Origin of the sequence: Oribacterium sp. oral taxon 078 str. F0262 (genome assembly GCF_000160135.1) — a bacterium.
GTDB lineage: Bacteria > Bacillota > Clostridia > Lachnospirales > Lachnospiraceae > Oribacterium.
In genome coordinates this window covers 82,152-139,822 of record NZ_GG729933.1, presented here as the reverse complement: position 1 = coordinate 139,822, position 57,671 = coordinate 82,152, and the positions used below count along the sequence as shown (strand labels likewise).

The window sequence follows — 57,671 nt, the reverse complement described above, 5'->3', positions numbered from 1 at the left end:
CGGTATTCCCGCCTCTTGTGTAGGAAGAGACCTTTCCGGGATCCTCGACATAAAGATCATAGAGGGTGCCCGTGGTCGTGCCGCTCGAGAGATTTCCGGTGTTCACATTGGTTCCGTAGGGAACACGGTTTGTCGCCGGGTCACTGGAGCCGACCGGGCGTGCCACAACGGTGTAGTTCGTGTTGGGGTCCAGATTCCGGAAGGTCGCGGGACCGCCGTTCGGATTGACGAAGCCGTCCGAGGAGCCGTCCACCGGGACCACGCGGCCGTTCTCATCGACCAGCGCATACTCGGTATTCGGAGCTGTCGGGTTCACGACCAGGGTTCTCGTATTGTCCGCCCCGTCGCTGGTGTTGAAGTTCGTGCCGATCGCGGGGATCGTGACGTCGCAGGGCGGCGCCGGATGTACCAGCGTGTCGACATAGGGGACTCCATGGGTGTCATAGTTATGGAGCTCCGAGCTCGGAACCTCGTAGATCTTGTAGGGAGAGCCCGGGGTAAGGCCGGTGAAATCTCCGCTGGCAAGCGCGGTTCCGCTCTTGTTGTCCACGACGTTTCCGTTCTCATCCACAACGACATAGGCGCGCTTCGCATTCGGAGCCTGCACCGTGATCGTACCGGTTCCCGTGGAGGAATCCAGCTTTCCAACCGCGGACGGCGTATGATTGTAGCCGTCGTCGACAATGTCCGGAGCAAAGTTAAAGGTAAAGGTATCGGAAGCGGTGATCGCATCCGTAGCATCAATATGCAGCACACCACTGTCGTCATAGTGCGCGACCTGAGTTCCAGCGCTGTTGAACCAGCCTGCGCCCCTGCTCTCCGCCATGCTGTAGCCACCGTTCGCGTGCACTGTGATCATGCCAAGGAGATTCGAGAGCGTCGTCGTGGTAACGCCTGACGCGTCATAGGCCGGGAGCTGGTTGTTCCCCTTATAGGAGAGCCTGCCGGGTGCGCTGGCAGATACGCTTCCGTCTCCGCTTCCCTTCTTGAACTCGATATCGAGCCATGCGCTCTGCTTCTTTACAACCTCTGCGACGTAGTCTCTCTCTGTATCAGAGGAGTTAAAGCTGATGAGATCGTCCATCGCGACCTGAGCAGCGCTCGGTGCCAGTGCGCCGGAGCTTGTGGCCGGGAACCAGCCCTTCAGCTCATAGTAGGGAGCATCCGTGGAGGACATCGTGATCAGTCCGCTCTCCACCGCGCCCTCCGCGACGCCGCTCACCTCAGAGAGGAGCTTCCGCATCGTCATGGAGCTGCTTTTCGGGAAATTCTTCTCCTGGTTTCCGGAGATGCTCGCACTGCTTCCGCCCGGATGCACAAAGAGCTTTACCTTCACAAAGGAAGCGGAAGAAGTATCCGGCGTGTAGTAGACCGTGAGTATTCCGCCGTGCACCGTCGGATTGATCTTCAGCTTAGCAGGAGCAAGCGGGGGGACAGAGCTTCCGGCATCACTAAAGTAAGCTGAGTTGAAGTGGTAGGACGCCGGGTTCGAGCTGGTGTCGACCGCGACATCCGAGATCGTTCCAGTCTTATATCCCTCAGGGACATTGGGAAGCGTCACCTCTGTCTCCACGCCCGGCGTGAGATCCTTCAGATCGTCCGCAAGCGTCCCGCTTCCCGCCGCATTCGGAACCGGCTCCGTCGTTCCATCCGCATTCTTCACAAGGTATTTGATCCTGACATTCGCCTTGAACGCGGGATTCACCTTGTAAACGCAGTTGATGATGACATTCTGGTTTCCCATCTTCCACTTATTGGCGTTAGAGGAGCCGGGGAAGACGAGTCCGCTGTCATTCTGTGCCGGTGCGGTATCGATATGATCAAAGAGATACTGCTTATTCCCGGAGCCGTCTACCAGGAAATGGCTCTCATCGGCCAGCGGGATATCCACCTCTTCATCCGGAGCCTTTCCGGTGACTTGGCTGTCTCCGATCGGAGTCGCGACATTTCCCCCGTCTGCGAGAGTGGAGCCGTCATCCAAGCGGTAGCGCGCCGTCAGGGTAAAGGTCTGCGAGTTTCTCTTGTACTTAAAGCCGATCGCCGCATCCCGGTTCGGCATCGGTCCATCGACCGACTTCGGATCGGTCTGGGGACTTGGCTCAACGATACCTTCGTCGATCTCCGTCGCACCGTCCGGCCTCACAAATTTGTTGTTCTTAAGGATAATGGAATCCAGCTCATAGCCCGGAGGAGTGAGCGCCTCCTTCGAGATGTGATCCTGCTTGGGAATCTGCTCTGTATCCGAGAAGGCAAAGCGATGCATATTCGCAGGCTCCGCTCCGCTCGCAGCATTCTCAAAGCTTCCCGAGGCAGTGCCATCCTTGTCAAAGAAGTGCACTACCTTCAGATGCTTCTTATGAGCACTGTCTCCCATCCAGACCGCCCGGTAAACCTCCAGGGGCTGATAGGGGAAGACCGGAACCTCATAACTCTTCACCGTCGACAGGGTATTCTTCGAGATCGAGAGCTTCTGCCAGGCCTGGAACTTCATGCCATCCCAGGCAGGAGCAGTGGTAGTGTCCCAGGGAAGCTTCGGGAGTGAAATCCCCGGAGGATTCATCGTCTCTGTTCCGGCGGTTCCTCCATTGATCGTGTTGGGATCACTCAGCCGATCTCCTGCCTTGCCCTTGATCAGAGTTCCGATCGCCCTATAGCCGGTCGGCAGGGTGGTATCAACCTCCGATGCAGTGACATGACTTCCATATGTATAGCTGCCTCCCACGGCCGGCCCGTAGCCCGTATCCAAAAAGATCGCGGAGTCCTGACCCAGGTTGAGCGGATGGTTCAGATCATAGCTGCCGGATATTCCCAGAGGACTGAGATAATCCGCCACCTTGTCCGGTGCCTCCACGCTGGCTGCAAGAGCCGTTCCCAAGGAGAGCTGGGAGAGCAGCATCGCCCCCGTCAGCACCCCCGAGAGAGCTCTCTTGAGCCTTCTTCGATTTGTTTTCTGTTTCATCTTCTTCTCCTTATACCGGGCGGGCTTCCCCGCCCGGTATCAAGATCATGTCGGTGCTTACTGTACGTATGCCCCGTTTGCATCTACATGGTAGCCGTCCGGAGTCTGCTCAGAGACATACATCGAGCCGAGCGGCTTCGTCGACACCTCCATGAAGACCCACTGGTCAATCCCCTCATCGAAGCGGTAGGTGATCGCCGGCGTCGCCTTCTTCTCGTTGAAGTAGTACCACTTCCCATCGATCAGATGCCAGCCAACGAACATCATGCCTGTCTCCGTATCCAGATAGTACCAGTGCTTGTCGACCGTATCATAGTGCCAGCCGGTCTTCATCTTTCCGAACCAGCCGTCGTGGATCGTGTTGCAGTAGTACCAGTTGAGCTTCTCGTCCCGGAACCAGCCGTAGTCCATCAGTCCCTTCGAGTTGAAGTGGTACCAGCCGTTCTTCGAACGCTGATCGTAGGTGTACTCCAGCTTGGCCCAGGTGCTCTGCAGACGGATGCCGCCGTTTAAGACGAAGGCCCACTTGTGGCCGGCCTCATCCACGAGCTCCCAGACTCCGTTCGTTCCGACGATGTAGTTCTTCTCCGCCGGCTGCCGGAAGCTGTTGCCGGTCACTCCGGCTCCTCTTCCGCCGCCGCCCGCAGACGAGCCGCCATGCTGGCCGCCGTCTCTCGTGCGGGAACCGTAGTCCTCATAGCGCGGAACCAGAACGTCATCCTGATAGTGATCATACACCTTCTTCAGCTTTCCAAAGGCCTCGATCAGCTCTCCGATCGTGGGACCCGGACGGCGATAGAGAAGCGCCTGTGCCTCTGCGATCGCATCCTTGATGACTCCCGCTTCCTTCCTCTTCAGGAAGTAGTCGTCCGCCAGACGAAGTGCCTCGTCCAGAAGCTCCTTAAATCGGTTGTACTCTCTGTCTCTCTCCTCCTTGTTGCTCTTATAGAAGGCGTAGGCAAAGGTCCTCTTCCGGATTTCGTCCTTCGCAGGATCGAACTTCTTCAGGCTGTCACGGCTCTTGCTCCAGCCCTTATAGGTCCACTCATAGCCGTCGTCATCGGTGTAATGCTCTGTCGGCACATTGACTGTAGCCCACTCCGGGTAATCCGCGGCGAGCTCGCCTCTTCTCACCTTGTAGTCCACAACCTGCTTGTCGTGGTCGTTTGTGAAGGTCACATGATAAGCCCTGCTGTAGGCCATCACATAGCGCTTCCCGACATGAGCGTCGAAGCTGAAGAGCCCCGCCGTCTGCTCCGGATCGTCAGACATCGCAATCGGCGTCGCAACGACGGTTCCGCTGCTGTCGTCCACCTCGTAGAGCTGATAATCCATCTGGTCGACGTCGTCCTTATCGAGCTGGATGATCGTCTTGAAGCTCTGAGAGGTATAGCGGCTGTCATAGGTGTGGCTTCCCGCCGGATTGTAAAGCGGATAGTTCACCTTTCTGCCGTTGACATAGCGGTCGAGGTCGATATTCAGAGACCAGGCTCCCGTATATGCCTTTTCATGCATATTGTAGGGATTGTCGTTCTTGATGATCTCATTCTCTTCCCGCTTCGGATGTCCCTTCTTATAGACGATGCGGTACTCGACGTCCGCGCCGTTTATATTCATGAGAACCTCGTCCGCGTTCGTCCGGAACTGATTCTGCAAAGCGGCATCCTCGTCCGGATCGTGGGCGAACTCACCGACCGCGCCGCCCTTGACTTCATCCGTCACCTCGACATTACTCGGGGACGCGACAGAAGGCGTGTAGTAGGCCGCCAGCACGACATTCGACTTCGGCATGGTAAAGCTGTAATTCTGGTCTGTGATGTGTCCGGATACGCCCGGAATCGTTCCCGCGATTACCTTCCAGTAAAGGAAGCCGGTCGTGCTCTGCGGGCTGAGCACCACGGTCTCGCCCTCATGCGCCTCGGTGAAGCGGTTCGTTCCAACCGCGTTTCCATTGACGCTCTCCACAGTTCCTCTCTTCGTCTCGACGATGAACTTCGGAACCTGCAGGTCTCCGGCCGGATCCGTAATGATCTCCGAGCCGTCGGGCATCTGCTGCTGCGGTGTCAAGCTGCTGCCCTTCGGGCGCGCAACCACGATGTACTTCTTGTTGATCTCCAGTCCGGAGAAGGTCGCCTTCGACGGATTCGAGCCGGACGGCGTCTGCCAGCCGTCTGATCCGCACTCAGGAGTAACCACGGCGTTTCCGGTATCCGGGTCGATAACCGCATAGTCGGAATCCGGGTCCGCCGGATTGATGACGAGGACGGTCTTTCCATCGTTGTCCTCATCGTAGTTTACGACGTAGTTTGTCTCTATCGCGGGGATGAGCACATCTGTCGGGCCGCCTCTCGGCGTCACGGTGGAGATGTTGTCTCCCGGCTTCGGGGTCGGCTGAGAACGGTCGACCTCATAGACATCGTAGTGATGCTCCGGGTAGAGGTTCTCGAAGTAGTTTTCCCTCGTGGGACTACCCGGCTGTACCGCGATGATCTCTCCCGTAGAGGGATCGGTGATCACGTAGTTATAGTTCTGATCCGTATCGTGGACGCGGATCTGTCCCTTTCCGTTGTTGCTGTTGTTGATGTGGCCGCTTGCATTCGGTGCCTGAGACGGGATGCCCCAGGGGATCGGATCCTTTCCGAACTGCGCATGGTAGGTCTCGCCCGGCTTTACGGTATCGGTCGCCTCCATCTTGTGTCCGTTCAGGAACCAGCCGTGGTGCAGGTAGTTCGGCTCCGGCGTAACGCCCGGCACGGAAACGGTCGACCACTGCTGCTCGTCATTGACATGCGCGCTTGTGGGATCGCCCGCGTTCAGGCTTCCGTGAGCATCCGCGACGAACTGGATATCGCCCCAGTGCGCCGGATCCTCGATGAAGGAAGCGGTGAGCGTCTCTGTCGCGCCGCTCGCGAAGACCTCGCTGTCCGGAAGCAGGGCTTCGCCCGCCTGACGGATGCCGTCTCCGTTTGTATCCCGGAACCATCCCTCAAAGAGATAGAGGTGGTCCGCCACCGTGTTCGGGACGAGGTGCTTGTCCTTCATGACCTGAATGCTGTAGGCCTCTGCCTGGTGGCTGCCGTCATTTCCGAGGACGTCGACCTTGAAGTCATTTCCGCCCGCGGAGGTCACATCCGGGGATACATAGCCCGGTGCCGTAGGATTGCTGTCATCGTTCGGCTGATTGTTCAGGCTTCCGTGCGCTCCCGGCTTAAAGATAATATGTGCCCATTTCGAGAGATCCCGATCGAAGCGATAGTTCAGATCCAGCTCTCCCTGCGGCATCATACCGGTGAAGTCACCGTTCGCCGCAATCGTATTCGGAACCGGCGTGGTACCGTTCTGTGTCGTCGCCGGATCCACATTGGAAGCTGCGACATCCAGATTATAGCCGTAGTACGGCATATGGTAGTCGCCCGCCGCGGACTTATTGAGCGCGGTGAGAGCTGCCGGCGTCTCATTGATCGGATCCCTGAAGTTTCTCAGGTTCCGGTCCACGGTTCCCTTATCCAGGAAGCTCGTGATAAACGGAGCCGCCATGCCATTTGACTTATAGATAAAGACAATGTGCGTATCCCGGTTTCCTATCGTTCCGGTAAAGCTGTTCCCGGTAAAGCTTCCCTGGCTGTCCGAATAGAGATCCGTCGCCGGAGTGATAGGTGATCCATCATAGTCGTCCACGACAGAGTTCGGAACTCCGGTCGGCGGCGTCTGCGTGTGGCCAAAGCCCCACTGCGTCTCCCCGTTCTGGAAGTCATAGCCGAAGATCGCGGGCGCCGTCACATTCAGAGACTCCTCCGGGAAATGATCCGTCACGGTATCCGCCTTGATCGTCACACCGGTATCGCTCTTGTAATGGACATAGAACTTCGATTTCTGGCTGGGGTCCGTGCTCACATTATAGATGAAGTGCATCGAACCGTCCGTCCCCTCCAGCGTGGAGTGGAAGTTGTTTGAGCCGTCGAAGCCGTCTCCGCCATTCGCTATGGCGGTCGCCGTCTGCTTCAATGTGCTCGGAAGGACACTCGCCTTCGTCGAGGCCAGGTTCAGCTCATATCCCCTCGCGTGGTAGGGTCCGACCAGAATCGGAGTGCCGTAGGGGCCGTTCGCCGCCGGAGCCAGCGTCCGGAAGATGATCGAGCCGTTTGCATTCTGATAATCGACGTTGAACTGCCTCTGGGTCGTAGTATCCAGCGTAAAGACCGCATAGTAGGTTGCATCGGCATTCGGGAAATTCTGAATGCCAGGGGTCGTAAATACATCAGGAGCTGTCGCCGAAGCGGTCGTCGCCCAGCCGCGGAAGATCTTTCCATCCGATCTGCTGGGGAGAGGCACACCGACGATCGCGCTTCCCGCCTTTCCGGTCAGAGCGACCGGCGCGGTATTGCCGTTCACGTTTCCGCCGTTTAAGTCGAAGTTCACTGTGACATCCTTCACCTTATAGGTGTAGGTGATGATCACATCGGCATTCGGCATATCGACAGGCGTCGCTCCGATCTCACCATTCGCCGCGGGAGCCCAGGTGGCGCCGTCCACCGTCGCGCTGCTGAAGACATAGGGAAGCTGTGTCCCCACCGTCCAAGTGGCCGCCTTTACTGAGGCTCCGGCTGTAATGTTTGCGGGAGGAGCGGCGATCTTAACCTTCGCCGACTTCGTCGCCTGTGTAGAGAAGCTCGCGCTGTCTCCGTCCCAGACACCCGCAATCCCATTTCCATCCAGAGTCGTCGTCGGGATCGCGCTGACAGGCTGTCCTCCGCCAGTGGTGAGGAGCTTCTTCCCGCTCTCATCCACGAAGTTATAGGTGATCTTATTTCCCTCTCTGCGGAAGACTACGTGCTCCGCAGAAACCGGGCCTTCCCCATGCGCAACATCCAGGAGGGAAAGATCCGACTTGAACGGGGTGGTAGGAACCGTATTCCCGCTGTTTGTCGGCACTGCCACAACCAGCTGCTGCGGCGCCGTATAAGCTCCGCTGACATGGGCAGCCGGAAGCTTCTCCGTCGTGACGCCGATCTTCCCGGTGAGCTGTCCGTTTACCTTGATCTGCTTTCCGTCATGGAGATAGATATTCCTGTCATTATTTCCGGCATCCTTTGCCCCGGTGATGTTGATATCCTTCTCGCCGCCGATCGTAAGGTCCGCTTCCACATTCACGAGTCCGCTCTTCTTCACGGCTCCGCCGGCCTGAATCGTAACTTCTTTTCCGGCGGTGAGGATCTCTGTGTTGCCTCCGGTAAGATTGAGTGCACTTCCCTTACCATCCACAGAACTGGAGGAGCCAGTAAGAGTGACACCGGACGTGACGGCCAGCGTTCCGCCAGTCACTTCAATCGCGGTATCCTTCGCATTGGTCCCGTTCACCTTAAGATCAGAGAGGTTCAGAGATCCGCTGCCACTCACATCCATAAGATGCCCGGCAGTTCCCGTGAACTTCAGCTCATGCGTATCACCATACGGTTGGACATAAGTCCCATCCTGCTTATAATCCGTAGACTGGAGCGAAACCACCCGATCTGAGATCGAGATCGTCGAGGGCTGCGGGATATCCGTCTGCAAATAGATATAGCCGATATTTCCCGCCCCGATCTTATCGATCGCGTGCTGGATCGTCTTAAAGGGATGATCAAAGGTTCCGGCATTGCTGTCGCTTCCGACGCTGTCATTGACATAATAGGAAGCCGCCTGCGCGGAAAACGCAACCCTCTTTGTGATCTGCTGGTAGGGCTGCAGATAGATATTCCAGGAATAGGCAAATACGGAGTCGGTAACTCCGCTCTCGCTATGCCCCTTTCCACCGTAACGACGATTATTCTGCTTCCTGTAGCTGGAGGTGTGGAATTCTCCTGACCAGAAATTATCCACCCCTGTGATTCCCAGGCCGTAGCCCTCATCCGTCGTGATAATATCAAAAACCTGATAGGTCGGCGCCTGTGTGCCGGTCTTAGCGCCGGTTCCCACATTCACCATGTGGATGATTTTATCATGTACGTTTGTGACATTCGCGGTATCCGCGGCACTGGCTCCGGCCACCGCGCCGTCCTGCCCTACATAGGTATCGCCGTCCGTTCCGATCTGGATCGTATGGTAGTCTCCGTTGATCTCCTGCAGAGTGTAATCTGCAAGGATCATATTTCCATCCGCGCTGGGATGGAGAGTGAAACGAGCCCGTACGCCCAGGTTTCCAAGATTCTGTGCGACCCCGTTGCCCGGCAGAGGCATCTGCGCGGAGCCCGCGCTGGATCCTTGCCAGTACGCGTCATTCTTCGCGGCATTTTTTGCGGCATTCCCCGAGTCGAGCTGGCGGTAGAAGACGCAGAAACGTCCATCATTCGGCGTATGGCCGTAGCCATAGGCTGTCGTGACCTGTACCGTCTCTCCGTTCTTAAAGGAATTATCGTTGTTGGTGATGCTGCTGGCGTCCCAGTTCTTCCCGTTTCCGTACTGCCCCGGCTTTACGATACCGTGCAGGTCGAATTCGTCCCCGACGCTGCCGCCGCCGGAAACCGCCGCCGGAAACTGCCAGGCGGTTCTCTTTCCGCCGTTATTGTTTACATTGTAGTATTCCGGGTGGTTATCCAGTCCTGCGGCCTGAGCGGTGATTGTCGGCATCGCCACCTGCAGTCCTCCGGCGATCATAGAAGCGGAAAGCACGATCGAGAGAGCCCGCTTCGGTTTCCAAAGGAGCTCCCGGATTGCCTCCCATCTCTTTTTTCCTTTCGTTTTCATCATTTTCCCCTTTTACTTAGAGTCGGAAGCCTCCCTACTCATTCTTAAAGTTCAGCTTCATCTCCTCCGGCAGATAGGAAAGATCCGTCGTGCTTCCCGCTCCCGCGAGATATCCTCCGGCGTAATGATCCGTCTGATTCTCGTTGTAGCCGTAGAAGCCCTCTCCGCGATCGCCCTTCATCCACTTCGGAGCTCTCGACTGATCCGTCGCATATCCGACCAGCTTGTCGTCTACGATGAGGAGATATTCTCCCTCTCCCAGGCTGAGCGCTTTCCGGGTCCCCTTCATGAGATTTCCCGCGCTGTTGATTACCCGGTACTCTGAATTTGAGACCTTGACCACACCGTAGCGGTACTCCGGATTTGCCTGGAACAGAAGTCCGTTGATATAGTAGCGGTTTCCGACCTTCTCGAGGATGTTGCGGTTTCCATAGGCCTTTCCGTTCGCGGCGAAGCCGAAGGTATGCTCGCCGTCATCCAGCTTGATCTTGATATTCTTCCCGGTCTGCATGGAACCGTCGTTCCACTCGTCGACATTGAAGAAGTAGAGATCCGCTCTCTCGATACCGTAGAGGTCGCCGTTGATGAAGTTCTCCGATTCCCAGCTGTCCACGTCGTACTGCGCCACGAACTCTCTCCTCTTGTCGAAGAGGACGAAGCCCGTCTTCATCCGGCCGATGCCGTCGAAGGCGTAGCGCTTTCCGTTGATGTTGAAAATCTTGTTCCGGAGAACCTTTCCGTTGCTTCCGGCTCTCCACCAGCTGCTCTCCTGATCCTGATAGTCCTGCTCATCGAGCTGCTCGGAGGGGTACATCCAGAACCAGCGGTCCTTGAAGAGCTCCCCGCCGTTGTAGCCGGAGTAGAACTTCACCGGCACATCACTCGTCGGATTGGAGCGGCGGAGTGTGCTGACCGATGCGACAGAGCCCCACCACGGATCCATGACACCGTTCTCATCGAAGCCGTAGGTGATGCCCTTGACCGTCTTCTCCTTGATCTTTCCGTCTGTGCTCGCGACCTTCTTGCCCTTCTCGTCGAAGTAGAACCACATATCCTTATACTGATAGTAGTCTCTGTCTACGAGCTGGCTCTTCGTATCGGAGCCCGTGAAGGGGACCAGCTTGTCCGCGTAATGGTACCAGCCGTCCGTGACCAGAGCCCCGTCGTCTCCCCCATAGTAGACTCCCTGGACGAAGGGGTCGTCATCGTCCACGATTCCGCCGTTCTCGTCCAGCCAGCCGGTGAGCATGACGCCGTCCTCATTGAAGACATAGCTCTTGCCGTCGATGATCTTCTTGAACTTGTCCCCCGTCTTCCGGTAGGACTTTCCGGTGGGCCCGAAATAGTACCAGCCCTCCGCGAAGCTTCCCTGGTCCGAACTCTGCTCGCCGCTGATATGAACCCACTGGTTCACAGCCATGACGCCGTCCTTATCCAGGTAATAGGTATCATTCTGCCAGCTGAGAAGCGAGTCTTTCAGCAGCTTCCCATCTGACCCCAGGTAGTACCAGCGCGGTCCGGACTGACGCCAGACATTTGTCATGCTCTCTTCCCGGGCGTTGTTGTACTTCCACTCCCCGCTGGAATTGTCCCAGCCGGGCAAGGCATAGCTCATTATGCCTGAAGCGGAGAAGTACAGCGCCCCGGCGGCAAGACCCGCCAGCACTCCCAGTGCTTTTCTCCTTTTCATCGCTCTTTACCTCTCTTCTCCCTCGCGGGAATACTTATTTGGAAAGATCTGGCAGGACTTCAACCCCGTTTCGAAAGGAAACGGGCGATGGACGCGCGTCATAAACGGGGAAAGCCCCGATCTTCGCCTCGATTTTACCATATTTTAAGAATATTACAAGAATTATTTTCCCTCCGTCTCCTTTTCCTTTCCGCAAACGGAAGATTTCCGAAAAATCCGGCTCAATTTATGCCTCTCCGGGGGTGATTGCGAGTATTTATAAACTCAATTCGCCGTGAGTGTCGACTTATTGTTTAATATTTGTTAGGAATTTTTAAAGAAAAGAGAAAGGGCAGTGCTTTCGCATTTTACATCTGTGGGAATCCATGTATAATAAATAATGAAAAGAAAGGGAGCCTGAGCCCGCGGGGAGGAAAGAATGGATGTACAGCAAACGGGTCGCTTTATACAAGCAATTAGAGGAACAGTTTAACAGTAAGATCCTGGCCTACATAACCAGTGATCGTCCCTATATGAGTGCCCAAATCTCTCCGGACGTCATCGATTACTTCATCGATCACCTCGATAAAATCGGTCCCTGCAAAAAGATTTCCCTGTATCTCTATACTCGGGGCGGAGATACCTCTGCGGCAAGAAATATAGTAAATCTTCTGCGCATATATTGCGACAGTTTACAGGTCATTGTTCCTCATAAAGCACATAGCTCCGGTACTATCATAAGCCTTGGCGCCAATGAAATCGTCATGACCAAGCAGGCCACCCTCGGCCCGATTGATCCGAGTCTCCATACCCCTTTAAATCCAAGACTAGCGGATGACCGTATCTACCCGGTAAGCGTTGAAGCAGTAAAAGGCTACCTGGAATTCGCGAAGAATGAGCTATCCATTACCGACAGCGGATCTTTGGCAAGTATCTTCGAAAAGCTTACGGATTTTGTCCACCCTTTGGTTTTAGGAGAGGTCTATCGTTCAAAAGCCCAAATACAGATGATGGCAAAACAGCTGCTTCAAAATCAAGTCACGGATCCGGAAAAAATCAAAAAAATAATCGCCTTCCTTTGCAGCGAATCCGGCAGTCATGATTATACCATCAACCGAAGAGAGGCCCAAAATGAATTAGGCCTCCGGATAAAAAAACCTACGCAGGAACAGTATAAGATCATAAAGCAGCTTTATGACGATATCAACGATGAACTGCTCTTCAGCAAACCTTTTTTATTAAATGAGATCAACGGTGCTTATGCCGTCAGGAGATGTCTGCTGGAAAGTGTAATCGGCGGATCCGATTATTTTTCAACGGAAGGGCTTGTCATAAGAGCAGCTCTGCCGGATGGGCAGACTGCTCTCCAAAACCGCATTCGTTTTGAAGGATGGCGTCACGATCGTTCTTTCGATAATGAAGAAATCACAATCCACAGCGGAGAAGAGGAAGTCGTTTATGAACGAGGTACAAAATATCAGACCTAATACCACAGCAGGTACTTGCAATAACGCATACTATCCTTATGTCACTTCGGCGGTTTCCACCGATACGCCGAATTATGTCCTGCTGTCGACCAAGGAAATGCCTGATGTCAGTCCGGAAAACACCGGCAAATATTCCGTCTTTGATATTGCCAACTGGTTCCTTTCAAAAGGAGAAATGACCCATAAAAAGCTTCAGAAGTTATGCTATTATGCTCAGGCTTGGTGTTATGCCCTTAAGGGATATCGTTTAGAAGATACTGATTATCAGGCCTGGATTCATGGTCCAGTTTCACCGGCACTTTGGGAACGATTCAAGTCCTTTGCTTATGATCCCATTAAAATTAAAGGGACGGTGAGATTAAGAATAGACCCGGAAGATGAAGCACTTTTGAATGATGTGTGGGATACGTACGGAGAGAATACGGGAAATGCGCTTGAGACACTGACTCACAGAGAGTTACCGTGGATAGAGGCAAGACGAGGTTATGAACCGGACGAAAGATGTACCGTCGTTATCTCTCCGGATACCATGGCGTCTTACTATAAATCCATCTACAGCGGCGATTAGCGATGGCAAAATTAACGCAAAAACAAAATAGAGAGGTGCCCTTCGAGTTGTGCTTTAAGTACCCCTTGGAGAATGGTTACTCCTTTAAAAATCTGAAGCCTGAAAACATAAAACAGTTTCAGGCCTTTTTAGATAAAGTATCACATATGACCGTTACTCAAGTGGATAAGGCCTTTTCCAGAAAACCAGACAGCAACGATACCTACAGGGGCATGCAAATCTACCATTATGGAGTAACGGATACTTTCCGGATCCATGTCGTAATCGAAGCCGGCTATTATAAGATCATCCGATTAGATCCCAGACATCAGGTTCACCGTGGTTGATGTTGATGAGTCTGCAAAGGGCGAAAGTCTTCCGCTGCCCTTTTCCCGACCGCGATGCCGCTCCACTCGCCCTGATGGGTGATCGAAAGGATTTCCCAGAGCGCTTCCCTCTCCCGGAAGGCGGAGAGAACCTCTTCTTCCCGCTCCCTCAGGATGCCGGAGCAGAGAAAGACGCCGCCCGGCTTCAGGAAATCTCCGGCGACCCCGCTGAGGAGGATAATGACCGGCGCCAGGATATTGGCAAGGACGATGTCAAAGCGGGAAAATCCGAGCTCCTTCCGAAGCTCCTGCCCCTCCGGGCCGATGACATTTCCGATGCGAAGGCGGAAGCGGTCCCGGGGGAGACGGTTTGCGAGGAGGTTTTCTCTCACGGCCTCTGCCGCCGCCTCATCCAGGTCCGTGGCGTCGACCGTTGCCGCGCCGAGCTTCAGCGCGGCGATCCCGAGGATGCCGGAGCCGGTCCCGATATCCAGAACCCGCATGCCGGGCCTTACATATTTCTTCAGACCGCGGAGACAAAGCTGCGTGCTCTCATGTTTTCCGGTCCCAAAGGCGGTCCCCGGGTCGATCTCGATCACAGTTTTCCCTTCCGCTTCCGGCGGAAGCTCCTCCCAGCTTGGCTTAATGAGGATGTCCTCCACGCTGAAGGGATGAAAGAAGCTCTTCCAGCTGTCGATCCAGTCCCTGTCCTCGGTCTCGGAGCTTTCGATTCTGCCCTCTCCTATATCGCAGCAGGCCCTCATTCTCTCGATCCGATCGCGAAGCTCCCGGAGTAAGGAAGAAATCTCCTCCTCCGTATAGAGATTGTCCGAGTTTGGGAGGTAGCTTGCGTCCACGCCGGGATCCTCCCGCCTCTTTTTCAGCTCTGAAAGACGTCTTTCCTTCTCATCATGCGGCAGAATCTCCACATAAAAGCAAAGCTCCGCCCTCCCATCGTCCGGCCCGAGCTCCGGGAGGATGTCGATGAACATCTCCTTTTTCTCGGACTCGGAGAGCGGCACGCGGTCTCTGATCTCCGCCCCCAGGATGCCAAGCTCCGCGAGCTCCGAAAGCAGAATTTCCTCCGCCGATACCGTCGTATGGATCGTATACTTCCTCCAGACCATCTCTTCTCCGCCCCTTCCCGCGTATCCGCCTTTCACAGCGCTTATGCTTCACTCCCTGCATTCTCCCACAGGGCGTTCCCCCCTGTCAAGGCTGCCGGAGGGCATGCCCCCCCTTTCCATACTCTTCCCTCCTTTGGCGGCCGGGTCCAAGCTCCGACCTCGTCAAAGGAGGGAAAAAAGATAGAAAGGCGAATACGCTCTCATACCCGGAGAGGGATGGGGCGTAGTGCAGATTCGAAGCGCCAGATCCGGAGAGTCGGGGAAATAGAGAGTTTTCTTCCGGCAATGGATTTTTCCCGGGGGATGCTCTATCATAGGCAATGTGGCTGCCGCCTTTTTCGCCTGGCACAAAATTTATTTTTGCGTTACATTGGCGCCTTTTCTGCCAACCGGTCGCTCCAACGCAGGACGCTCTCGCTCCGACTGCCGCGGCCAGCGGCGTGAGCGTAGAAGTCTGCCATCAGGCAGACTCGGAGCGTTCTTGACCACTTCTCGGAGAGAAGTGTCTCCCGCAAGGGAGATCGGCTGATGCCTCCCGGGCGAAGCCGAGTCACCGGGGCGACAGACGGCCTGCTTATAAATTGACCGGCAGGCGGGGCAGCAGGCAGCTTATGCATAGAAAAAAAGGTTAGGGAGACAGGCGACCTGTATAAGGTCAAACAGGGCTGCGGGCGAGCTGTGTGATAGGACGGCGGGGAGGGAATTTTGCATCATTTTTTTGCGGAAGCAGCGGATATTTCGGAGAGGGAGGTGCGGCTCCGGGGAGAGAATCTAAGGCATCTGAAGAATGTGCTGAGGGCGCGTCCCGGAGAGCGGGTTCTCATCTCCGACGGGGAGGGGACGGATTACGAGTGCGAAGTGGCGGAGCTCGGGGAGGAGGAAATCCTTCTCAGGATCTGCTTTCGGGAGGAGATCCATGAGCTCCCGGCGGACATCTGGCTCTTTCAGGGGCTCCCAAAATCCGACAAGATGGAGTTCATCCTCCAAAAGGCGGTGGAGCTCGGCGTGCGGGGGATCGTCCCTCTTGAAAGCCGGAACACGGTCGTCCGGCTGAACCCGGGGAAGGCCGCCGCAAAGAGGCAGCGCTGGCAGGCGATCGCAGAGGCCGCCGCGAAGCAGTCCAAGCGCTCGATCATTCCGGAGGTCATGCTCCCGATGCGCTGGAAGGACGCGCTCTCGCTGCTTCCGGACTTCTCCCTCCGCCTGATCCCCTACGAAAATGCGAGGGGGGCGGAGCGGACGAGAGAGCTCCTCCTGGGTCTCCGAAAGCCATGGAAAGAGGCCGCCCGTCCAGCAGAAGCAGGAGCGGGGGCAGAGAACGAAAAAAAGACGCCGGATAGGCGTCGGAAAATCGCGGTTTTCATCGGGCCGGAGGGCGGCTTCTCCGAGGAGGAGATCGCAGAGGCGAGGGCGGCCGGGATGGAATGCCTGAGCCTCGGAAAGCGCATCCTCCGAACGGAGACCGCGGCGCTGTGCGCGCTGAGCCTCCTCATGCTCTTCCTCGAGGACTGAAGGCAAACGGGCGATTGGCTTTCCCGGAAGCCGCCGATCCAAGGATCGGACGGCGTGCATACTGAAAAACGAGAGCCCCTGCGGAAAGCAAGCGCGAAGCCATATGCACGGCCGCGAAGGCTCACAGAGCGATCGCAGCGCGGCAGCCTTCTGTATGCCGGAAGCGGTCGGATCAGCGCCTTGAGAAGCGGCGGAGGATCGGAAGAAGCTCCGAGAGGGCCGCGAGCGCCGCGTCGACATCCTCCGGCTCATTGTAGAAGCCAAAGGAGAAGCGGAGCGTCGAATCGAGAAGCTTCTCCGGGACGGAAATCGCGCGGAGCGTGCCGGAGATCCCGGGGTGATTCGAGGAGCAGGCGGAGCCGGAGCTCACAGAGATCCCTCTCTCCTCCAGAGCATGGAGGAGCACCTCCGCCCTCACCCCCTCAAAGGAGGCAGAGACGATCTGCGGCGCGGAGCCCTCCCCCTTCTCCGAGTACACTCTGACTCCGGGGAGCGCGAGGAGACCGTCAATCAGCCGGTCCTTCATCTCCCGGAGACGCTGCACCCGGGCAGGAAGGTCCCGGCAGCAAAGCTCCGAGGCGAGGCCGAGGCCCGCGATGCCGGGGACATTGTGCGTGCCGGAGCGCATCCCCTCCTGCTGTCCTCCTCCGAGGATCAGAGGGTGGATGCGGACATGCTCGTCGATATAGAGAAATCCCGTCCCCTTCGGCCCGTGAAGCTTATGCCCGCTCGCGGAGAGGAGGTCGATCCTCTCTTTTTTCGGGCGAATCTCATACTTTCCGTAGGCCTGAATCGCATCCGTGTGAAAAAGCGTCTCCGGATTTTCTTCTTTTATAATGCGCCCGATCTCTCCGATCGGCTCCAGAGCGCCGATCTCGTTGTTCACATACATGATGCTCACGAGGACAGTATCTCGGCGGAGCGCATTTCGAAGCTCCTCCAGGGAGATATGCCCCTTTTTGTCCACGGGAAGCAGGCTGATCTCAAAGCCCTCTTCCTCGAGGAAAGAAAGCGTCTGATAGACCGCCGCATGCTCCACATTGGAGCTGATGATATGCTTTCCCTGTCTCCTCTTTGCGAGCGCCGCGCCGATCAGCGCCGCATTATCCGATTCCGTCCCTCCGGAAGTAAAGATGATCTCCCGCGGCTTCACTCTGAGGGTATGCGCGACCTGCTCTCTTGCCCTTCGAAAAAGACGCTCCGCCTCCAGGCCCTTCCTGTGCTTCGAGGACGGATTGCCGTAGTCGGAGAGCATCGCCTGCTCCACGAGCTTCGCCGCCTCGGGGAAGACTCTGGTCGTCGCCGAATTGTCCAGATAAATCTCTCTCATCCCTTCCGTCTGCTCCACTCCCCTTTCTTCATAACGGATATTCGCATCCCCGGCCCGGACGCTGCCCGCTCGGCGGAGTCTGTGCCCGGAAATAAGGAACTTATATCGCTGGTGCTATGCCGTCTCCCCGACCGCCTCCGCATAAGCCTTCAGCGCCTCCTGCTGCTTTTTATTCAGCTTCGTCGGGACCGATACCACCAGTGTGACATACTGATCCCCCCGGACTCCGGGGCTCTGAAGATGCGGGACGCCCTTTCCGCGCAGACGGACTCTGGTATCGGTCTGCGTCCCCGCCTTTATGGAGAGCTCCACCGGGCCGTCCACGGTCTTTACGATGGTCTTCCCGCCGAGCGCCGCCTTCGCGAAGCTGATGGCCTCCGTGGAGTAGATATTGGTGCCCTGCCGCTTGAAGAAGGGATGCTGCCCCACCGCGATGTTCACAAGGAGATCCCCTCTCGGTCCGCCATTTAACCCGGGGTCGCCGCTTCCGCTGAGCCGGAGGGTCTGTCCGTCGTCGATCCCCGCCGGGATCTTGACGGAGAGCTCCTTCTCCTTCGTAATATAGCCCTCGCCGCGGCAGTCCGGACACTTTTCTTTAATGATTTTCCCGCTTCCATGGCACTCCGGGCAGGTGACAACCTGCTGCACAGAGCCGAAAAAGCTCTGCTGCGTCATCACAAGCTGGCCCTTTCCCTTGCAGCGCGGACAGGTCTCCGGCTGCGTGCCGGGCTTCGCGCCACTGCCGTGGCAGTTCGGGCAGCTGTCCTTACTGCGGATCTTCAGCTTTTTCTCGCAGCCCTTGATCGCTTCCTCGAAGCTGATGCGAAGCCCCGCCCGGAGCGAATCCCCCCGCATGGGCCGGCTACCCCTCTGCTGCTGTCTCCCGCTAAAGCCGCTGAACCCCCCGAAGCCTGCTCCAAAGAAATCGGAGAAGATATCGGAGAAGTCCATGTTCGAGAAGTCATAGCCGCCAAAGCCCGTGCTCGCGCCCGCCGCGGAGTTCGGGTCAAAGGCCGCGTGCCCATAGGTATCGTAGGCCTTCCTCTTTTCCGGGTCGGAGAGAACCGCGTAGGCCTCAGAGCATTCCCGGAATTTCTCCGCAGCGCCCTGGTCCCCCGGGTTCGCGTCCGGATGGTATTTCTTTGCGAGCTTTCGGTAGGCCCTCTTGATGGCAGCGTCATCCGCCGTCTTCTCTACTCCGAGCACCTCGTAGTAATCCCGTTTCTCTGCCATTTATCGTCTCCTGTCTTTCCTAAAGCACAAAATGCCTATGACCCGGAGCAGTTGCTCCAGGTCACTCTCGGGGGCTCCGGGGATTTTTGCGAAAAAGAGCGCAGCCATCCTTTCCAAAGCCCCCTCCTCGTTTCCGTCCCGCCCGGGATCCGGGGATCAGACCTCCTTGAAGTCCCCGTCCACGACGCCGTCATCCTTCGCATCGGACCCCGCTTCGCCCATATTTTCCGAGGAAGCGCTCTCCTGCGCGTTTGCACCCTGTCCGCCGGCCTGCTGCGCGTTCTCATAGACCTTCGTAAAGAGGGCCTGAGAGGACTTCATGAGCGTCTCCTGCGCGGCCTTGATGCGCTCCGCGCCGTCCTTCGTGATGCCCTCGAGCGGATTTGCCGCGAGCACATCCTCCAGTGCCTTAAGATCCGCCTCCACCTGGGACTTGTCGGACTCGGAGATCTTGTCCCCTACGTCCTCAAGTGCCTTCTTCGTCTGGAAGACGATGGAGTCCGCACCGTTTCTGACCTCGATGGCCTCCTTCTTCTCCTTGTCCGCCGCCTCGTACTGCGCAGCCTCCTTCACGGCCTTATCGATATCATCCTTCGACATGTTCGAGCCGGAGGTGATGGTGATGTGCTGCTCCTTTCCGGTTCCCTTGTCCTTTGCAGAGACATTGACGATGCCGTTTGCGTCGATATCGAAGGTCACTTCGATCTGCGGCGTGCCTCTCTGCGCCGGGAGGATGCCGTCCAGGCGGAACTGTCCGAGAGTTTTATTGTCCCTCGCAAACTCCCTCTCTCCCTGTACGACATGGATATCCACGGCGGTCTGGTTGTCGGCCGCGGTCGAGAAGATCTGGGAGGCCCTGGTCGGGATGGTAGTATTCCTCTTGATGAGCGGAGTCGCCACGCCGCCGAGCGTCTCGATGGAAAGCGTCAGCGGGGTCACATCCAGGAGAAGGACATCGCCCGCTCCCTCATCTCCCGCGAGCTTTCCGCCCTGCACCGCCGCGCCGAGAGCCACGCACTCGTCCGGGTTCAGGGTCTTGGAGGGCTCCTTTCCGGTGATCCTCTTCACCTTCTCCTGCACCACAGGCATACGGGTGGATCCGCCGACCAAAAGGACCTTGGAGAGCTCAGCGGACGTGAGTCCGGCGTCCTTCAGGGCGTTCTGCACGGGGACCGCCGTCCTCTCCGTGAGATCCGCAGTGAGCTCCTCGAACTTCGCCCGGCTTAAGTTCATGTCGAGGTGCTTCGGCCCTCCATCCGTCGCAGTAATGAAGGGCAGATTGATCTCCGTCGTCGTCGCGGAGGAGAGCTCCTTCTTCGCCTTCTCCGCCGCCTCCTTCAGTCTCTGGAGCGCCATCTTGTCCTTCGAGAGATCCACGCCCTCCGCCTTACGGAACTCGTCGATCATCCACTGCGTGATCCGCTCGTCGTAGTCGTCTCCGCCGAGCCTCGTGTCTCCGTTCGTAGAGAGAACCTCGATGACGCCGTCTCCGATCTCGATGAGGGAGACATCGAAGGTGCCTCCTCCGAGGTCATAGACCATGATCTTCTGCTCGGACTCATCATCCAGTCCGTAGGCGAGCGCCGCCGCTGTCGGCTCGTTGATGATCCGCTTCACATCCAGTCCCGCGATCTTCCCCGCGTCCTTCGTCGCCTGTCTCTGCGCGTCGTTGAAATAGGCCGGGACGGTGATGACGGCCTCCGTGACCTTCTCTCCGAGATAGGCCTCCGCGTCCGCCTTCAGCTTCTGAAGGATCATCGCGGAGATTTCCTGCGGCGTATAATCCTTTCCGTCAATCGATACTTTATAATCTGTCCCCATGTGCCGCTTGATGGAGGAGACCGTCCTCTCCGCATTGGTCACGGCCTGACGCTTCGCGGGCTCTCCCACGAGACGCTCCCCATTCTTCGTAAACGCCACCACGGACGGGGTCGTTCTCATACCCTCCGAGTTGGGGATGACCGTGGGCTTTCCGCCCTCCATGACTGCCACACAGCTGTTTGTCGTTCCAAGATCAATTCCGATGATTTTTCCCATAGCTTCCTCTTCCTTTCCCAAGCCTTTTCCCGGATCCTTCCGGGTTCCGCTTCGAATCCGTTTTCTTTTGCTGCTCTTCCTTCGTTCTGCTTCTCTTCGTTTTCTTAATGCTTTTAGTTCTGCTACTTCTTCCTGCTGGCTCTGCCTCTTCTTACTGCTCTTGTTTCTTTCTTGCTGCCTTCCTCTGCTTTTTCTTTCCCTTCTGTCTCTTCTTTTTTCTTCTGTCCTTTTCGGTTTCTCTAAGCTCTTTGGTTTTTACGGCTTTTCCTTGCCGAGCGCCTGTAGTGCCTGTATCAATTCCTTTCTGCTTCACCGCCTTATCTGCCGGGCAGTCGCTCCATAAGCAGGCCGTCTGCCGCCCCGGCGACTCGGCTTCGCCCGGGTGGCTTCAGCCGACCTCCCTTGCGGGAGGCACTTCTCTTCGAGAAGTGGTCAAGTACGCTCCGAGTCTGCCTGATGGCAGACTTCTGCGCTCGCGCCGCTGGCCGCGGCAGTCGGAGCGAGAGCGTCCTGTGTTGGAGCGGCTGCCCGACAGATAGAGATGCAATCAACAGAAAGTTATTCTCATTTCTTTACCTTCACCATGGAGTGCCTTATCACCGAGCCCCGGAAGGTATAGCCCTTTTGGAGGTCTGCGGTGATCGTGCCTTCCTCCGCATCTCCCTCCTCGTCCGCCATGACGGCATTGTGAAGCGCGGGATCGAACTTCTTTCCCTCCGCTTCGATCTCCTTCACGTCGAGATCCGAGAAGAGCTTTCGGAGCTGGCGGTAGATCCCGTCTACTCCCTTTTCAAAGGGTTCTTCCTTCTCCTCTTCAGAGAGCGCGTCCAATGCTCTCTCAAAATTGTCCGCGATGGGAAGAAGCTTCTCTATGACATCCCCTGCGCCGAGCTCGAACATCCGGGACTTCTCCCGCTCCGTCCGCTTTCTGTAATTATCAAACTCCGCGTAGAGCCTGGTGTATTTATCCTTCCAATCGGACAGCTCCTTCTCATAGCGCTTTTTCAAAAGCTCATTTTCCGCTCCGTCCGACGGCTCGTTCTCCGCTCGCTCTGAATCGGGAGCGCGCTCTCCTTCTTCCTCACCCGACTCTCTCTCCGCCTCCTCTTCCGGCTTTTCCTCTGCCTTCTCTCTCTGCTCCGCCCCCGGCTCCTCCGGCGCGCTTTCGCCTTGCTCCGAGGCGTTCTCGTTCTTTTTCTCCTCTTTTCTCTCTTCTTTTACACTCTCTTCGATTACATTCTCTTCTGTCTCGCTCCCGCCCTCTCCGGGCGTCTTCCAATCCTCCGACATAAGTCCTCCTTCTCGCTTCTTTCGCGCTCCGGTCCTTTCCCTTCCTTATCCCGCTATCCGTTTCCGGGAAAGGCCTGATCCATCTCGTTCATAAGCCTCGTGAGGATCTCCAGAACCTTTTCGTAGTCCATCCGCTTCGGTCCGATCACGCCGATCGTGCCCCGCATGCCGTTCCCAAGCTCATAATTTGCGGTGACGACGGAGCAGTCTCCTATGTCCCGAAGCGGAGATTCTTTTCCGATATAGACCTGTATCTGTCCCTTGGACTCTGAGTCCGGCTCCTCCATAAGCTCCAGGAGCTCGTCCTTTTTCTCGAGCGCGGCGATCAGCCGCTCTGCATTTTCCGAATCCGTGAGCTCCGGATACTTGAAGATATTCGTCGCCCCGGAGGTGTAAATCTGCCTCTCCTCCCCGTCCGTGTCCAGGATGGAGATAAGGCTTTTCAAAATGGCCTGGAGTGTGCCGCGGAGGCCGGATCTCGCACAGACCTTCGCGCATCTCCCCTCCGTCAGATCATCGCCGCCAAGGCCGGAGAGTTCATCATTCAGGAGAAGATTCAGAGAGAGCACGGTGTTGAAATCGAGCTCCTCCCTCTCGTCCCTCCGGACCATCGCGGTTCGCACGATATTTCCCTCAAACATGACGACGAGGAGCAGCCTCCGCGAGTCCACGAGGGAGAGCTGGAGGAAGCGGATCCGTCTCCTCTGTATGCTCGGCCCCGAGATCATCGCCGCGTAGTGGGTATTCTCCGCGATGCTTCGGACCAGGGATTTCAGGACTGTCTCCAGGCGGTCCACCCGCTGGAACATGCTGCTCTTCACCTCATCCAGCTCCCGCACCTGTTTCTGCATGAGCTGATCCACGTAGAAGCGATAGCCCTTGTCGGAGGGAATTCGGCCGGCAGAGGTATGCGGCTGCAGGATATAGCCCATCTCCTCCAGGTCACTCATCTCATTTCGGATCGTCGCGGAGCTCAGATTCAGCCCGGAGTATTTGCTGATGGTTCTGGAGCCCACCGGCTCTCCGGTCTCGAGGTAGTTTTTGATGATCGCAGTGAGAATAATAAGCTTTCGATCGTCCAATGTCATCCTCTCCCTCCTTTCCCGGGAAGTACTCTGAGCACTCGCTTTGCTTCTTCTTTGTTAGCACTCTATTGATCGGAGTGCTAACATCTATGCAGTATGATACTATCCGCGTTTCCGGATGTCAAGCATAAATCCAAGTTTTCTCAGAAAAAAAAAGCGGGACAGGCCCGCTCTTCTTTCCTTCTCTCCTCGATTCCGCTGTATCAGTCCCCTATTCCTCTTCTGCCGGGCGGCCGCTCCGTAAGCAGTCCGCCTGCCGCCCCGAAGACTCGGCTTCGCCCGGGTGGCTTCAGCCGACCTCCCTCCGGGAGGCAGTTCTCTTTGAGAAGTGGTCAAGAACGCTCCGAATCTGCCTGATGACAGACTTCTGCGCTCGAGACTCGGCTTCGCCCGGCTGGCTTCAGCCGACCTCCCTCCGGGAGGCACTTCTCTTCGAGAAGTGGTCAAGAACGCTCCGAGTCTGCCTGATGGCAGACTTCTGCGCTCATACGCCGCTCGGCATGACAGCAGCGATCTTTTTCCCTTCTCCGCTCTATTTCTTCGGAACGGCGAGGAAGACCTCCGCATATCGGTTTCCGTTCCAGGTCACGCCGAGCGCTTCCTCTCTGCTGTCGAAATAGATGTCGATCATCTGTCCCTTCACGCCGCTCCCGATATCCTCCACCGTATAGACGGTGTTTCCGATGAAAATCTTGGTCCCGAGAGGGAGGACACTTGTGTCCGCCGCGATGGTGTGATTGCTCTTTGTGGGTTTTCCGGAGTAGGTGCTTCCATCGCCGTAATAGCCGGTGATCATGAAGACACCCTTCTTCTCCCCTCTCGTATACAGCTTCGATTCCTCCGTCAGCACATTGCCGATGGGGGTTTCCGCTATCTTTCCGATATCAGGCAATGCCGGAGCGGCCGCAGCCTCCGGGACATTCGCTCCCTTATCCTCTCCTTCAAAGACCTCTGAGGCGGCCGCCGGCGCCACTCTCGCGATTTCCTCCTCCGCCAAGGCCGGAAACGCCGCAAAGAGAAACAGCAAAGCCGCTGTCAAAACGGATATCTGATATTTTTTCATATCCTCTCCTTCCTCTTCTCGTCGGTCGGAACAGACGATGTCCGTCTAAGGGTAGCCGAAAGTGCGGCGATCCGTCAAGCGACTTTTTTCTGACGAAAATACGGGAAAGCGGAAAAGTGCAGTGCTTCCGGCCTTCCAATCCTATCCATGGCTTCCGGCTCAGATATTCTCTTCCAAAAGGAGCTGGCTTAAGAGCATGTTGCTGATCATCATGCCTCTCTCCGTGAAATAGAGGCGGGCATTCTCCTTAACGAGAAGGCCCTGGCGGAGGAAGCGCTTCAGGCTGGGCCCGAAGATGCTGAAGAGATCGACCGAGAAGCGGGAGACGAAGTCGATCTCCGATACACCGGCGGTACGCCGAAGTCCGAGGAAGAGAAATTCATTGATCTCGTCCCGCCTGGAAAGCTTCTTGTATTCCTCCCGGAGCTTCGGGCACCCCGCCTCCGCATCCTTCCGGAGGTCCAGGGTGAGGTAGTCCGAAAGATCCCGGAGATTATGCCAGCGGCTCCCCTCAAAGCAGGAGGAGGCCCCCAGGCCAAAGCCGAGATACGGGATATTGGACCAGTAGCCGTAGTTATGGCGACAGAAATATCCCGGCCTCGCGTAGTTGCTGATCTCATAGCGCGAGTAACCGTGCTTTTCCGTGAGCTCCTTCGCAATTTCGTCGATCTCCTCCTCCATATCCTCGTCCGGAAGCTCGAGCTCTCCCTTTCGGTCCAGCTCATAAAAGGGCGTGCCCTCCTCCACGATCAGGTCATAGAGTGAGAGGTGCTCGGGCTTCAGCATAATGACATTTTTCAGGCTCTTTCTCCAGGAGGCAGGAGTCTGCCCCGGGATATTCTTCATAAGATCAATGCTGATGTTCTGAAATCCCTCCAGACGGGCCCCCTGGTAGCATTTCAGGAAGTCCTCAAAGATGTGAATCCGGCCGAGGCGATGAAGCTCCTCATTGTTCGCGGACTGAAGGCCGATGGAGAGGCGGTTGATGCCGGAGCGGAGGTAGGAGGCGAATTTATAGCGGAGCGTCGAGGCGGGATTCACCTCGATCGTGATCTCCGCGTCGTCCCGGAGATGATAATGCTCCCGGATCGTCTGGAGAAGCGCTTCGATAAAATGCGGATCCAGCACGGAGGGCGTTCCCCCGCCGATAAAGACACTGGATATCTCATAGTCTGATGCCGCTTTGGAAAAAAGCGAGAGCTCCTGGCAGAGCTTCCCGATATAAGGCGCGTGCTCCCTCGCATTTACGGAAAAGGAGAGAAAGTCGCAGTAGCTGCACTTCCTCGCACAAAACGGGATGTGGAGATAGAGCTCCAGGAGCTTCGCTTCCTTCTGCCCCTCCTGTATGGGGGAAAGTCCGCACATCCTTCGATAAATCCTGTCCATCCTTCTGTCCTCTTCCGTTCCTTTCTATCCTGCTTGTAACTTTCCGTCCCGCTGTAAGCATCTGTGAGCGATCCCCGCTGCGCAGCCGGACTCCGGTACAGCAGCACCACGCCACACTGCTGCTTTGTCCGTCTGTGCACAGGCCGTCTGCCGCCCTGCCGCTTTACTGGTCCATAAGCAAGCCGTCTGCCGCCCCGGCGACTCGGCTTCGCCCGGGAGGCACTTCTCTCCGAGAAGTGGTCAAGAACGCTCCGAGTCTGCCTGATGACAGACTTCTGCGCTCACGCCGCTGGCCGCGGCAGCCGGAGCGAGAGCGTCCTGCGTTGGCCCGACATGGCGGCAGAAAAGGCGGCTATGAGAGGAGAAGAAGCTCCACTGCCATTCGATCGGAGAGCTTCCCGCTTTTGATCGCGGCGTCGTAGCGGAGGCAGCGCGCGAGGCGCTCCTTTAAGTCCTGTGTCGTGCTGTGCCTCGCCTGCGCCATGAGCTTCCCCGCGATATAGGGCTTTAGCCCGAGTATTCCCGCGCTCTCCCTCTCATTTCTCCCCTTTTCCACGCACTCCCTCGCGAGGAGAAGCTGGTTAAAGCTCCGGCGGAAAAGCGCGAGGATTTTCATCGGCGCCTCCTCTCTTGCGAGGAGCTCCCGGTAGCAGCAAAGAGCCCCTGCGCGGTTCCCCCGTCCGAGCTCTGAGAGCATCTCAAAGACCCGGTCCTCCGCATTCTGAGAGAGAATCGCATCGAGATCCTCCTCCTCGACCAGCTCTCTCTCCCCCAGATAGGCAGAAAGCTTCTGGAGCTCTGTCAGGATGTGCTCCATGCTCTTTCCCGTCCGCTCCAGAAGAAGCGCCATCGCAGCGGGGCGTATTCTCTTTCCCTCCTTTTTCAGGATGCGCGCCACCCAGGCGGAGAGGGCCCTCTCATCCTGCTCCGCCATCTCACAGCAAAGCCCTCCCTGATCCAGCAGCTTATAGAGGCGGTTCCTCTTGTCCACCTCCTTCTCGATCAGCATGAGGTGGCTGCTCTTTGGCATCTTGGGGAGATAGGCGCAGAGTCTTTCGGGGGCGGAGTGCCTGCAAAAGCCGCTGTCCTCCAGAATCACCAGGCGCCCCTCCGCGAGGAAGGGGAGCGTCTCCAGCACGGACAGAAGCTCGTCGAGCTCGACATTTCCCTCGAAATAGCTGTAATTCATGCTGTCTTTTCCGCCGAATGCCTCCCGAAAGCTCCTTTTATAGGAAGTCTTTAAGTAGCTCTCCTCCCCATAGAGGAGATAAACGGGGCGGTAGCTCTGTGCCTTCAGATCCTGATTGAGCAAAAGGTACTGCTGTCTGTCTTTCTTTTTTCCGCTTCCTCTCTCCGCCAAGGGTTTCCCTCCAAAAACCGCCCCGCCGCTATGGCAGGGCGGTCCATCCGCTCCGGGCTCCCCCGGCTTTTTCGCCGCGGATGCCTCCGATCCGCCTATTCGATCACCCTCCGGATCCAGCCCTCCGGGGCCTCGAGCCTTCCGTGCTGGATGTCGCTCAGAGTCCGGTAGAGCTCCCCGATCACTTCGCCGGCCCGCTCCATGCCGCTCGGGAGATTGATCTCTCTTCCGTGGTCGACGATCCTTCCGACCGGAGAGATGACCGCCGCCGTTCCGCAGAGCCCGCATTCCATGAAATCCGGAAGCTCTGAGAATCGGACCGCTCTCTCCTCCACCTTCAGATGGAGGTAGTGCTCCGCCACATAGACCAGGGACCTCCTGGTAATGGAGGGCAGGATCGAGGAGGATTTCGGTACGATGAGCTTTCTCTCCCGGTCCACAAAAAGGACATTCGCGCCGCCGGTCTCCTCGACATAGCTCCGGCTCGCGGCGTCCAGATAGAGATTCTCCGAGAAGCCATTCTGGTGCGCGATCACAGAGGCATGCAGACTCATGGCGTAGTTCAGCCCCGCCTTGATCGCCCCGGTTCCGTGGGGCGCCGCCCGGTCAAAGTCAGAGACCTGGATGGAGATCGGCGTCGCGCCTCCCTTATAATAGGGGCCGACCGGCGTGGTAAAGGTCCGGAACTGATACTCCTCCGCGGGCTTTACGCCGATCACGATGCCGCTCGCAAACTCATAGGGGCGGATGTAGAGACTCGCGCCCGATCCATAGGGCGGAATCCAGTCCGCATTGGCCCGGACGACGGCGTCGACGGCGGAGAGGAAGCGCTCCTTCGGGAAGGGCGGCATCTCCATCCACTCCGCGGAGTGGTACATCCTCTCCGCGTTCAGATCCGGGCGGAAGCAGACCACGGAGCCATCCTCCCAGGTATAGGCCTTCAGGCCCTCAAAAACCTGCTGGCAGTACTGCAAAATCCCGGCGGATTCGTTCAGGACGACGTCGGCATCGGGGGTGAGTCCTCCCTCATCCCACGCGCCGTCCCGATAGTTGGAACGATAACGCATATCTGTCTTCCGGTAGGCAAAGCCGATATTTTCCCAATCCAGATCCTTTCTGGCCATAAGCGCTCCCCTTTCTCATCCCAAAATAAAGATCGCCCGATGCCTCCGCTCTGTCCCTTTCGCCGCTTTTCCGCCGTTTGACAGGGCGTTCCCGCTCCGCAGCATGGGCCTATACAGTATAAGTCCGGGCGCCCTGATTTTCAAGCCGGGAGCGAAGGCTCCGCTCTCTTCAGAGAGCTTCCTCTCCGGAAAAAACGCGCCCTCTCCTCACTCGTCCAGCTTTAATACGCTCATAAAGGCGCTCTGCGGAATCTCGACATTTCCAAACTGCCGCATCCGCTTTTTTCCCTCCTTTTGCTTTTCCAGAAGCTTTTTCTTCCGGGAGACATCCCCGCCGTAGCACTTTGCGAGGACATCCTTTCGGAGGGCCTTGATGGTCTCCCTGGCCTGGACATGTCCGCCGATCGCCGCCTGGATCGGAATCTCAAAGAGCTGTCGGGGAATCTCATTCTTCAGCTTCTCGCACATCTTCTTCCCCCGCTCATAGGCGGAGTCCGCGTGGACGATGAAGGAGAGCGCGTCGATCTGCTGCTTATTCACCAGAATGTCCAGCTTCACCATCTTTCCGGTCCGGTAAGAGGAGAGCTCGTAGTCAAAGCTCGCATAGCCGCGGCTTCTGGATTTCAGAGCGTCGAAGAAGTCATAGATGATCTCGTTTAAGGGAAGCTCGTATCGGAGCACCGCTCTCGTCGACTCGATGTATTCCGTCTCCTGATAAATCCCCCGGCGCTCCTGGCAGAGCTTCATGATCGGCCCGATGAACTCGGATGTCACCATGATCTCCGCCTTTACGATCGGCTCCTCGATATGGTCGATCTCCGAGGGATCCGGGAGATTCGAAGGATTGGTGAGCTCGATCCTACTCCCGTCCGTCTTATAAACATGGTAGACCACGGAGGGAGCCGTGGTCACGAGGTCGAGGCCGTACTCCCTCTCCAGCCTCTCCTGTATGACATCGAGATGAAGAAGCCCCAGGAAGCCGCAGCGGAAGCCAAAGCCGAGCGCCGCCGAGGTCTCCGGCTCATAGCGGAGCGCGGCGTCGTTAAGCTGAAGCTTCTCCAGGGCATCCCGAAGGTCCGGGTACTTCGTCGTATCCGCGGGATAGATGCCGCAGAAAACCATGCTCTGGACCTTCTTATAGCCGGGGAGAGGCTTCTCCGCCGGTCTCTGTGCCGATGTCACGGTGTCCCCGACCCGCGCATCCCGGATATTTTTGATGGAGGCCGTGAGATATCCCACCATGCCGGCCGAGAGCTCCTCGCAGGGGATGAAGCGGCCGGGCCCGAAGTAGCCGACCTCCGTCACGGAAAACTCCGCCCCGCTCGCCATCAGGCGGATCGGGGTCCCCTTCCGGACACTTCCCTCTTTGATCCTGCAAAAGATGATGACACCCCGGTAGGAGTCGTAGAGGGAGTCAAAGATCAGCGCCTGCAGGGGATTTTCCGCATCCCCTCCCGGAGCCGGGAGCTTCTTCACGATGGCCTCCAGCACCTCCTCCGCATTTTCTCCGGTTTTTGCGGAGATGCGGGGAGCGTCCATCGCCTCGATCCCGATCACATCCTCAATCTCCCTCGCCGCTCTCTCGGGGTCCGCGGAGGGAAGGTCGATCTTATTGATGACCGGCAGGATCTCGAGATCATGATCCAGCGCGAGATAAGTGTTCGCGAGGGTCTGCGCCTGGATCCCCTGGCTCGCATCCACGACCAGGATCGCGCCGTCGCAGGCTGCGAGAGCCCGGGATACCTCGTAATTAAAGTCCACATGACCCGGCGTATCGATGAGGTTAAAGATATATTCCTTCCCGTCCCTCGCCCGATAGATGACTCGCGCGGTCTGAGATTTAATCGTGATTCCTCTCTCCCGCTCGATATCCATATTGTCGAGAACCTGGGCCTGCATTTCCCGCTCCGTGAGAGTGCCTGTCATCTCCAGGATGCGGTCCGCGAGGGTGGATTTCCCGTGGTCAATGTGGGCAATGATGCAAAAATTCCGGATCCTCTGCTGCTCGATACTCGCCATCTTCTCTCCTCTATGCTCCGACTCCGACGATCTCCGCCGCTCTTTCTGCCCCGGGCGAAGCCGAATCGCTGATGCCGCTGTCTGCACCGCCTGTATCGCCGACCGCCTCTTCTGTCCCAAGGGCGAAGCCGAACCCCACAGGCGGCGCGAAATGAAGCTGTATGTCAAGCTCTTCTCTCAAAGCCTCGGCCGCCGAATCCCACGAACGATGCACGAAATGGACCGCTGCCGCGGCGCCGACATCTCCGCCCTCTCCCTTTACTATAACCTTGACTATAATAATAAGCATACGGCCTGTCCCCTATAGTAGCATGGAAAAACGGCATTCACAATAAGCCGCGGGGCCTCTTCGGAGGGATTGACAGCGGAGGGCCTTTTTTATATGATATCTGGGATATCATAAGTCTTTGCCACAGCACCGTTTCGGGATGGCATTCTCTTGTGATGTTTTTCTGTTTTCAAACTGTCCGTGTCCAGATATTTGAAAACCTCTCCCGGTAAAGCGCATCTTCTTTGCCTTTTACCGATGCTGTGAACCCCGGCGCTCCCATCCTCCGCGTCGGCCGGATCACCGAAATTCCGATTGAAAGGTGGCTGAAAATGGCAAATATCAAGTCTGCAAAGAAAAGGATTCTCGTTGCCGCGAAAAGGAGCGAGAGAAACAAGTCCATCCGCTCCGAGGTGAAGACCTACATCAAGAAGGTCTATGCCGCGGTGGAGGCCGGCGATAAGGAGACCGCCGAGCTCATGCTGAAGACCGCGCAGAAGAAGATCTGCATGGCGCGGAGCAAGGGCGTTCTGAAGGCGAACAACGCCTCCCGGAAGGTCTCGCACATCGCGAAGGCCGTCTCCTCCATGAACTGAGAAAGCAAGCACTGTCAGCAAGGGAAAAAGTCCCGCAGTCCGCATCCATTGTGAGCTGCGGGACTTTTCGTATTCTCACGGGGCTCCTCTCCCCTTGACAAAGCCTCTCTTTTTTTTAAAAGCTTCTCTCATCTTCGTAAAACTCCCCCTTCTTTGCAAAGCCTTTCCCTTTTCTTCACAGGGCCTTCCCTCTTCTTCAATAAAGCTCCCCCTCTTCCTTGCAGAGCTTCCTTCTTCACAGGGTCTCCCCTTCTTTGCAAAGGCCTTTCCCTCCTCTTCACGGGGCCTCCCCCTCTCCGAAAAGGGGCCTGTCTGACTGGCCCCCTCTCAGAAAAGCGACGCGGCAAAGGCAGAATCAAATCCCGCCTCAAAGCTTCATATCTCCCCTTTTCACCCAGCCAAAGCGGATACAGAGTGTATTGATAAGAGGGGTGAGAAACGCGGGGAGGATCAGGCAGATAAAAAGAAGGCCCGCCCAGTCAAAGGCGCTGATCCCTGTCTTTCCCCCATTGGAAATATCCTGGATCCAGCCGGTATAGACGCCGATCGGCCCTACCAGTCCGCAGGTCCCCATCCCGGAGGATACGGCGGCTCCGTTCATTCTGAGCTTGAAGATGCAGGTCGCGATGGGTCCCGTAATTACAGAGACCAGGCAGGGGGCGATCCAGATCCTTGGATTTTTTACGATATTTCCCATCTGAAGCATGGAGGTCCCAAGGCCCTGCGAGATCAGCCCTCCCCAGCCGTTTTCCGGAAGGGACATAAAAGCGAAGCCCACCATCTGCGCGCAGCAGCCGGCCAGGGCTGCGCCCCCCGCAAGTCCCGTCAGCCCAAGGGCCGCGCAGATGGCCGCCGAGGAGATGGGGAGCGTCAGCGCCATTCCCACCGAGAGGGAAACCAGCATTCCCATGAAGAAGGGCTGCAGCTCGGTGCCCCAGATGATAATGTCCCCGAGCTTCATGGCGGCCTTCCCCAGGGCAGGTGCCAGCCACGCGGAGAGCAGCATGCCTGAGAGGATAGTGAGACATGGGGTGACGAGAATGTCGACCTTCGTCTCCTTGGATACGGCCTTCCCGATTTCAGCGGAGAGGATCGCGACGAAAAGCACTGCCAGAGGCCCTCCGGCACCCCCCAGAGCATTGGAGGCAAAGCCGACGGTGATCAGGGAAAAAAGCACGAGAGGCGGACAGTGCAGGGCGTAACCGATGGCCACCGCCATTGCGGGACCGCTCATTGCAGCCGCGAGTCCTCCCACGGTATATTCCGTCCCGGCTATCGTGGCTATAGTTTTGCTCAAAGCCTTTACGCCAAACTGAAGTCCGATGGTATTGATGATCGTGCCGATCAGGAGGGAGCAAAACAAGCCCTGCGCCATCGCCCCCATGGCGTCAATCCCATAGCGCTTTGCGGATATTATGATATCCTTTCGTTTCAGAAACTTTTTTACGCTTTCCATAGAAGTTCTCCTATTCCTATCTTCTCTTCCCCTATTTCCTTCCCAAAGCTTCTCCTATGCTTTCCCCGCTGCGGGTCTCTCCTATTATGCCACAGCCGCTGTAAAATATTCCATAGTAAATCCTTATCTCTGTGATGCCGATTGTGCTGCCAAAAATGCCGCAGGCTTGGAAGGGAGGTCGGCTGACGCCTCCCGGGCGAAGCCGAGTCTCCGAGCGCGGATGCAGCGAAGAAAAAACGCAGAAGTCTGCCATCGGACAGATTCGGAGCGTCCTTGGGTCTTCTCTTCGAGAAGTGCCTTCCGAAGGAAGGTCGGCTGATGCCTCCCGGGCGAAGCCGAGTCTTGAGCGCGGATGCAGCGAAGAAAAAGCGCAGAAGTCTTCCATCGGGCAGATTCGGGGCGCATTTATTCGGCAGGCTCTTTTACGGCATGGAAAATTTTGCTATAATGGCAGTGATCAAAGCATTGTTTCACTCATGAAAGAATCCGGTGTTTTTTCCTTTCCTTCCTTCTTTATTTCTTCTTTTTCTTTTTTTCTTTTCGATCTCTCAGGCAAAAATTTCGTCCTTTCCCGACGCATCCTTCGGAGGTATTCCATGCTTTTTCGCCGTCCCCTTTTTCATGCCGCCGTTTTCTTTTTTCTGGGTGAGCTGAGTGTCGCCGCAGAGCTTTCCTCCCGGCTTCGGATTTTCTTCCTCTTCTTCGCTCTCCTGCTCCTTTTTTCTCTCCTCCTTCTCTCTTCTCCCGCGCCGCATGGATCTGAAAGCATGCGGATGCTCCGTCTTTTCCCCTGTTCTGACCGCCCCTTTCCTTCCCCAAAGAGGAAAATATCCTGTCCCGGGCGCGCACAGGTCCTATGCCTCTCCCTCCTCCCCTTCCTTTTGGCTGTATTTTCTTACCAAAGGGAAGCCCGCAGACTTTCTCTCTGCCGCGAGCGCCTCTCCGCGCTCTCGGATTTTTCTCTCTCCCTATCGGGGGAGGTGGAGTCCGTCCGGATCCTCTCCGGGAAAAGCCGTCTGATCCTAAAGGATGCCGTGCTCTCCAGCGCCTATGGAAGCGCGGAAGCTCTCCCGGAGGACGCAGATCCGCGTCTTCGCGCCCGCTATTTCTGTCCGGCCGGGCGCCTTCTCGTCTACTGCGAAGGGGAGGAGCGTCTTTTCCCCGGGCAGAGTGTCAGAATTCGGGGAAAGCTTCTTCCGGAGCGAAGGGCCGGAAATGAGGGAGAATTCGATTTTTCCCTCTACGAAAAAACACAGGGACTGAGCGGCTCTTTCCGCGCGGAGGAGCTTTCTCTCCTCAGAGACAGCGCATCCCCCTGGCAGCGCTTTTTGCAAAGCGGGAAATATTTCCTCTCCGACTCCCTGAGCGCACTCTATCCAAAGGAGGAGCTTGGAATCTGCAAGGCCGTGCTTCTCGGAGAGAGCGGGGAGCTCGATACCGAGAGCCGGGCGCTTTTCCGGGAGAGCGGAGCCGCACATCTTCTCGCGATTTCCGGCCTCCATCTCTCCATTCTGGGCACCGCCTCCTATGAATTTTTCCGCTTCCTCGGACTCTCTCAGGCCTATTCCGGCCTCTTCGGCGGGATTCTGATCCTCTGCTACGGTATTCTTGCGGGAGCACATGCCTCTATCCTCCGCGCCCTCATCATGCTCCTCCTCCATTTTCTCGGAAGGGCCGCCGGAAGAAGCTATGATATGCTCTCTTCCCTCTCCCTGGCCTTCCTTCTTCTCCTTTGCTTTCAGCCCTTTCTCCTCTTTCACGCGGGCTTTCAGCTGAGCTTCGCCGCGCTGCTTCCGCTCTCTCTTCCGAAGGGCCGGAGAAGCAGGTGCCTTTCCCATAGCCGGGGACAGCTCCAAATGCTGCTCTCCCTCCTCCTCACGGCCCTCAGCGCCAGTCTGCGGCTCTCCCTCTTCCTGCTTCCCCTCATGCTCTGGCATTTCTTCCAGTTTCCGCTCTACGGCGCCGCTCTGAATCTCTTCCTCCTTCCGCTCCTTCCCTATCTTTTGGCCAGTATCCTTCTCTCCCTGCTCTTTTATTCTCTCGTTCTGCTGCTCCCTCTCCCTCCGCTCTCCTTTCTCGCCTCCGTCTTTTCGGGGAGCGGCTGCTTCATCCTTTTTCTCTGGCGGAAGCTCTGCCGTCTCTCCCTCTCCCTTCCCTTTTCGCTTATTACTCTGGGGCGCCCGAGGGCGGAGCGAATCCTTCTCGCCTACCTCCTGCTCTTTTTCCTCGGCTTCCTCCGCTCTTTGCCGGAGGAGTCCGGCGGAAAAAGCCGCAGAAAGAAGGCTCCCTTCCGCCTCGGGAGCGTCTTTTCTATCCGCTCTATCCGTTCTCTCAGCTCTCTCCTTCCCGCCTCCCTTCCGTCTCCGAGAGCGGCCCTTCGGAAGCTCCTCTCCCTTCTCTCCCTTCTTTTCTTTTTCCTTCTCCTCCTTCCGGGAAGGCCAAAGGGACTTCTCATCAGCGCGATCGATGTCGGGCAGGGGGACGGATTTCTTCTGGAATGCAAGGGGAAGGTCATGAGCGTCGACTGCGGCTCCAGCAGCAATGAACATTTCGGGGAGAGGGTACTGGAGCCCTTCCTCCTCTCAAAGGCCGTCCTCACGATCGACACCGCCCTCATTACCCACTGCGACAGGGATCATCTGAGCGGCATCGAATATCTTCTCTCGAAGAGCACGCAGATCCGGATCCGGGAGCTCGTTCTTCCGGCTCCCGCGGAGGAGGATCCCCGCTACGGCATCTTAAAGCGCCTTGCGGTCCGGCGCGGATGCCGGATCCGCTATCTGAAAAACGGGGATATGCTCGCTTTCCCATCCTCTCTCCGCTGCTGCTATCCGGAAAACAATGAGCCAATCGAAGAGGCCAACAGTCATTCCATCGGAATGCTGCTGGCCTATGGGAATTTTCGGATGCTTTTCACGGGAGATATGCCGAAGGAGGCGGAAAAGAAGCTTCTCAAGAACCTTCGGGCCGCCGGAGCCCTGTGCGACATCGATATTCTGAAGGCCGCGCACCACGGCTCCAAATACAGCTCCTCGGAGGAGCTTCTCGACTGTCTGCGCCCGGAATATGCGCTCCTCTCTTACGGAAGAGGGAACCGCTACGGTCATCCCCACAGAGAAACGCTCTCCCGCCTTGAGGAAAGGGATATCCTTCCCCTAAAGACCGGAGAGCTCGGAGAGATTCAGATCCAAAGCGACGGAAAGCGGTTCCATATCCTGGCTCCCTTCTCCGAAGGCTGAAGGAAGGCAAAGCGGTCCTCACGGTATCTCTCTCGATAAGATCCGAGAGCATTTCGGCCCCATCGAAGAGAGACAAAAGCGGTCCTTACGATATCTTCCCCCTGCGAAATACTTTATGGGATGGACCGATTCCCGAGGGAGGACGAAAGCGGCTCTTACCGTATCTGCCTCTGTGCAGCGGAAAATGCGGGCTCAGCCCACTTGACAGGCTTTCGGATATCCAGGGGATAAGGAAATCGAACACAGCTTCCGTTCTGCATTGCGGCGATTTCTACTCTTTCGAATATCCGAAAGGGCAAAGGAATCGAGGCGCCGACCAATCCATAAGCAGGGCGTCTTTTGTCCCGGCGCCTCCGAAAAGGCGAAGATTCATGACTCATGTGCCATGGCTTGTGCCTCAAAAGGCACTCTCGTTCGGGGCCCCACACAGCGGCACTAAATTCACAGATCATCACATTAGTGTTCATTAGGTACCGGCGTTCCGCACGCTTTTGCGGCATCACGTCCGTTGGCACGTATTTTTTTGATTAAATCAGTGTTTCCCTAAGCCCCCGCGCTTTTGGCCGCGGCAGTCGGAGCGAGAGCGTTCTGCATCGGACCGGGACCGGCAGAAAACACTGTCTCAAAGCTCTTCTATCAGTGCGGCGCCGAGTCCATTCTGACCAATGTGACAGGAAATCAGAAGAGAAAGCGGTTCCACGACAATTTTTGGATTAAGACGCTTTGGGAAGCTTTCCGAAAGCTCCGATGCGAACTGCTCCGCCTGCTCCGGGTTATCCGTGTAGGCGACCGCCAGGTAGCAGTGACTTCCGTCCGGGTCCCCATGCTTTTTTCTGAGATCCTCCCAGAGCCCGCTGATGATCGCCTCCTTTGCCATCTTCTGTGTGCGGACCTTCGTATAGGAATCCAGCTTCCCGCCTCTTACGATCGTTAAGACCGGCTTAATGTGGAGAAGCGTCCCGATCGCGGCCGCCATCGGCGTGATCCTCCCTCCCCTTTTCAGATATTTCAGACTGTCTACCGCGATGAAGATGCTGTTTCTCTCCGCGTTTTGGTTCAGGATATCCCGGATCTCCTCCGGAGTCTTCCCCTCCGCCGAAAGGCGCTTCGCAAAAATACAGTGCTGACGCTGTGTGACCGAGACCCCGCGGCTGTCCGAGACAAAGACCTTCCCCGCATATTTCTCTTCTTCGGAGAGCATGAGAGCGGTCTGCGCCGCCCCGGAGAGTCCGGAGGTGAGCGGGACATGGACGACGGCATCATTTTCCTGTAAAAGCGCGTCCCAGAGCTTCATGACATCCTCCGGAGAGGGCTGCGAGGTCGCGATCTCGCAATCCTTCTTCAGCATTTCAAAGAATTCCTCGCGGCTCAGATTGATGTCCTCGAAATACTCTTTCCCATCGATGCGAAAGGGCATCGGGACGACAGAAATCCCGAGCTCTTTGCTCTCCTTCTGCGAGATTCCGGAACCGGAATCCGTCGAAACCGCTATCCTCATACTTACTGGCCTCCAAAATCCTGCTGCCCTTCTCCTTGGGAAGGCTTCTCTCCCCCACATCCCCTGCTCGGAAACTCCACATCCCTTCGGCAGCCTTTTCCGCGCCGGAAGCTCCGCCGTCCATCGGCGGGGCTTTTCACGCTGCCGCCGGATCCGATATCACTCTCCGGCAGCAAGGTCAGGGCCGGTCCCGCATTTCTTTCCCGGCCGCTTCTCAAGGCCCCCCGGAGAAAAGGCGGTACTCCCCTCAAAGCTTCCAGAAAAAAATGCCCCGTCCCACCCGTTTCCGCGCCATTTTTCGCGTCCTTGGGAGCGGGCCTGCTTCTGCTCCTTCAATACTGCCGGTTTTTTTCGTACTGCTGGCTGAACTCTAACAAAAATGCAAAATTCTGTCAATCGCCCCGCTCTTTCCGCTGCATTGGGGGTTTGCTTTTAAGGGCGAAATCATGCTATGATCCTGTTCAAAGTTGAGGAAGCAGAGACATAGAGAGACAGCTATCGAGACAGGAGCGCGAAAGAAAGCGCGGCTCAAAATCCGGAGAGTGACATGCAAAAAGGCGCGGTTCAAAATGGGGCGGAAGGCGCCTCCCGCAGATAATGAGGCAGTCGGAATGAAACAGGGAATCCGGGATCAGGCATCCGACGGACAGGAGCGGGATCAGGAGCAGCCGTAAATGGAGGAATTTTCATGGTGAAGAAACTGATTTCCTGGAATGTCAATGGGCTTCGCGCCGTGCTCGGAAAGACCTTTCTGAGTGATTTTCACGCCCTAGACGCGGATGTCTTCTGCCTTCAGGAGACGAAGCTTCAGGAGGGGCAGGCGGAGCTCAGCCTCCCGGACTATCACCAATACTGGAACTATGCGGAGAAAAAGGGCTACTCCGGAACCGCTCTCTTTTCGAAGGAGGAGCCCCTGTCGGTGAGCTACGGCATCGGGATCCCGGAGCATGACCGGGAGGGGCGGGTAATCAGCGCGGAATTTCCGGACTGCTATATCCTCACGGTCTACGTGCCGAACTCTCAGAATGAGCTCCAGCGCCTTTCCTATCGGATGGAGTGGGAGGATGCCTTCCGGGAATACATCCTCTCCCTGGAGGAGAAGAAGCCGGTCATCTACTGCGGCGATCTCAATGTCGCGCACCAGGAGATCGATCTGAAAAATCCCGCGAGCAACCATCATAACGCCGGTTTCACGGATGATGAGAGAGCAAAGTTCTCCCGCCTTCTGGACTGCGGCTACCTGGATTCCTTCCGCTTCCTCCACCCGGAGGAGCGCGATGCCTACAGCTGGTGGAGCTACCGCACAAAGGCGCGGGAACGGAACGTGGGGTGGAGGATCGACTACTTTGTGGTCTCGGAGAAGCTTCGGGAGCGGATCAGGGGTGCCTCGATCCATCCGGAGATTATGGGCTCCGATCATTGCCCCGTTGAGCTGGATCTCGCAGTATGCCCTGAAGGCGCAGAGCGCGCGCTCCGCATCCGCGAAAAGGAAGGAGAAAAGCATTGATCGAAATAAAATGCGACGTTCACACCCATACTCTTTATTCCCGGCACGCCTTTTCCACCATCGAGGAGAACGTCCGGGCCGCCTCAGAACAGGGACTGGAGCTCCTGGCGACGACGGATCACTACTCTCCCATGCTCTATCCGGACTATAAGAATCTCAGAAATTATCAATATCTCTGCGTCTCTCATCTGATCCCCCGGGAATGGATGGGCGTAAGCGTCCTCCGGGGCTGCGAAGCGGATATCGTGGATCTGGACGGCCACCTCTTCGGCTACGACATTCCGATCCGGAACAATATCGACGACGATCCCTATCCGGACGGCGAAAAGAGCCTTCTCGAGCGGGTCATAAAGCCGATGGATTATGTGATCGCGTCGGTCCACCGGATGAGCTTCACAAAAGACGCGGGAAGCAGGCAGTGTACCGAGCTCTACCTTAAGGCTCTGGAGCAGCCGAAGGTTCTGATTCTCGGGCATATCGGCCGAACTGGTCTTCCCCTCGAGCTGGACCCCATTCTGCTCCGCGCAAAAGAGCTCCATAAGCTGATCGAGATCAATGAGCACTCCCTCTGCGATGAGGGGGAGATCCCGAAGCGCTGCCGTGAAATCGCCGTCCGCTGTGCGGAGCTTTCCGTCCCGATTTCAACCGGAACCGACGCCCATATCTCCTTTCGGATCGGAAAATTCGATAAGGTCCGCTCCATGCTCTCGGAGATCCGCTTCCCGGAGGAGCTCATCGCGACCCGCTCCCGGGAGAGCTTTCTGGAAAATCTCCGCGCCGCCGGACTCTCTGCGAAAGGATGCTGAACGGATACGACTGCCGGAGAACGGACTCCCGCCCCATCAGCAGCGGGGGGGATTCCTGTCCCATCAGAGGCGATTCTCCTCCAGTCTGCCGTTTCTCTCGAGCTCTGTGATCATATCGACCCTCTCCTTATGGCGCCCGCCCTCAAACTCTGCGTTCAGCCAGGCATCCACGATCCTTTTTGCAAGCTCCGTTCCGACGACGCGCGCCCCGAAGCAAAGCACATTCGCATTGTTGTGCCGCTTTGCCATCTCCGAAGAGTAGGGCTCGCTGCAGGCAAAGGCCCGGATGCCCGGGACCTTGTTCGCGGCGAGGGAAATGCCGATTCCGGTGCCGCAGATCGCGATCCCGCAGTCCGCTCCCCCTTCCGCCACTGTTTTCGCTACGTGATAGCCCGCGAGCGGATAGGGGTAGCGCTCCGGGCTGTCCGTCCCCACATTCAGGACCTCTATCCCCTTACCTTTAAGATATTCTGCGATCTCCCGTTTCATCTCCAAAGCCGCATGATCATTTCCTATGACGATTTTCATTTCTCCATCCTTTTTCTCCGCTTTGATGCGAAAAGCCCCTTCACTCTCCTTTACATTCTTCCGCCATTCTAAAACAATCCCCCGCAAAAGTCTTGCTTTTTTTTCCGCTCTGGGCTAAGGTGATGAGGGTTTAAAAAGAAGAAAGGACTTTGCCATGAAGATAGAAAATGTAAACAATGTAGAAGGGCTCTTCGAGCTCCTGAACAATCTGAAGGGAACCGTGGAGCTGGTCTCCCCGGAGGGAGATCGGATCAATCTGCGCTCAAAGCTCGCCCAGATGCTCATGATGTCCCGCCTCCTGGATAAGGCCTATATCAAGGAGCTGGACCTCATCGTCCATGAGCCGGAGGATATGAAGAAGGTCGTGGAATTTATGATGGGAGACGCCCACACGGAGGAGTGATCGATCCCTCCCCATGCGCTCCTGCGGGTTCGGGAGACGGATCCTCCGGAGAGGATCTGGAAATCCTTTGAGAAAGGAATCCGGGAAGAACGTCTTCAGAAAGGGACCTTTGCCGCAGAGAAGTGAATCATTCGGAGAAATGAATCATTCGGAGAAGTGGATCATTCGGAGAAGTGAATCCGCTCACACAGAGGAGGAAGCATGCAGGAAACCATGCCGGAGAGGTCTTCTGAAAAAGAAGGGCTCTTCGCTGATCTCATCGTCGTCGGCTCCGGCCCCGCCGGTCTCGCCGCCTTTGCCGCGGCCTCGGATCAGGGGCTTCAGAATATCCTCTGTCTGGAACGGGAAAAGCTTCCCGGCGGCCGCCTTCGAAGGAAGAATGAGGAGGAAGCGGGGCGAGAGATCTTTCATCGGGCGATCGGAAGCGCCGCCTGCCTGAAGCATTTCCTCTCCCTTCTTGAAAATTATGAGCTCTCCGTCAGCTGCGGCTGCGAGCTCCGGGAAACGAAGTTCTCTGGAGCGGATAGGGAGCATCTTTTTTCGCTTCTTGTCCGGCAGGACGAAGGGGAGGAGAAGCATTTTTTCTGCCGCGCTCTGATCCTGGCAACGGGAGAAGCGTCCTCTCCCGAAGGACCTACGCTCCTGCCCTTCCCAGGAGAAAGCCCGGAGGCCTCTTCCCTCCCTCTCCCGGCGGGACTTTTCCTCGCGGGAGAACTCTGCCGAAAATGCCCCCTGCCAGACGATGCCGCAAGAGACGGCGCAGAGGCCGGGCGCAGGGCCTCCGACTACCTGCTTTCCGATCAGCCAAAGTCCAGATGATTTCCCTCCGGGTTTTCGATACTCTGGATATAAGCCGCCGGATCTCCGCCGATCAAAATCAAACGGAGCAGCGCCCTCCCGTAGCGCTCAATCATATAGATCCCCGTATAGATGCTGTCTCTCACGATATTTTCCGGAATATCCCCAAACTCCGAGGTAATGTAGACCTTGTAGCGGACCTCCCCGTCCGCATAGTCCAGTTCAAAGTTTCCGTTCCGAAGCCCGTAATTGGCGCGCGTAATGAACTCTGACACCGCGGCGAAGCGATCCGGCTCCACCTTCAGGTTCAGCACGGAATAGACCTGATAATCGGTCTCACCGACAATAATATAGAGATTGACATTGCCAAGAATATTTTCAAGGTCTACCCCGCTTCGAAAGTAGCCCTTTTCCTCATAATAATCATAGCTCCAATGCTCGTGCTCAAAAAATTCCCGGAGCGACTCCTCTATTTTTCTCATATTCCTGTCCTCCTTTTCAACAGCACTTACACTCTTTTATATGATCCTATATAATCCCGCCATAAAATCTTGCCTCCACTTCCGTGAAAGCACGTCGTGGAGGCAGGCTTATGACACTGAAATCATTATATCAGAAAAAAAGGTTAAAATCTCCGTTTTATTGGCAAAATTTATAGAGGAGGACTGGCTTCATTGATTGTCAGTCGCCGGCCAGGAGCAGCTGCATCGCCTCCCGCTCTCTCTCGGAGAGCTCTTTCAACCTTTCCGAGGCCTCCAGGATATCTCTCCTGTCTTCCTCCTCGGCCACCTTTTCCAGCAGAGCGATCAGCTCTGACCAGCTCCTGGCAATCCCTCGGAAGCGCTCGTATGCTCTCCCTATCCCCTCCCTTTCCGTCAGCTTATAGGCCTCCCCGAGAAAATCCCGGTACAGATTCCGGAAGATCGCTCCGCCGGTTCCGGCTCTTTCCATCAGCATGGCGCTCATCCCAAACTCCTCTTTCCTGTTTTGAGAGCGGTCAAACCAAGCGACAATCTCCCTGCCCGCCTTCTCGATCCCCTTATAGCTCGAATTTTTGATAGGAGGGTTGAGATAGCATTCCGCATTATTTTGTATCGCGCTCTCTATGGCCTCTCTGAGCGGCGTGACCTCTGCTCCCCGCTCTATCACATAATAGAGGTTTCGGGAGGACATGGACCCCCTTTCAGCTCTCGCCTCCGAAAGACTTCTCAGCGAGGTCTTCGCCTCAGAGCCCTGCTGCTCGGTATCCACCAAAAAGGCGGATTCCTCGTCGTAGCCGACGATCGCGACATAGTGCCCCGCAAAGTGAATCGGATGAGAGAAATACTCAAGGTGGTAGCAATCCAGCTTCAGGCCCACCGCTTTTCCGCTGTCCAGAAGCTCCTTCACGGATCTCCACGCCCTCTCTCTGGAGGAGCTCTCCCGCACCGTGAGCCTTAAGCCCAGATTTCTCGCGATATTCTTCGTCAAAAGGTCCGGTTTGATCCTTCCTCCGAGAAAGGGATAGTCCATGGATTTCGTCTTCCAGAAGAAAAATGAGAGTCCTTCCCCGAGGCCGAAGAGCATCGGCTCGCTGCATTCAAGTCCGATCTGCCGAAGAAGCGTCCCGGTCGCCGTCGTCTCGCAGTGCTGCCCACGATACGGTTTCAGATCCAGTTTCATCCTTTTCCCTCCATTCTTTCCAGCTCTCCCTCCACAAAGTCCAGCTCGGCACGAAGCAGTCTCTCACTTAAGCGGAACAGACGCCCGGCAGAAGGAGACTTCTCTTCTTCCAGCGGAAGCTTTTTCTGAAGTGCCGCATAATCCCACGCAAGCTGCCGTCTTCTTTCCTCCAGGGCGAGACGCCATTCCTCATCGCCGATGCAATGGCTGTTCGCAAGACCGGTCATAAGATGCGTATTGGAAGGTCGTCTCTTCGCAATCTGCCTTCTCGTCTCCTCCCTCAGACTTTCCTTCCCGGACTCTGTGATGAAGTAGCGTTTCTTCTCTCTCCCCCTCGACGGCTCCGCCGTGGCCAGTCCCTTTTTTTCCAGCTTTTCCAGCACATAATAAATGGAAGAAAAACCTATGTCCGCCCACTTTCTCATGTCCCGCTTCTCAATAATACCTTCAATCCTATAGCCGTACTCCGGCCCCTCCGAGAGAATTCCCAGAATCAGTTGCTCTGTCGATGTCGTTTTCATACTTTATATTCTAGTACTAGAATATATTTTGTCAAGAGCTGCTCCTGAATCAATGGATAGGTCCCCATTTAACGACAGAATATCCCTCAGAGAAGAATCCCGATATAGAGAAGACGGCTCGCCCCAAGCTCCAGGATATCTCCATTTCGAAGAAGCGCGGTCCGGTAACCGGCCTTCCCCTGAAGCCTCACGAGACCTCTGCACTTCTCCCCGAGAAGCAAGGCCCGTTTCTCCTCTCCGATGATATAGATGACCGCGTGCTCCTTCTCCCGAAGCCCGGGGGAGGAAGGAAGGGAAATCTCCATCAAAGCGCCGCTCCCGATCCGGTTCCATCCATCATAAAGCGCCCAGAGTCTCCCGGCTCCTGCTCCGTCGATACAGAGAAGAAAGCCCTCTATCGCTCCCCGCTCCTCCTCTTTGAAACACTTCCCTTCTCCAAAGGTCCTCCCCACATCTGACCTCTCTGCCCGCTCCTCTCTCTCCTGGCCTTCTTCTTTCCTGAGTCTCCCCCTTCTCTCCTCCCTCTCTCTTCTAAGATCCTCCTCTCTCTCCTTCTTATAGCGGAAAAAATGCTCCCGGAACTCGGACTCCCTCTCCGCCCTCTCCCGGTATCCTCTCTCTGTCCTGAGAATTCCGTCCCAGAGCCTTCCGTATTTCCCGTCGAGCTCCAGATAGCGAAATCTTTTCCCGGAGAGCTCCAGGGTCATCTTATCCCGGAGCACTGCCGCCTCGTGGACCATCTCCCCCTCCAGCCGCACGATCCCTCTCCCTCTCGCGGGAAGGAGAAAGCAGCACCTCTTTGTCTCATCATAATAGAAGGCCGCATGCCTTTTCAAAAGGGAGGGCTCATAGAGAAGGTCTGAGTCTCCGGATCCCAGATATTGGAGACCGAAGCTGAGCGGGAAAAAGCCTCCTGCCTTCTCATCCGAAAGGGAAAGAAGCAGGGCGGTGCAGGGCCGCTCCTCAAAGACTGAAAGCCCGAAGCGCGCCCGGAGCAGAAAATAGCGCCTCTCCGGAGAGTCCATCTGAAATCCGCAGACCGGACAGACAAAAGGAGAGCGGCTCCGGGAGAACCAGTGCCCTCTGGGACAGATCCGAATATTTGACATGGCTGCTCCTTTCCCCTCTTCGCCCCGGCTCTTTTCGGCAATCGCTCCTCTTTCTATAGCTTTTCCGGAGTCCTTATGCTAGGATAGCGGGAATGCGAATAGCCTGAGCGTTCTCGAGTCTTCTCAAAGAGAAGTGCCTCCCGAAGGGAGAGCGGCTGATGTCTCCCGGGCAAGGCCGAGTCCTGAGCGCAGAAGTCTGCCATCAGACAGAACCGGAGCGTACTTGAATCTTCTCAAGGAAAAGTGCCTCCCGAAAGAGCGCGGGCTTATGTTATGGTAGTGCCGCTGATTCCGGCATGAATTTTCAAAAGGGGAATGAAAAGCAATGGAAAAGAAAAATAAACGGAGCAGCTTCTCCTCGAAGCTCGGCTTCGTCCTGTCCGCAGCCGGTTCCGCGGTGGGACTTGGCAATATCTGGAGGTTTCCTTACCTCGCCGCAAAATACGGCGGCGGGATCTTCCTCCTCGTCTATCTGCTCCTGGTCCTGTCCTTTGGCTATACCATGATCATTGCGGAGTCCGCCCTCGGAAGGATGACCAGAAAAAGTCCCGTCGGAGCCTATCTTCATTTCGGGCGCGACTGGATGTTCCGGGCCGGAGGCTGGATCAATGCCGTGATCCCGATCCTCATCGTCCCCTATTATTCCGTAATCGGAGGCTGGGTCTGCAAATACCTTTTCGGCTATCTCCGCGGAGATGTCTCAGTCCTCGCATCGGATACTTACTTCTCCGGCTTTATCGGAAGCTCTCAGGCGGAGCCCTGGTTCCTGCTCTTCTCCCTTCTCACCATGCTCGTCATCTATATGGGAGTGCAGAACGGGATCGAGCGGGTCTCCACTCTGATGATGCCCGTCCTCGTCGTACTGGCCGTCATCATCTCCGTCTATGCCATCACCCGCCCCGGCGCGCTGAGCGGGGTGAAGTACTTTCTGATTCCGAATCCGAAGAATTTCTCCTGGATGACCGTAGTCGCCGCGATGGGGCAGATGTTCTACTCCCTCTCCATCGCGATGGGAATCCTCGTGACCTTCGGCTCTTATATGAAGGATGATCTCTCCATTGAGGCCGCGACGACCCATGTGGAGATCTTCGACACGGCGATCGCGGTCCTCGCGGGGCTCATGATCATCCCCGCAGTCTTCGCCTTCTCCGGAGGAGATCCCGGCGTCCTGAAGGCAGGGCCTTCCCTTATGTTTATCACCATGCCGAAAATCTTCGCGAGCATGGGCTTCGGCCGCCCAGCGGGCATCATTTTCTTCCTGCTGGTTCTCTTCGCCGCACTGACCAGTGCCATCGCGCTCGCGGAGAGCGCGGTCTCCACCTTTCAGGATGAGCTGCACTGGGGCAGAAAGAGAGCAAGCCTCGTGCTCTTTATCATCATCGCGCTCCTCGGAAGTCTGAGCGCGCTCGGCTACGGTCCTCTCTCGATGGTGAAGATCGTCGGCATGCAGTTCCTGGACTTCTTTGACTTTCTGACGAATTCCGTCATGATGCCGCTCGCCGCCATGGCGACCTGTCTCCTCATCGTCCGCGTGATCGGCGTGGACAAGATTGCGGCAGAGCTCACGAAGAACGGGGCGCTCTTTCAAAGAAGAGCTGTCTTTAACTTCATGATTAAGTACCTCTGTCCTTTCTTTGTCGCGATCATCCTCTTCAGCTCCCTCGCAAGTGTGTTCGGACTGATCAGCTTCTGATCTCTCCGTCATCTCTTCCTTTTCCGCCGTCCAACGAGGAGCCGCTCCCTTTGCCGCATCCTAAACGATGCCGCGTTTTACATCGCTTAGGATGCGGCAAAGGGAGCGAGAGCATCCTGCGTAGCCGCCGCTTGTCAAAGATGCTCAGCCCCGCCCCGCTGGTTAAAACGCTCGCCCCGCGGCAGGGAGCGGAAGCAAAATGAATGGCTCAGCCTGCTTCCCTAGAGCTGCTCGATCCGCTTCATCATATGGTAGAGGTGAGAGGCGGGGAGTCCCATGACATTATAGAAATCCCCGTTGATCCCACGGACATAGCGGGAGAAGACGCCCTGGATTCCATAGGCTCCCGCCTTATCCATCGGTTCCTCCGATTCCGCATAGTCTCTTATCTCCTCCTCTGTCAGCCTGCATATGCTGACCTCCGTCCTCTCGGTGAAGCCGAGCTTCTTCACTCCCGCCCTCTCTGAGAGCGGGAGCTTTTGATTTTCAGCTCCGTCCTCCGGGAGAAGGATCAGACTGACACCGGTATAGACATAATGCGTCTTTCCGGAGAGCTTCCTCAGCATCTCTCCCGCCTCCCGGTGGTCCCACGGCTTTCCGAGGATCTCCCCCTCCAGGTGGACCACGGTATCCGCCGCAATCACAAGAGCCTCTCCCTTCACGCGCGCCGCGACATCCGCCGCCTTTTGAAAGGAAAGCTTTCGGACGAGCTCCTCCGGATCGTCCGTATCTCTCTCCTCTTCGAGCGCGCTCGGGATGATCTCCGCCTCGATTCCGATCTGCCGAAGGATCTCTCTCCTCCTCGGAGACTGCGATGCCAGTATGATTCGATGCATATCTCTTCCTTTCTTCCTAAATGAAGGTCCTGCCGGAATTCCCGGCCCTCTGCCACTCTATTGTAGCAAAGAAGAGAAGAGGCGCAAGCGATCATCAGCTCAGAAAGATCCTCTTCCTCCCTTCCCTCTCCGGCTCCTCCGTCCCTCTGCCTCCCCCTCTCTTTAAAAGCTCCGAAAGCCCCTCATAGAGCTCCAGATTCGAGAGCTCCTGGTATTCTCTTCGGAGGCGCCTCGCGATGTAATGCTCCAGACTCTCCCGGCAAACCCCCTCCGGACGGCTGAGAAGGAGCTGGCAAAAGAGGAACTCCTCCTCGCACAGCCCCGGAAGGCGAAGTCCTTCCAGGGCGTAAAGTCGGAGGAGCTTCGGATGAAAGGCCGGGCGAAAGGGCCCCGCGTAGTCTGCATTTCGAAGATCCAGTGTATCAAAGGCGGCGGCACAGTCCCGAAAGTCAAGATAGCGGTCCCGGAGCCGAAAACCGGGGCGAAGGCAGAAGCTCCCGAGCAGAAGGCCGTGCTCCCGCTTCTCCTCTCTCTGAAGGCGGTAGGAAAAGGAAAAGCACTCCCAGTCTCCATCCCTCTCCTCTCCCTCGAGGGAGAGGTAGAGATAGCTCCTGTGCCCATCCGCCGGACAGGCGAGAAGCTTTTCCTCCGGGAGAATATGAATCCTCCCGCGGTATTTCACGATGCCTCCCCCGATCCGAAGTCCGTCCCCCTCATCAGAGGAGGAGAGCTTCAGGCCATAGAGCACCCCGGCAGTATAATTCTCATAGCTAAGCCTGAGATACTGCTCCGGGTAAGTCCGGAGCGCTTCCAGCATCTCTCCCTTCAGGATCCGTCCTCTCGTAAATACCGGATAGCGGCTCTCCATCTTCCTCCTCCTCGATCGCATAGATTTTTTCCGGCCCCGCAAAAAGCCTGTCCTCCCTCCTGAAGATCCCGATCAGGGAAAAGCTCCAGCGCTCGGGGAGAAAAAAAGCAAAGATCCCAAGCTCTCCGTTTCGGATGTCATCTGTGTCCTCCTGCCGGATCCTCCCTTCGCCAAGGCGAAGGAGCTCCTCACGGCCGATCTCCTCCGCCTCTTCCCGGAAAAAGGAATAGGAAAGCTCTCTTTTCAGCCTGCCGGAAAGATCCCGAAGGCAAAGCGGAAGCAAAAGCTCGGAGAGATTTCTGCGTATGCTCCCTCCCTCCGCGATGCGGCGGCCGTCCAGGAGTATGCTTTCCCTCCCCGATATTTCCCGGAAGAAAAGCAGGCAGGGGATCGCAATCTCACCCCGCAGAAAACGCACGCGGCAGCTCCCCTCCCGCAGTGAAAGCTGATACAGGAGGAGAGCATCGGACAGCGCGGTCCTCTCGGAAGCTCCATTTCCGCCGTCTCCCTCCATCATCCTCCCCGGTATGAACTCCTTCAGGCTCTCCCGAAACAATCCGCTCCGGGAAAGGCCTCCGAGAAGAGAGATCATATCATAGTGAAAGAGCTCCCCCGCCTCATAGTCCTCCTCTAAAAATTCCTTCAAAAGCCGATCCAGCTCTTCTCTGAGAGCGCAGGAAAGCTCCGTCCGACTAAAGCTAAGCCCTGGGAGCTCCCGGAGGGGAGAAAGTCTTCCCCCGAGGAGAAACGAGAGCTTCTGAAAATTCTCAGCGGGCCGCGCTTTCTCCCCGCCATCCTTCGAAAAAGGCTCTAAAGGCTCGAAGGAGGAGAACAGCAGCTCCTCCAGGAGCTCGGATGCGATTCTCCGGAGAAAATAAAAATTTTTCCGGATCGGCTGCCTCTCTTTTCCCTCACAGCGCCAAAAACAGATCGGAATCCGCCCTCGTTCCCCGCCGGAAGGATCCGGGATCTTCCCTCTCTCTCCCGGGAGCGCCTCTTCGATCCGGAGCTGGAGGAGCCGCATCAGGCGGAGAAGCAAAAGCTCCGTTCCAAAGCGAGGATCCCCCTTCCGATAGGACTGCCGGATCGAGAGCTCCCGGAGTCCCCTCTCCGAATGAAGGGAGAAGCCGCATTCACTCAGGGATGCGCCGAGGCCGGAGACCGAGAGCAGCAGGGCCCGGTAGTCTCCGTCCGGGAGCCTTCCCCTCCGCTTCTCCCGCAGGAAGATGCTTCGAAAGATCCCGGCCTCCGCTTCACTGAGAGAAAGAGAGAGGGAGCAGGAGAGTCTCTCCTCCGCTCTCTCCAGGAAACGGCGGAAGGCCTCTCTTTGCGGGAGCGGAGCGGAAAGGCAAAGCTCCGAGGTCCTGCACTTGTATTCCGCTCTCGTCCTTTCCAAAAGATAGCGGAGGAAGGAAAGCAGCAGCTCAAAGCGGGAGATCCTCCGGTAATTCCCCTCCCGGTCGAAAAGCGCCTCCTCCCAATCCGGCTGAAGGATCCATGCCCGCAGATTTCGAAAGAGGCTTCCCCCGGACCGGCTCTCCTCCGCCCTCGCAAGCGCCTCCCAGCCAAAATCCAGTACAGGCGCACCCTCCTTTAAGGAGCGCACATAAATCGCATTTGGAACCCAAGCCTCCGGATGGAGCTCTCCCTCTCTCCAGTGCGGAAAGTGCGTGTGGGAGATGCCCGGCTCCGTTTCCCACGAAGAAGGAGAAGAAATGGAATAGAGGGAGAGGGAAGAGCCCATACTCCCGAAGGAAAGCGCGATCGGATGAGAAAGTGCGAGAAGCTCCGGATTCTCACAGAGAAGACTCCTCTCATAGGCTCTCCCGGCCCGAAGAGCCGATACAGGGAGCGAAAGCTCTTTTTCGGTGAGCCGGAAGGAGAGCGCGGAAAGCCGCTGATCCAGGAGGATCAGGCGGAGCCTTCGTTTCTCTCCCGCGAGGAAAAAGAGCTCCTCTCTCCTCCTAAGATATAAAAATTCCCTCTCCCCTCCCCTCGGATTCACATGGAGTACCGCCTCCAGCTTTCCCTCCCCGTTCAGGAGGAAGGCATTGGTATTGATAAGCTCCTCCCGAAAGCTAAGGCAGCAGCAATCCGAAAAATCCAATCCGGCCCCGCGGTAAAGGCAGAGCTCTCCGGGACTCTCAAAGTCCTCCGGGAGAGGGGAAAAGCGGAGCTCCCGAAAGAAACACTCAAGTCTCCCGACCGCTTTCTCCGAGATCTCCGTGATAAGCTCCTGCTCTCCTGAGCCAAAATACGAGAGGATCCTCTTCCGTCTCTCCTCCTCCCCGCAGTCCGGGCGGAGGGCCCGGATAATCCGTTCTCTCTCGCAGATCTCCCGGAGCTCGGAATTGTCCATCCCGAGAAGCTCCTCCCTTCGATAGCGGTATCCTCTCCCTTCCTCCATCTCCAATCCCTCCCCTCCTTTTTCCTCCCCGGGAGAATGCCGCTCCCGGGCTCCTTCCATACTCTCTCCGCTTCACAGCCTTCCGCCTCATGGAAGGCTCTCTCAAAAAAGCGCGCACTCCCCGATCCTTAAGCTCTCCGCTACTCCTAAGATCCCGAAATGCCTGTCCCAGAAGAGCACGAGCTCGATATAGAGCGGCAGGAAAAGCTTCCGAAGGAGGGAAAAGCGCCGCTTCTCCCTCTCATTCTCCGGGACGCCAAGACTCAGGATCAGCTCCCCCTCCTCCGCCCGGAGGTAGAGAAGGCTCTCCGGGTAGAAAAATCCGACCGCTCGTTGAAAAATCCCAAGCGCCTCCGCCCCTTTTTCAAGGGAGAGGAGTCCGTAGAACAGGAGCTTTTGCTCCGAGAGAGAGAAAAGCGAGAAGTCCTCCCGGAGGAAGCGAAGCGCTCCCTCTCTTAGCTCCGCGTGGAGTCGGCTCGCCAGAAATTCCTCTCTGGTATAGGAGCTTCGAAGATCCCAGAGCGCGAGCAGATGAAAGAATGCATCGAAAAGTACAGAGCGCTGCCCGCAGAGTCCCGGATGCTTCAGCATCGGAGAAAGCTCCGCCCCAAAGCGGTAGAGCGGGTTTAATTCGATCTCTCTGCTCTCGATTTTCTCCTGATTGAGGAGCGGGAAAGCGCTCTCCATATAGGGGCTCGGATTCCTGCTCTCCGAAAAGCGGAGCTCTGAAAGCAGAAAGCCGGATTCCCTCGCGTGAAGTAAAATTTCCCAGACACAGTTCATTCTGCCTCCCGCCCGTAAATACTGTCAAAAAAGTACTGCCCTAGAGGAAACAGCCCGCAAAGCGGCAGTCCGGAAAGCTCTCCCCCATGCTTTCCAAAAGATAGCGGAGCATGGACTCCGAAAAGACATCTCCGCCTTCTCTCCGGAATGCCAGAAGGAGAAGCGGTCCGAGACCCCGGAGCATTTGCTCCCTGTCCCCGGGAAAATACAGCCCCTCCGGGAGCACTTCCCCCTCCCGAAATCCCCTGATCCCTTCCAGAGAAAGGCCGGAGGAAGGGAGCAGGGAGGACGCCTGTCGGCGAAGCTCCGCCTCTGTGAGTGCGGGGGGATGCGACATCTCCCGAAGGCGTTCCAGGAGACTCTCCTCCCTTTGATTGCTGAGAAGTCCCTCCGGCTCCCGCCTCTGCTTTTCTTCGATCGGATGGATCAAAAAGCCCGAAAGATGCGGGAGATTCGCCCTGCTCGTCCGAAGAATCAGCTTTCCCCTCTCTCTTCGAAGGGAGAGGAAGCCCTCCTGATAGGAAAGGAGCGGGAAAGCCCCCTCTGTCCCCGCGCTGATCTCATATTCATAATAGACACCGTCCTCCGCGGGACTCAGAAAGTCCCGCGCGGAAAAGCGATGCGCTGAGACATTCCAAAGAAGCTCAAGTCCCCTCCTGACATAGGGGGAGAAGCTCCCGAAGGAAAAATCAGGCCCCTCCGCCCCCTCAGGAAGCGCCGGAAACTCCAGGATAAAGCAGTGCTCCGGGTAGGCCATCGGAATGCAGTGCCAGGGAAGAGCGCAGAAGAGGAAGGCCTCCCGGAGCTCCCGAACCCTCTCCCCTGCTTGATTCTCCCTTCGGACAAAGGCGATGCCCTCTATCTCTCTGCCGTCCAGGCGGTAGTGAAAAGGGAATTTCCCTTCCCGCAAAAAGGCCTCGCAGACGGAATCCTCCGCGAAGAGGAAGATCCTCTCCTCCGTTCTCCGCTCCCCTTCCTCCTGAAGGATCGGATGGAAGCCCTTCGGTCTCTGCCTCCTCCCGGAGGGGTCGAAGGGAAGCATGCCGATCTCCGGCGGGCTCTCCCTCCGCGCTGCTTCCCGGGAGACCCGATCGGCGAGCTCCTGGAATCTTCCCTCCAGAAGCTCATTCATCCGAAGAAGAGCATCCATCAGGATATCCATGCCCTCTGAGGCGGGGCTCTCCCCGCATCTCTCCCTGAGATAGTCTGAAAAGATAAAATCCTCTCCCAGAAATCCCCTTCCCTCGCTCGTCATCCGCTCTCTCCTTCCGCCTCTTCCCTCTTCCCTTTCCTACGGCCAGCGCTCGCTCCCTGTCTCCGCGGAGAGCACCGCCTCTTCCCCTCCCCCGCTCCTCTCCGCGCCCTTTTCCGTTTCTCTTCCGCCGCTTTCCTCCGAGACCTTTTCCGTTTCTCTTCTCTCGCTCTCTCCGGAGGTCTTCCCATTATCCCCCTCTTCTCCCTTTCCCTCCCTTCCGCCGTCTCCTGTCTCCCTTTGTCCCTCCTCGTCCTTCTGCTCTTCTCGCTTCCTCTGCATATCCCGGATCCTTTGATCCAGCGAAATCACCTCGATCTCCTCCCGAAGCTTTTGGTATATTCTCCTGGCATAGTCATAATTCTCCTCCGCCTTCTCATATTCTCCCCTCTGTGCGGCGTCGTCTCCGGCCTGCCGGTAGCGAAGCGCGGCTCTCCCCTCCTCCTCGTCCGCCTGGATCCTCTGACTGAGAGAATCCATCTTCTCCGAGAGCGAGTCTGCTCCCGCGCTCTCCCCGCTCTTTTCATAGAGCGCCTTCGCTGTCTCATAATTCGCCTTTGCGCTCAGAAGGTCTCCGTCCTTCAGCGCCTGATCCCCGGCGCTGATCAGGCTGTTTGCCCGGACAAGCTGCCCCGCCTGCTCTTCGGCCGCGGATTTCTCCTCGCTCTGCTGCTTTGCAAGCTCCTTCTCCAGCTTCGTGAGCTTCTCCTCCGCACGGATCTTTCCTTCCTCATAGCTGAGCTCCCGGGACAGATCCTTTGCCTCCCGGTAGCGCTCCCTTGCCCCCTCATAGACTCCGGCCTCGAACAAAATCTCCCCGTCGTTAAGCTCCCTTTCGACCAGCTGAGAGCCGTCGATGAAGCGGATTCTCTCCCGGATATGGTCCAGTCCCACATTGTCCGCATAGGGCAGGCGCCGGAGCAGAAGCTCATAGTCGGACTTCGCATCCTGATAGCGCTTCTCCGAAAATTTCTCATCCGCATCCAGGATGGCGGAGAGGGCCTCTAAGTAGCGGTTCAGGCTCTCCCTCTCCTCCCTGTCCCGGAGAAGCTCCGCCTTCTTCTCCGCCTTCTCACATTCCTCGCGGGCTCTGCCGAAGTTCTCAAGCTCCAGATAGCTCTCCATCCGAAGCCGGTAGCTCTGAAGATCCTCCCTGAGCTCCCGCCTCCACTTCCGATAGAAGAAGGAAGCGAGAAAAAGAAGGAAGAAAAGGAGGAGACAGAGGAGGAGGGCGCAGATGATCCGTCTCCGTCGCCGCCTTTTTCCGGAGTCCGTCTCCAAAAAAACCTTGTCGACATAGATCGCCGCCGCACTGTAATTATCGAGGCGGGCAGGGTGCCGATCGAGAAGGCTTTTTTCCAAAAGGGCGATACTCTCCTCCCCGTCCGCGCCGGAATGCTCGAAAATCTCCGCGATCTCCCCCTCATGCAGATTCTCCCAGATACCCTTCGTATAGAGAAGAAGAATATCCGAATCGGAAAGGGGGATTCTCTTAGAAAGGTAGGGATGAAAATGCTTCTGCCCGAGATAGGCGCTCAGGTTCTGTCTCTCCTCGTGCAAAGATACCGCGTCCTCCGGGATTTCCTCCCGCTCCGCAAGCTCTGCCGCATAGGAATTGTCCCGGCTTTTCAGTATAGTCTCTCCGTTTCGATAGAGACGGAGCCGGACATTTCCCGCACCGGCATAATAAAAGCTCCGGTAATCCGTAAGGACAAGAAGGACAGAGGCCTCCGGCCTCTCCTCTCCCTCCTTCCGAAAGCTCTCATTGGCTCCCCGAAGATAAGAGCGAAGCGCCCGCTTCGAGCAGGCCGGGCGGGCCTGAAAGCGGCTCAGAATCTCCTCCGCTGCCATCCTCCCGGGATCCCTTTTAGATGGCCCCGGAAGCCCGTCCGAAAGCACATAGCAGGCGAAGTCGGAGAGCTCGATATAGGAAAAGCAATCCAGATTCCGAAGCTCCGTCCCCTCCTCCGAGAGGAAGGAAGTCTTAAACTTACTGTTCTGCTTTCTCATCGCGCTTTCCTCCGCCTCCCCTGCTTCCTGTCCTCCTCCGCTTCCCCTGCCGCCCGCTCCTCTGCCTATCACAGCGTCTCTCCGCCTTCTCCGGCAATGCTCTTCCTATCGCCGGGGGCGGAAGCAGTCTTTCTCTCAGGCTCTCAGAAGAAGGACTCCCGCGTTCCCTGCCTCTCCTCCGCTCCTCTCCCTCGCTTTTTGGATCAGGACCCTGCAGAGCCTCCTTCCCGGGCGGTGGCGCCGGATCAGATCCTCCAGTTCTCTTCGGCCGAGCGCCCCGGAAATTTCCTTATTTAAGAGAAGGAGGAGATCTCCTCTTTTCAGCCGGAGCTTCTCTCCGGCTCCCGCAAAGCCCTGGTAGTCCTCTCTTCCGAGATAGCGGAAGCTTCTCTCCCTTCGAAGGAGCCGCTCTGCCGCCTCCCGGGAGATCCTTCCCCTCCGAAATCCCTCCCGTATCATAGCCGCCGCGGACTGCCCCTCCGAGAGAAGCAAGAGCTCTCTGCCCCGGTAGAGATAGAGCGAGAGCTCTCCGGAGATCCCGTATCGAAGCTCACCTCCGGAGGCAAAGAGCGCTCCGACAGAGGCTCTGCCCTTTTGTCCGTAAAAAATCCGGCAAAGCCGCGAGTTTGCCTCCCGAAAGAGCTCTTCCAAAAGCTCTTCCTCCCTCTCCTCCCGGGAAAGCTGAAAGCCGGAGCAAAAGCAGCGGACGGAAGAAAGCGCCGCCGCCTTTCCCGAGATCCCGCTCCCGGAGGCGTCCGAGAGGACGGCGAGCGTCCCGTCTCCCCTTCCAAGGTAAGCATAGGCAACCGCCTGCTGCTGTCTCTGCCCGATCGCGCGTTCCCCATAGACGCGGCAGCCATTTCCTCTCCTCCCAAAAAGGAGAGAGAAAAGCTGAAGGAGGAGCATGGAAAAAGAAAAGAGAAGCAGAAGGGACACGGCGAGAATGTAAAAAATCATAGCCCCTCCGCTCTCTCCTCCTCTTCCCAGGAGAAGTTCTTTCCCGCAAAGGGGAGATAGAGAAATTCGCTTCCCCCGATCGCGATCAGGTCATAGGCGGAGAGCGCTGTCGGGAGATAAAGCGCCCTCCCGTTCAGATAAAGCATGCCGCCGTTTTCAGACGGAAGCAATGTCCCCTCTCCCTCCCTGCTGTCGAAGGAAAGTGCCGCGTGGTCTTCCTCGGAGATTTCATTGTCCCCCAGGATCTGGATCTCCATCCGGTCACTCCGCCCGATATAGTTTTTTCCGGAGACAATGCGGTAATCCCTTCCCTTCTGCGCCCCCCGGATGCAGATCAGCCAGGCGCAGACCGGCTTCACACTGAGCTTCCAGAGACTCTCGAAGAGCTCCTCCTCCGTGAAGGATTCCTCCCTCCTTTTTCTCTCCGATGTATCGATATGGCAGTAGGGACAGATATCTCCGCAGCGCCGCCTGGAAAACATATGTCCGTTTCTGCAGCGAATCAGGTTTCCCATACTCCCTCCTCCTAGAGAAGCCTGAGACGGTTCCGCCCGATCTGAATCAGGTCTCCTCTCCTGACAATGCTCCGCCGCTCCATAAGCCAAAGACTCTCCCCGCTCCCCGTAAGATGCAGCAGGGTCCCCTCTCCGCTTCCAAGGTCCTCCAGATACCACTGCCCTCCGGCGCGGTTTAGGACCGCGTGCTCCGCCGCGAGCTCCTCCTCAAAGTCCTGTCCGGAGAGGTCGACCTCCGGCCTCTCTCCCTCCCCGCCTCTTCCGATCCGAAGGGAGCTTCTCCCGAGGAGACTCCAGCTTCGAATCTCCCGCCCCTCCTCGTTTAAGAGGAGGAGAGAGGAAAGCGGAAGAGCATCGGATTCTCCGGACTTCCCCCTCTTTTCCCTTCCCGAAAGGAAGAGAAGGAGAAAAAGAGAGGGGAGAAGGAGGGCGGAGAAGAGAAGGGCCGGAAGCTTCAGACTCCATTCCATGCTGTAGAGCAAAAGATCCGCAGAGAGCACGCAGAGGATCGAAAAGATCAGCCCGGCCTTTCTTTCATCCACCCGGATCCCCTCCCTTCTCATTCCGCGGCGTAGCCGCCCTCCACGACAAGCTTTGCCATCTGATCCTTTTTCTGTCTCAGTACGAGCTCGAAGCTCCCCACCCCCTCCTCATCCCCGTGCCTCTCCCGGTAGGAGAGCACGAAGGCATTCGGAAAGATATACTTCCGCTTCGTAATGCCGGCCACGATCTGCTCCGCCGTCACCCTTCGATAGCAATCCGGCTTCTGCGCCGGCACCATGGACCAAAGGGCGAGTTGCCTCGTAGAATCCCGGCTGTCCCCCTCCGTCGAGGCGAGGATCTTCCCCTCTATCGTCATGGTGGCACCCGCATCGTTCGTCCGCGCATTGGAGTCCGCGGGAATATCCGTGGAGAGGGAGACGCTGCTCACACACTCCTTCGCGATTTCAAACGCTCCCCCGCCCTCAACCTGTACCCTGTATGCCATATCCGCTCCTCTCTCTACTCACCGGCATAGCCGCCCTCGACCGCCGCGTCCCTGTTCTGATCCTTTTTCTGCCTGATGTGAATATAAAACTCCCCGATCCCCCGGACATCATCCGCCTTCTCGGAATACTCCAGTACAAAGGCATTCGGGATCCGGTACTTCCTGACGACCTGCCCCGCGGAGATGACGCTGAGCTCCGCTATACGGTAGCAGTCCGCGCTCTCCGACGGAATCTGAGACCAGCGGGCGAGCTTTAAAACATCGTCCGTATCTCCGCCCACCGTGTAGAGCACTCTTCCCCAGACCTTGAGTCCGATCCCGTAGTCCGTCGCCTTTGCGTTCGAATCCCGCGGCGATTCCGAGAGAAATTCCGCATTTACAATGCTCCTCTCATCGAAGTCCGCAAGCTCCGATCCCGCTACCCTAAAACGAATCCCCATAATCTTTCCTCCCTTCTATTCTCTTTCTCTTATTCTCTTTCTGCTATTTTCTTTCTCCTCCTACAATAAGGTTGTGGGTAACAGAAGGCCTGGCAACCAGTCAGGATCTGCTCCCCCTTCATTGCTATAGCTGTAGAATGGTATGGCATGGATCTGACGGAATCCTCCTTGGTCCAGATCAAAAATCCGCGTCCGTAGAACAGCCTGTCAGCCAGCCATACTCATTCTCAGCCGTTCGGTTTATGCAGGTTGAA

Annotated in this window: 45 protein-coding genes (1 of these 45 only partly in view); 11 read left to right on the top strand and 34 right to left on the bottom strand. The window is 56.8% G+C overall.

What is annotated here, in order from left to right:
- The 3 genes in view from GCWU000341_RS00615 to GCWU000341_RS00605 are tightly spaced (at most 57 nt apart) and all read right to left on the bottom strand, a layout consistent with a single transcriptional unit that may run on beyond the window.
- A protein-coding gene (locus tag GCWU000341_RS00615) for an N-acetylmuramoyl-L-alanine amidase family protein (RefSeq protein ID WP_009213664.1) crosses the window boundary here: on the bottom strand, nt 1-2,959 show its 5' portion. 1,922 nt of this gene lie to the left of the window's left edge; 2,959 of the gene's 4,881 nt are visible here — the first part of the coding sequence; it begins with the start codon at nt 2,957-2,959; its stop codon lies off the left edge, out of view.
- A gap of 57 nt (nt 2,960-3,016) precedes the next feature.
- On the bottom strand, nt 3,017-9,682 hold the full coding sequence (locus GCWU000341_RS00610; protein WP_155812538.1) for a hypothetical protein: 6,666 nt from the start codon (nt 9,680-9,682) through the stop codon (nt 3,017-3,019).
- Between the two features lie 34 nt (nt 9,683-9,716).
- Nucleotides 9,717-11,372 carry a hypothetical protein gene (locus tag GCWU000341_RS00605; RefSeq protein ID WP_009213662.1) on the bottom strand — a complete coding sequence of 552 codons (1,656 nt, stop codon included), beginning with the start codon at nt 11,370-11,372 and terminating at the stop codon, nt 9,717-9,719.
- Between the two features lie 422 nt (nt 11,373-11,794).
- Here GCWU000341_RS00605 and GCWU000341_RS00600 point away from each other — a divergent pair, with 422 nt between their 5' ends.
- From GCWU000341_RS00600 to GCWU000341_RS00590, 3 genes are read left to right on the top strand one after another with little or no spacing between them, the layout of a single operon-like run.
- Entirely contained in the window at nt 11,795-12,838 is a 1,044-nt protein-coding gene (locus GCWU000341_RS00600) for an SDH family Clp fold serine proteinase (RefSeq protein WP_009213659.1), read from the top strand.
- On the top strand, nt 12,810-13,406 hold the full coding sequence (locus GCWU000341_RS00595; RefSeq protein ID WP_196794775.1) for a Panacea domain-containing protein: 597 nt from the start codon (nt 12,810-12,812) through the stop codon (nt 13,404-13,406). Before GCWU000341_RS00600 ends, GCWU000341_RS00595 begins: the two co-directional genes overlap by 29 nt.
- A gap of 2 nt (nt 13,407-13,408) precedes the next feature.
- Nucleotides 13,409-13,732, top strand: a complete 324-nt coding sequence (locus GCWU000341_RS00590; protein WP_009213657.1) for an MAG6450 family protein — start codon at nt 13,409-13,411, stop codon at nt 13,730-13,732.
- Here GCWU000341_RS00590 and prmA read toward each other — a convergent pair.
- Nucleotides 13,720-14,838 carry a 50S ribosomal protein L11 methyltransferase gene (prmA, locus tag GCWU000341_RS00585; RefSeq protein WP_081443129.1) on the bottom strand — a complete coding sequence of 373 codons (1,119 nt, stop codon included), beginning with the start codon at nt 14,836-14,838 and terminating at the stop codon, nt 13,720-13,722. The two genes, GCWU000341_RS00590 and prmA, sit on opposite strands and share 13 nt — an antisense overlap.
- A 705-nt stretch (nt 14,839-15,543) precedes the next feature.
- Here prmA and GCWU000341_RS00580 point away from each other — a divergent pair.
- Nucleotides 15,544-16,350: a 16S rRNA (uracil(1498)-N(3))-methyltransferase gene (locus tag GCWU000341_RS00580; protein ID WP_009213654.1), complete on the top strand. Its 807-nt coding sequence runs from the start codon at nt 15,544-15,546 to the stop codon at nt 16,348-16,350.
- Nucleotides 16,351-16,522: 172 nt separating this feature from the next.
- Here GCWU000341_RS00580 and GCWU000341_RS00575 read toward each other — a convergent pair whose 3' ends face one another.
- From GCWU000341_RS00575 to GCWU000341_RS00515, 12 genes are all read right to left on the bottom strand, one after another.
- Nucleotides 16,523-17,680: a cysteine desulfurase family protein gene (locus GCWU000341_RS00575; protein WP_040653113.1), complete on the bottom strand. Its 1,158-nt coding sequence runs from the start codon at nt 17,678-17,680 to the stop codon at nt 16,523-16,525.
- Between the two features lie 114 nt (nt 17,681-17,794).
- Nucleotides 17,795-18,913 (bottom strand): molecular chaperone DnaJ, encoded by a 1,119-nt coding sequence (gene dnaJ / locus GCWU000341_RS00570; protein ID WP_009213652.1) that lies wholly within the window; start codon nt 18,911-18,913, stop codon nt 17,795-17,797.
- A 156-nt stretch (nt 18,914-19,069) separates the two neighbouring features.
- On the bottom strand, nt 19,070-20,950 hold the full coding sequence (dnaK, locus tag GCWU000341_RS00565) for a molecular chaperone DnaK (RefSeq protein WP_036599120.1): 1,881 nt from the start codon (nt 20,948-20,950) through the stop codon (nt 19,070-19,072).
- Between the two features lie 151 nt (nt 20,951-21,101).
- The gene (locus GCWU000341_RS13355; RefSeq protein WP_155812537.1) at nt 21,102-21,263 is read right to left on the bottom strand and encodes a hypothetical protein; all 162 of its coding nucleotides are present in this window, start codon (nt 21,261-21,263) and stop codon (nt 21,102-21,104) included.
- A gap of 251 nt (nt 21,264-21,514) precedes the next feature.
- Nucleotides 21,515-22,240: a nucleotide exchange factor GrpE gene (gene grpE, locus GCWU000341_RS00555; RefSeq protein ID WP_009213648.1), complete on the bottom strand. Its 726-nt coding sequence runs from the start codon at nt 22,238-22,240 to the stop codon at nt 21,515-21,517.
- A gap of 53 nt (nt 22,241-22,293) precedes the next feature.
- Complete coding sequence (gene hrcA / locus GCWU000341_RS00550) at nt 22,294-23,328, bottom strand: heat-inducible transcriptional repressor HrcA (RefSeq protein ID WP_009213647.1); 1,035 nt, start codon at nt 23,326-23,328, stop codon at nt 22,294-22,296.
- 529 nt (nt 23,329-23,857) lie between these two features.
- Nucleotides 23,858-24,388, bottom strand: coding sequence for a 3D domain-containing protein (locus GCWU000341_RS00540; protein WP_009213645.1), 531 nt, complete (start codon nt 24,386-24,388; stop codon nt 23,858-23,860).
- A 159-nt stretch (nt 24,389-24,547) separates the two neighbouring features.
- Nucleotides 24,548-25,774, bottom strand: a complete 1,227-nt coding sequence (gene hemW, locus GCWU000341_RS00535; protein WP_009213644.1) for a radical SAM family heme chaperone HemW — start codon at nt 25,772-25,774, stop codon at nt 24,548-24,550.
- Nucleotides 25,775-26,126: 352 nt separating this feature from the next.
- Nucleotides 26,127-27,134, bottom strand: a complete 1,008-nt coding sequence (gene holA, locus GCWU000341_RS00530) for a DNA polymerase III subunit delta (protein WP_009213643.1) — start codon at nt 27,132-27,134, stop codon at nt 26,127-26,129.
- Nucleotides 27,135-27,229: 95 nt separating this feature from the next.
- On the bottom strand, nt 27,230-28,258 hold the full coding sequence (locus tag GCWU000341_RS00525; protein ID WP_009213642.1) for a branched-chain amino acid aminotransferase: 1,029 nt from the start codon (nt 28,256-28,258) through the stop codon (nt 27,230-27,232).
- Nucleotides 28,259-28,465: 207 nt separating this feature from the next.
- Nucleotides 28,466-30,277 (bottom strand): translation elongation factor 4, encoded by a 1,812-nt coding sequence (gene lepA / locus GCWU000341_RS00520; protein WP_009213641.1) that lies wholly within the window; start codon nt 30,275-30,277, stop codon nt 28,466-28,468.
- A gap of 10 nt (nt 30,278-30,287) precedes the next feature.
- Nucleotides 30,288-30,566: a hypothetical protein gene (locus GCWU000341_RS00515; RefSeq protein ID WP_009213640.1), complete on the bottom strand. Its 279-nt coding sequence runs from the start codon at nt 30,564-30,566 to the stop codon at nt 30,288-30,290.
- A gap of 311 nt (nt 30,567-30,877) precedes the next feature.
- On the opposite strand from GCWU000341_RS00515, the gene rpsT reads away from it, so the two are divergent.
- Nucleotides 30,878-31,141, top strand: a complete 264-nt coding sequence (gene rpsT / locus GCWU000341_RS00510) for a 30S ribosomal protein S20 (RefSeq protein WP_036599125.1) — start codon at nt 30,878-30,880, stop codon at nt 31,139-31,141.
- A 367-nt stretch (nt 31,142-31,508) separates the two neighbouring features.
- Here the strand turns inward: rpsT and GCWU000341_RS00500 are convergent, their stop codons facing one another.
- Nucleotides 31,509-32,597, bottom strand: a complete 1,089-nt coding sequence (locus GCWU000341_RS00500; protein WP_009213637.1) for a PTS transporter subunit IIC — start codon at nt 32,595-32,597, stop codon at nt 31,509-31,511.
- A 596-nt stretch (nt 32,598-33,193) separates the two neighbouring features.
- On the opposite strand from GCWU000341_RS00500, the gene GCWU000341_RS00495 reads away from it, so the two are divergent.
- Nucleotides 33,194-35,836 carry a DNA internalization-related competence protein ComEC/Rec2 gene (locus GCWU000341_RS00495; protein ID WP_207635061.1) on the top strand — a complete coding sequence of 881 codons (2,643 nt, stop codon included), beginning with the start codon at nt 33,194-33,196 and terminating at the stop codon, nt 35,834-35,836.
- 622 nt (nt 35,837-36,458) lie between these two features.
- On the opposite strand, the gene GCWU000341_RS00490 is transcribed toward GCWU000341_RS00495, so the two are convergent.
- On the bottom strand, nt 36,459-37,334 hold the full coding sequence (locus tag GCWU000341_RS00490; protein WP_009213629.1) for a DegV family protein: 876 nt from the start codon (nt 37,332-37,334) through the stop codon (nt 36,459-36,461).
- 691 nt (nt 37,335-38,025) lie between these two features.
- Between GCWU000341_RS00490 and GCWU000341_RS00480 the strand changes: the two genes are divergently transcribed.
- Together GCWU000341_RS00480 and GCWU000341_RS00475 are read left to right on the top strand one after the other, a co-directional pair.
- Complete coding sequence (locus GCWU000341_RS00480) at nt 38,026-38,841, top strand: exodeoxyribonuclease III (RefSeq protein WP_050761890.1); 816 nt, start codon at nt 38,026-38,028, stop codon at nt 38,839-38,841.
- Nucleotides 38,838-39,647, top strand: coding sequence for a PHP domain-containing protein (locus GCWU000341_RS00475; RefSeq protein ID WP_009213624.1), 810 nt, complete (start codon nt 38,838-38,840; stop codon nt 39,645-39,647). Before GCWU000341_RS00480 ends, GCWU000341_RS00475 begins: the two co-directional genes overlap by 4 nt.
- 63 nt (nt 39,648-39,710) lie before the next feature.
- On the opposite strand, the gene rpiB is transcribed toward GCWU000341_RS00475, so the two are convergent.
- Nucleotides 39,711-40,175 carry a ribose 5-phosphate isomerase B gene (gene rpiB / locus GCWU000341_RS00470; RefSeq protein WP_040653103.1) on the bottom strand — a complete coding sequence of 155 codons (465 nt, stop codon included), beginning with the start codon at nt 40,173-40,175 and terminating at the stop codon, nt 39,711-39,713.
- A 154-nt stretch (nt 40,176-40,329) separates the two neighbouring features.
- Between rpiB and GCWU000341_RS00465 the strand changes: the two genes are divergently transcribed.
- Complete coding sequence (locus GCWU000341_RS00465; RefSeq protein ID WP_009213622.1) at nt 40,330-40,578, top strand: hypothetical protein; 249 nt, start codon at nt 40,330-40,332, stop codon at nt 40,576-40,578.
- Nucleotides 40,579-40,779: 201 nt separating this feature from the next.
- Nucleotides 40,780-41,397, top strand: coding sequence for an FAD-dependent oxidoreductase (locus tag GCWU000341_RS00460; RefSeq protein WP_009213621.1), 618 nt, complete (start codon nt 40,780-40,782; stop codon nt 41,395-41,397).
- Here the strand turns inward: GCWU000341_RS00460 and GCWU000341_RS12510 are convergent.
- From GCWU000341_RS12510 to GCWU000341_RS00440, 4 genes are all read right to left on the bottom strand, one after another.
- Nucleotides 41,379-41,858, bottom strand: a complete 480-nt coding sequence (locus GCWU000341_RS12510) for a YbjN domain-containing protein (RefSeq protein WP_009213620.1) — start codon at nt 41,856-41,858, stop codon at nt 41,379-41,381. The genes GCWU000341_RS00460 and GCWU000341_RS12510 overlap by 19 nt on opposite strands.
- Before the next feature lie 199 nt (nt 41,859-42,057).
- The gene (locus GCWU000341_RS00450; protein ID WP_009213618.1) at nt 42,058-43,038 is read right to left on the bottom strand and encodes a BtrH N-terminal domain-containing protein; all 981 of its coding nucleotides are present in this window, start codon (nt 43,036-43,038) and stop codon (nt 42,058-42,060) included.
- The gene (locus GCWU000341_RS00445; protein ID WP_009213617.1) at nt 43,035-43,559 is read right to left on the bottom strand and encodes a helix-turn-helix transcriptional regulator; all 525 of its coding nucleotides are present in this window, start codon (nt 43,557-43,559) and stop codon (nt 43,035-43,037) included. Before GCWU000341_RS00445 ends, GCWU000341_RS00450 begins: the two co-directional genes overlap by 4 nt.
- A gap of 86 nt (nt 43,560-43,645) precedes the next feature.
- Nucleotides 43,646-44,668: an FHA domain-containing protein gene (locus GCWU000341_RS00440; RefSeq protein WP_040652798.1), complete on the bottom strand. Its 1,023-nt coding sequence runs from the start codon at nt 44,666-44,668 to the stop codon at nt 43,646-43,648.
- Nucleotides 44,669-44,993: 325 nt separating this feature from the next.
- Between GCWU000341_RS00440 and GCWU000341_RS00435 the strand changes: the two genes are divergently transcribed.
- Nucleotides 44,994-46,361 (top strand): sodium-dependent transporter, encoded by a 1,368-nt coding sequence (locus GCWU000341_RS00435; RefSeq protein WP_009213615.1) that lies wholly within the window; start codon nt 44,994-44,996, stop codon nt 46,359-46,361.
- Between the two features lie 221 nt (nt 46,362-46,582).
- On the opposite strand, the gene GCWU000341_RS00430 is transcribed toward GCWU000341_RS00435, so the two are convergent.
- The 11 genes from GCWU000341_RS00430 to GCWU000341_RS00380 all read right to left on the bottom strand — a co-directional run bounded on the left by GCWU000341_RS00430 (nt 46,583) and on the right by GCWU000341_RS00380 (nt 57,417).
- Entirely contained in the window at nt 46,583-47,197 is a 615-nt protein-coding gene (locus tag GCWU000341_RS00430) for a Maf family protein (protein WP_009213614.1), read from the bottom strand.
- Nucleotides 47,198-47,291: 94 nt separating this feature from the next.
- Entirely contained in the window at nt 47,292-48,065 is a 774-nt protein-coding gene (locus GCWU000341_RS00425; protein ID WP_050761855.1) for a hypothetical protein, read from the bottom strand.
- Nucleotides 47,968-50,478 (bottom strand): hypothetical protein, encoded by a 2,511-nt coding sequence (locus GCWU000341_RS00420; protein ID WP_155812535.1) that lies wholly within the window; start codon nt 50,476-50,478, stop codon nt 47,968-47,970. The genes GCWU000341_RS00425 and GCWU000341_RS00420 overlap by 98 nt, the downstream gene beginning before the upstream one ends.
- A gap of 96 nt (nt 50,479-50,574) precedes the next feature.
- The gene (locus tag GCWU000341_RS00415; RefSeq protein ID WP_009213611.1) at nt 50,575-51,255 is read right to left on the bottom strand and encodes a hypothetical protein; all 681 of its coding nucleotides are present in this window, start codon (nt 51,253-51,255) and stop codon (nt 50,575-50,577) included.
- 40 nt (nt 51,256-51,295) lie between these two features.
- Complete coding sequence (locus tag GCWU000341_RS00410; RefSeq protein ID WP_009213610.1) at nt 51,296-52,510, bottom strand: hypothetical protein; 1,215 nt, start codon at nt 52,508-52,510, stop codon at nt 51,296-51,298.
- A gap of 36 nt (nt 52,511-52,546) precedes the next feature.
- On the bottom strand, nt 52,547-54,589 hold the full coding sequence (locus GCWU000341_RS00405; RefSeq protein WP_009213609.1) for a putative tetratricopeptide repeat-containing domain protein: 2,043 nt from the start codon (nt 54,587-54,589) through the stop codon (nt 52,547-52,549).
- 63 nt (nt 54,590-54,652) lie between these two features.
- Nucleotides 54,653-55,474: a hypothetical protein gene (locus tag GCWU000341_RS00400; protein ID WP_009213608.1), complete on the bottom strand. Its 822-nt coding sequence runs from the start codon at nt 55,472-55,474 to the stop codon at nt 54,653-54,655.
- Nucleotides 55,471-55,989 carry an FHA domain-containing protein gene (locus GCWU000341_RS00395; RefSeq protein ID WP_040652796.1) on the bottom strand — a complete coding sequence of 173 codons (519 nt, stop codon included), beginning with the start codon at nt 55,987-55,989 and terminating at the stop codon, nt 55,471-55,473. The genes GCWU000341_RS00400 and GCWU000341_RS00395 overlap by 4 nt, the downstream gene beginning before the upstream one ends.
- Nucleotides 55,990-56,000: 11 nt before the next feature.
- Entirely contained in the window at nt 56,001-56,531 is a 531-nt protein-coding gene (locus GCWU000341_RS12505) for an FHA domain-containing protein (RefSeq protein WP_207635060.1), read from the bottom strand.
- Between the two features lie 17 nt (nt 56,532-56,548).
- Nucleotides 56,549-56,977 carry a hypothetical protein gene (locus GCWU000341_RS00385; protein ID WP_009213605.1) on the bottom strand — a complete coding sequence of 143 codons (429 nt, stop codon included), beginning with the start codon at nt 56,975-56,977 and terminating at the stop codon, nt 56,549-56,551.
- A 14-nt stretch (nt 56,978-56,991) separates the two neighbouring features.
- Entirely contained in the window at nt 56,992-57,417 is a 426-nt protein-coding gene (locus tag GCWU000341_RS00380; RefSeq protein WP_009213604.1) for a hypothetical protein, read from the bottom strand.
- Nucleotides 57,418-57,671: the final 254 nt, after the last annotated feature.

Bases quoted from the DNA above. Each gene is read 5' to 3' on its own strand.
- GCWU000341_RS00610 (WP_155812538.1), bottom strand. From the start codon at position 9,682: ATGAAAACGAAAGGAAAAAAGAGATGGGAGGCAATCCGGGAGCTCCTT.
- GCWU000341_RS00605 (WP_009213662.1), bottom strand. From the start codon at position 11,372: ATGAAAAGGAGAAAAGCACTGGGAGTGCTGGCGGGTCTTGCCGCCGGG.
- GCWU000341_RS00600 (WP_009213659.1), top strand. From the start codon at position 11,795: ATGTACAGCAAACGGGTCGCTTTATACAAGCAATTAGAGGAACAGTTT.
- GCWU000341_RS00595 (WP_196794775.1), top strand. From the start codon at position 12,810: ATGAACGAGGTACAAAATATCAGACCTAATACCACAGCAGGTACTTGC.
- GCWU000341_RS00590 (WP_009213657.1), top strand. From the start codon at position 13,409: ATGGCAAAATTAACGCAAAAACAAAATAGAGAGGTGCCCTTCGAGTTG.
- prmA (WP_081443129.1), bottom strand. From the start codon at position 14,838: ATGGTCTGGAGGAAGTATACGATCCATACGACGGTATCGGCGGAGGAA.
- GCWU000341_RS00575 (WP_040653113.1), bottom strand. From the start codon at position 17,680: ATGAGAGAGATTTATCTGGACAATTCGGCGACGACCAGAGTCTTCCCC.
- dnaJ (WP_009213652.1), bottom strand. From the start codon at position 18,913: ATGGCAGAGAAACGGGATTACTACGAGGTGCTCGGAGTAGAGAAGACG.
- dnaK (WP_036599120.1), bottom strand. From the start codon at position 20,950: ATGGGAAAAATCATCGGAATTGATCTTGGAACGACAAACAGCTGTGTG.
- grpE (WP_009213648.1), bottom strand. From the start codon at position 22,240: ATGTCGGAGGATTGGAAGACGCCCGGAGAGGGCGGGAGCGAGACAGAA.
- hrcA (WP_009213647.1), bottom strand. From the start codon at position 23,328: ATGACATTGGACGATCGAAAGCTTATTATTCTCACTGCGATCATCAAA.
- GCWU000341_RS00540 (WP_009213645.1), bottom strand. From the start codon at position 24,388: ATGAAAAAATATCAGATATCCGTTTTGACAGCGGCTTTGCTGTTTCTC.
- hemW (WP_009213644.1), bottom strand. From the start codon at position 25,774: ATGGACAGGATTTATCGAAGGATGTGCGGACTTTCCCCCATACAGGAG.
- GCWU000341_RS00525 (WP_009213642.1), bottom strand. From the start codon at position 28,258: ATGGCCAGAAAGGATCTGGATTGGGAAAATATCGGCTTTGCCTACCGG.
- lepA (WP_009213641.1), bottom strand. From the start codon at position 30,277: ATGGCGAGTATCGAGCAGCAGAGGATCCGGAATTTTTGCATCATTGCC.
- GCWU000341_RS00515 (WP_009213640.1), bottom strand. From the start codon at position 30,566: ATGCTTATTATTATAGTCAAGGTTATAGTAAAGGGAGAGGGCGGAGAT.
- rpsT (WP_036599125.1), top strand. From the start codon at position 30,878: ATGGCAAATATCAAGTCTGCAAAGAAAAGGATTCTCGTTGCCGCGAAA.
- GCWU000341_RS00500 (WP_009213637.1), bottom strand. From the start codon at position 32,597: ATGGAAAGCGTAAAAAAGTTTCTGAAACGAAAGGATATCATAATATCC.
- GCWU000341_RS00495 (WP_207635061.1), top strand. From the start codon at position 33,194: ATGCTTTTTCGCCGTCCCCTTTTTCATGCCGCCGTTTTCTTTTTTCTG.
- GCWU000341_RS00490 (WP_009213629.1), bottom strand. From the start codon at position 37,334: ATGAGGATAGCGGTTTCGACGGATTCCGGTTCCGGAATCTCGCAGAAG.
- rpiB (WP_040653103.1), bottom strand. From the start codon at position 40,175: ATGAAAATCGTCATAGGAAATGATCATGCGGCTTTGGAGATGAAACGG.
- GCWU000341_RS00465 (WP_009213622.1), top strand. From the start codon at position 40,330: ATGAAGATAGAAAATGTAAACAATGTAGAAGGGCTCTTCGAGCTCCTG.
- GCWU000341_RS00460 (WP_009213621.1), top strand. From the start codon at position 40,780: ATGCAGGAAACCATGCCGGAGAGGTCTTCTGAAAAAGAAGGGCTCTTC.
- GCWU000341_RS12510 (WP_009213620.1), bottom strand. From the start codon at position 41,858: ATGAGAAAAATAGAGGAGTCGCTCCGGGAATTTTTTGAGCACGAGCAT.
- GCWU000341_RS00450 (WP_009213618.1), bottom strand. From the start codon at position 43,038: ATGAAACTGGATCTGAAACCGTATCGTGGGCAGCACTGCGAGACGACG.
- GCWU000341_RS00445 (WP_009213617.1), bottom strand. From the start codon at position 43,559: ATGAAAACGACATCGACAGAGCAACTGATTCTGGGAATTCTCTCGGAG.
- GCWU000341_RS00440 (WP_040652798.1), bottom strand. From the start codon at position 44,668: ATGTCAAATATTCGGATCTGTCCCAGAGGGCACTGGTTCTCCCGGAGC.
- GCWU000341_RS00435 (WP_009213615.1), top strand. From the start codon at position 44,994: ATGGAAAAGAAAAATAAACGGAGCAGCTTCTCCTCGAAGCTCGGCTTC.
- GCWU000341_RS00430 (WP_009213614.1), bottom strand. From the start codon at position 47,197: ATGCATCGAATCATACTGGCATCGCAGTCTCCGAGGAGGAGAGAGATC.
- GCWU000341_RS00425 (WP_050761855.1), bottom strand. From the start codon at position 48,065: ATGGAGAGCCGCTATCCGGTATTTACGAGAGGACGGATCCTGAAGGGA.
- GCWU000341_RS00415 (WP_009213611.1), bottom strand. From the start codon at position 51,255: ATGAACTGTGTCTGGGAAATTTTACTTCACGCGAGGGAATCCGGCTTT.
- GCWU000341_RS00410 (WP_009213610.1), bottom strand. From the start codon at position 52,510: ATGACGAGCGAGGGAAGGGGATTTCTGGGAGAGGATTTTATCTTTTCA.
- GCWU000341_RS00400 (WP_009213608.1), bottom strand. From the start codon at position 55,474: ATGATTTTTTACATTCTCGCCGTGTCCCTTCTGCTTCTCTTTTCTTTT.
- GCWU000341_RS00395 (WP_040652796.1), bottom strand. From the start codon at position 55,989: ATGGGAAACCTGATTCGCTGCAGAAACGGACATATGTTTTCCAGGCGG.
- GCWU000341_RS00385 (WP_009213605.1), bottom strand. From the start codon at position 56,977: ATGGCATACAGGGTACAGGTTGAGGGCGGGGGAGCGTTTGAAATCGCG.
- GCWU000341_RS00380 (WP_009213604.1), bottom strand. From the start codon at position 57,417: ATGGGGATTCGTTTTAGGGTAGCGGGATCGGAGCTTGCGGACTTCGAT.